The sequence below is a fragment of the Spirosoma jeollabukense genome, from assembly GCF_054777855.1.
The window spans coordinates 57,672-115,342 of sequence record NZ_BAAHAD010000015.1 but is presented as its reverse complement, the minus strand read 5'-3'; the positions used below and the strand labels follow the sequence as shown (position 1 = coordinate 115,342).

Annotated in this window: 52 protein-coding genes and 1 tRNA gene (2 of these 53 cut by a window edge); 26 read left to right on the top strand and 27 right to left on the bottom strand. The window is 49.1% G+C overall.

The annotated features are described in order from the left end of the window. Nucleotides 1-784, top strand: the 3' portion of a protein-coding gene (locus ACYVEA_RS31645) for a DUF2911 domain-containing protein (protein ID WP_461117373.1). The gene continues 119 nt to the left of window position 1, outside the view; only the last 784 of its 903 coding nucleotides appear in the window; its start codon lies beyond the left edge, outside the window; its stop codon occupies nucleotides 782-784. A 156-nt stretch (nucleotides 785-940) separates the two neighbouring features. On the opposite strand, the gene ACYVEA_RS31640 is transcribed toward ACYVEA_RS31645, so the two are convergent. From ACYVEA_RS31640 to ACYVEA_RS31620, 5 genes are all read right to left on the bottom strand, one after another. Next, nucleotides 941-1,585, bottom strand: coding sequence for a hypothetical protein (locus tag ACYVEA_RS31640; protein WP_461117372.1), 645 nt, complete (start codon nucleotides 1,583-1,585; stop codon nucleotides 941-943). Between the two features lie 119 nt (nucleotides 1,586-1,704). Beyond that, a complete protein-coding gene (locus ACYVEA_RS31635; RefSeq protein ID WP_461117371.1) occupies nucleotides 1,705-3,411 on the bottom strand; it encodes a sodium:solute symporter family protein in 1,707 nt (568 codons plus the stop codon). Continuing rightward, nucleotides 3,408-3,557 (bottom strand): hypothetical protein, encoded by a 150-nt coding sequence (locus ACYVEA_RS31630; RefSeq protein WP_461117370.1) that lies wholly within the window; start codon nucleotides 3,555-3,557, stop codon nucleotides 3,408-3,410. The genes ACYVEA_RS31635 and ACYVEA_RS31630 overlap by 4 nt, the downstream gene beginning before the upstream one ends. 66 nt (nucleotides 3,558-3,623) lie before the next feature. Further along, entirely contained in the window at nucleotides 3,624-4,532 is a 909-nt protein-coding gene (locus tag ACYVEA_RS31625; RefSeq protein ID WP_461117369.1) for a hypothetical protein, read from the bottom strand. A 22-nt stretch (nucleotides 4,533-4,554) separates the two neighbouring features. Next, nucleotides 4,555-5,706: a hypothetical protein gene (locus ACYVEA_RS31620; RefSeq protein WP_461117368.1), complete on the bottom strand. Its 1,152-nt coding sequence runs from the start codon at nucleotides 5,704-5,706 to the stop codon at nucleotides 4,555-4,557. A 43-nt stretch (nucleotides 5,707-5,749) separates the two neighbouring features. Here ACYVEA_RS31620 and ACYVEA_RS31615 point away from each other — a divergent pair, with 43 nt between their 5' ends. Next, complete coding sequence (locus tag ACYVEA_RS31615; protein WP_461117367.1) at nucleotides 5,750-6,967, top strand: aspartate aminotransferase family protein; 1,218 nt, start codon at nucleotides 5,750-5,752, stop codon at nucleotides 6,965-6,967. A gap of 165 nt (nucleotides 6,968-7,132) precedes the next feature. On the opposite strand, the gene ACYVEA_RS31610 is transcribed toward ACYVEA_RS31615, so the two are convergent. Next, nucleotides 7,133-8,719: an acyl-CoA carboxylase subunit beta gene (locus ACYVEA_RS31610; RefSeq protein WP_461117366.1), complete on the bottom strand. Its 1,587-nt coding sequence runs from the start codon at nucleotides 8,717-8,719 to the stop codon at nucleotides 7,133-7,135. Between the two features lie 105 nt (nucleotides 8,720-8,824). Between ACYVEA_RS31610 and ACYVEA_RS31605 the strand changes: the two genes are divergently transcribed. The 4 genes from ACYVEA_RS31605 (at nucleotide 8,825) to porQ (ending at nucleotide 12,059) form a co-directional block, all read left to right on the top strand. After that, nucleotides 8,825-9,358 carry a hypothetical protein gene (locus ACYVEA_RS31605; RefSeq protein ID WP_461117365.1) on the top strand — a complete coding sequence of 178 codons (534 nt, stop codon included), beginning with the start codon at nucleotides 8,825-8,827 and terminating at the stop codon, nucleotides 9,356-9,358. A gap of 120 nt (nucleotides 9,359-9,478) precedes the next feature. Next, nucleotides 9,479-10,222: an LVIVD repeat-containing protein gene (locus ACYVEA_RS31600; protein ID WP_461117364.1), complete on the top strand. Its 744-nt coding sequence runs from the start codon at nucleotides 9,479-9,481 to the stop codon at nucleotides 10,220-10,222. Further along, entirely contained in the window at nucleotides 10,219-10,929 is a 711-nt protein-coding gene (locus ACYVEA_RS31595) for a DUF3575 domain-containing protein (RefSeq protein ID WP_461117363.1), read from the top strand. The genes ACYVEA_RS31600 and ACYVEA_RS31595 overlap by 4 nt, the downstream gene beginning before the upstream one ends. Before the next feature lie 98 nt (nucleotides 10,930-11,027). After that, entirely contained in the window at nucleotides 11,028-12,059 is a 1,032-nt protein-coding gene (gene porQ / locus ACYVEA_RS31590; RefSeq protein WP_461117362.1) for a type IX secretion system protein PorQ, read from the top strand. A gap of 291 nt (nucleotides 12,060-12,350) precedes the next feature. On the opposite strand, the gene ACYVEA_RS31585 is transcribed toward porQ, so the two are convergent. Continuing rightward, nucleotides 12,351-14,234 (bottom strand): beta-N-acetylhexosaminidase, encoded by a 1,884-nt coding sequence (locus ACYVEA_RS31585; protein ID WP_461117361.1) that lies wholly within the window; start codon nucleotides 14,232-14,234, stop codon nucleotides 12,351-12,353. Nucleotides 14,235-14,441: 207 nt separating this feature from the next. On the opposite strand from ACYVEA_RS31585, the gene hslU reads away from it, so the two are divergent. Then, nucleotides 14,442-15,827: an ATP-dependent protease ATPase subunit HslU gene (gene hslU, locus ACYVEA_RS31580; protein ID WP_461117360.1), complete on the top strand. Its 1,386-nt coding sequence runs from the start codon at nucleotides 14,442-14,444 to the stop codon at nucleotides 15,825-15,827. 66 nt (nucleotides 15,828-15,893) lie between these two features. On the opposite strand, the gene ACYVEA_RS31575 is transcribed toward hslU, so the two are convergent. After that, entirely contained in the window at nucleotides 15,894-16,310 is a 417-nt protein-coding gene (locus tag ACYVEA_RS31575; RefSeq protein ID WP_461117359.1) for a hypothetical protein, read from the bottom strand. Further along, complete coding sequence (locus ACYVEA_RS31570; protein ID WP_461117358.1) at nucleotides 16,310-17,740, bottom strand: MFS transporter; 1,431 nt, start codon at nucleotides 17,738-17,740, stop codon at nucleotides 16,310-16,312. The genes ACYVEA_RS31575 and ACYVEA_RS31570 overlap by 1 nt, the downstream gene beginning before the upstream one ends. A gap of 116 nt (nucleotides 17,741-17,856) precedes the next feature. Between ACYVEA_RS31570 and mltG the strand changes: the two genes are divergently transcribed. The 7 genes from mltG (at nucleotide 17,857) to ACYVEA_RS31535 (ending at nucleotide 26,319) form a co-directional block, all read left to right on the top strand. After that, entirely contained in the window at nucleotides 17,857-18,894 is a 1,038-nt protein-coding gene (gene mltG, locus ACYVEA_RS31565) for an endolytic transglycosylase MltG (protein ID WP_461117357.1), read from the top strand. Nucleotides 18,895-18,992: 98 nt separating this feature from the next. Further along, nucleotides 18,993-19,406: an acyl-CoA thioesterase gene (locus ACYVEA_RS31560; RefSeq protein ID WP_461117356.1), complete on the top strand. Its 414-nt coding sequence runs from the start codon at nucleotides 18,993-18,995 to the stop codon at nucleotides 19,404-19,406. Nucleotides 19,407-19,519: 113 nt separating this feature from the next. Beyond that, complete coding sequence (locus tag ACYVEA_RS31555) at nucleotides 19,520-20,473, top strand: YihY/virulence factor BrkB family protein (protein ID WP_461117355.1); 954 nt, start codon at nucleotides 19,520-19,522, stop codon at nucleotides 20,471-20,473. A 189-nt stretch (nucleotides 20,474-20,662) separates the two neighbouring features. Beyond that, a complete protein-coding gene (locus ACYVEA_RS31550) occupies nucleotides 20,663-21,694 on the top strand; it encodes a glycosyltransferase family 2 protein (protein WP_461117354.1) in 1,032 nt (343 codons plus the stop codon). Between the two features lie 94 nt (nucleotides 21,695-21,788). Further along, complete coding sequence (locus ACYVEA_RS31545) at nucleotides 21,789-22,409, top strand: L-threonylcarbamoyladenylate synthase (protein WP_461117353.1); 621 nt, start codon at nucleotides 21,789-21,791, stop codon at nucleotides 22,407-22,409. A gap of 102 nt (nucleotides 22,410-22,511) precedes the next feature. After that, nucleotides 22,512-23,525 (top strand): hypothetical protein, encoded by a 1,014-nt coding sequence (locus ACYVEA_RS31540; protein ID WP_461117352.1) that lies wholly within the window; start codon nucleotides 22,512-22,514, stop codon nucleotides 23,523-23,525. A gap of 406 nt (nucleotides 23,526-23,931) precedes the next feature. Further along, complete coding sequence (locus ACYVEA_RS31535; RefSeq protein ID WP_461117351.1) at nucleotides 23,932-26,319, top strand: S8 family peptidase; 2,388 nt, start codon at nucleotides 23,932-23,934, stop codon at nucleotides 26,317-26,319. 316 nt (nucleotides 26,320-26,635) lie between these two features. On the opposite strand, the gene ACYVEA_RS31530 is transcribed toward ACYVEA_RS31535, so the two are convergent. Next, on the bottom strand, nucleotides 26,636-27,139 hold the full coding sequence (locus ACYVEA_RS31530) for a GNAT family N-acetyltransferase (protein ID WP_461117350.1): 504 nt from the start codon (nucleotides 27,137-27,139) through the stop codon (nucleotides 26,636-26,638). 94 nt (nucleotides 27,140-27,233) lie between these two features. On the opposite strand from ACYVEA_RS31530, the gene ACYVEA_RS31525 reads away from it, so the two are divergent. Next, on the top strand, nucleotides 27,234-27,749 hold the full coding sequence (locus ACYVEA_RS31525) for a putative immunity protein (RefSeq protein WP_461117349.1): 516 nt from the start codon (nucleotides 27,234-27,236) through the stop codon (nucleotides 27,747-27,749). Here ACYVEA_RS31525 and ACYVEA_RS31520 read toward each other — a convergent pair. The 3 genes from ACYVEA_RS31520 to ACYVEA_RS31510 form a co-directional block, all read right to left on the bottom strand. Continuing rightward, complete coding sequence (locus tag ACYVEA_RS31520) at nucleotides 27,711-28,313, bottom strand: hypothetical protein (protein WP_461117348.1); 603 nt, start codon at nucleotides 28,311-28,313, stop codon at nucleotides 27,711-27,713. The two genes, ACYVEA_RS31525 and ACYVEA_RS31520, sit on opposite strands and share 39 nt — an antisense overlap. A gap of 179 nt (nucleotides 28,314-28,492) precedes the next feature. Continuing rightward, the gene (locus ACYVEA_RS31515; protein WP_461117347.1) at nucleotides 28,493-30,391 is read right to left on the bottom strand and encodes a TlpA family protein disulfide reductase; all 1,899 of its coding nucleotides are present in this window, start codon (nucleotides 30,389-30,391) and stop codon (nucleotides 28,493-28,495) included. A 152-nt stretch (nucleotides 30,392-30,543) separates the two neighbouring features. Further along, nucleotides 30,544-32,007: a sodium:solute symporter gene (locus tag ACYVEA_RS31510; RefSeq protein WP_461117346.1), complete on the bottom strand. Its 1,464-nt coding sequence runs from the start codon at nucleotides 32,005-32,007 to the stop codon at nucleotides 30,544-30,546. Nucleotides 32,008-32,119: 112 nt separating this feature from the next. On the opposite strand from ACYVEA_RS31510, the gene ACYVEA_RS31505 reads away from it, so the two are divergent. From ACYVEA_RS31505 to chrA, 5 genes are all read left to right on the top strand, one after another. Next, entirely contained in the window at nucleotides 32,120-32,410 is a 291-nt protein-coding gene (locus tag ACYVEA_RS31505; RefSeq protein ID WP_093825058.1) for an ATP-dependent Clp protease adaptor ClpS, read from the top strand. Between the two features lie 93 nt (nucleotides 32,411-32,503). Continuing rightward, on the top strand, nucleotides 32,504-33,115 hold the full coding sequence (recR, locus tag ACYVEA_RS31500; RefSeq protein WP_461117345.1) for a recombination mediator RecR: 612 nt from the start codon (nucleotides 32,504-32,506) through the stop codon (nucleotides 33,113-33,115). 167 nt (nucleotides 33,116-33,282) lie between these two features. Beyond that, nucleotides 33,283-33,978, top strand: coding sequence for a superoxide dismutase (locus ACYVEA_RS31495; protein ID WP_461117344.1), 696 nt, complete (start codon nucleotides 33,283-33,285; stop codon nucleotides 33,976-33,978). A gap of 176 nt (nucleotides 33,979-34,154) precedes the next feature. Then, on the top strand, nucleotides 34,155-35,114 hold the full coding sequence (locus tag ACYVEA_RS31490) for an isopenicillin N synthase family dioxygenase (protein ID WP_461117343.1): 960 nt from the start codon (nucleotides 34,155-34,157) through the stop codon (nucleotides 35,112-35,114). Between the two features lie 69 nt (nucleotides 35,115-35,183). Further along, nucleotides 35,184-36,386 (top strand): chromate efflux transporter, encoded by a 1,203-nt coding sequence (chrA, locus tag ACYVEA_RS31485; protein ID WP_461117342.1) that lies wholly within the window; start codon nucleotides 35,184-35,186, stop codon nucleotides 36,384-36,386. An 84-nt stretch (nucleotides 36,387-36,470) separates the two neighbouring features. Here the strand turns inward: chrA and ACYVEA_RS31480 are convergent, their stop codons facing one another. From ACYVEA_RS31480 to ACYVEA_RS31445, 8 genes are all read right to left on the bottom strand, one after another. After that, complete coding sequence (locus tag ACYVEA_RS31480; RefSeq protein WP_461117341.1) at nucleotides 36,471-36,815, bottom strand: hypothetical protein; 345 nt, start codon at nucleotides 36,813-36,815, stop codon at nucleotides 36,471-36,473. Nucleotides 36,816-36,896: 81 nt separating this feature from the next. Then, entirely contained in the window at nucleotides 36,897-38,267 is a 1,371-nt protein-coding gene (locus tag ACYVEA_RS31475) for a hypothetical protein (RefSeq protein WP_461117340.1), read from the bottom strand. Nucleotides 38,268-38,362: 95 nt separating this feature from the next. Continuing rightward, the gene (locus tag ACYVEA_RS31470; protein WP_461117339.1) at nucleotides 38,363-39,349 is read right to left on the bottom strand and encodes a hypothetical protein; all 987 of its coding nucleotides are present in this window, start codon (nucleotides 39,347-39,349) and stop codon (nucleotides 38,363-38,365) included. 226 nt (nucleotides 39,350-39,575) lie between these two features. Continuing rightward, nucleotides 39,576-40,277: a hypothetical protein gene (locus ACYVEA_RS31465; protein ID WP_461117338.1), complete on the bottom strand. Its 702-nt coding sequence runs from the start codon at nucleotides 40,275-40,277 to the stop codon at nucleotides 39,576-39,578. A gap of 89 nt (nucleotides 40,278-40,366) precedes the next feature. Continuing rightward, a complete protein-coding gene (locus ACYVEA_RS31460) occupies nucleotides 40,367-41,653 on the bottom strand; it encodes an adenylosuccinate synthase (protein ID WP_461117337.1) in 1,287 nt (428 codons plus the stop codon). A 28-nt stretch (nucleotides 41,654-41,681) separates the two neighbouring features. Beyond that, nucleotides 41,682-42,167 (bottom strand): DUF3291 domain-containing protein, encoded by a 486-nt coding sequence (locus tag ACYVEA_RS31455; protein ID WP_461117336.1) that lies wholly within the window; start codon nucleotides 42,165-42,167, stop codon nucleotides 41,682-41,684. Nucleotides 42,168-42,251: 84 nt separating this feature from the next. Then, nucleotides 42,252-42,761, bottom strand: a complete 510-nt coding sequence (locus tag ACYVEA_RS31450; protein ID WP_461117335.1) for a Fur family transcriptional regulator — start codon at nucleotides 42,759-42,761, stop codon at nucleotides 42,252-42,254. A 120-nt stretch (nucleotides 42,762-42,881) separates the two neighbouring features. Continuing rightward, a complete protein-coding gene (locus tag ACYVEA_RS31445) occupies nucleotides 42,882-45,182 on the bottom strand; it encodes a RelA/SpoT family protein (protein ID WP_461117334.1) in 2,301 nt (766 codons plus the stop codon). Nucleotides 45,183-45,411: 229 nt separating this feature from the next. On the opposite strand from ACYVEA_RS31445, the gene ACYVEA_RS31440 reads away from it, so the two are divergent. Together ACYVEA_RS31440 and tig are read left to right on the top strand one after the other, a co-directional pair. Further along, nucleotides 45,412-45,493: transfer RNA gene (locus ACYVEA_RS31440), tRNA-Leu, on the top strand. 104 nt (nucleotides 45,494-45,597) lie between these two features. Next, complete coding sequence (tig, locus tag ACYVEA_RS31435; protein ID WP_461117333.1) at nucleotides 45,598-46,959, top strand: trigger factor; 1,362 nt, start codon at nucleotides 45,598-45,600, stop codon at nucleotides 46,957-46,959. Nucleotides 46,960-47,059: 100 nt separating this feature from the next. Here the strand turns inward: tig and ACYVEA_RS31430 are convergent, their stop codons facing one another. The 3 genes from ACYVEA_RS31430 to ACYVEA_RS31420 form a co-directional block, all read right to left on the bottom strand. After that, nucleotides 47,060-48,112 (bottom strand): MBL fold metallo-hydrolase, encoded by a 1,053-nt coding sequence (locus ACYVEA_RS31430; protein WP_461117332.1) that lies wholly within the window; start codon nucleotides 48,110-48,112, stop codon nucleotides 47,060-47,062. A gap of 22 nt (nucleotides 48,113-48,134) precedes the next feature. Then, a complete protein-coding gene (locus ACYVEA_RS31425; RefSeq protein ID WP_461117398.1) occupies nucleotides 48,135-48,644 on the bottom strand; it encodes a methylated-DNA--[protein]-cysteine S-methyltransferase in 510 nt (169 codons plus the stop codon). A 138-nt stretch (nucleotides 48,645-48,782) separates the two neighbouring features. Then, nucleotides 48,783-49,964, bottom strand: coding sequence for a PQQ-dependent sugar dehydrogenase (locus tag ACYVEA_RS31420; RefSeq protein WP_461117331.1), 1,182 nt, complete (start codon nucleotides 49,962-49,964; stop codon nucleotides 48,783-48,785). A 279-nt stretch (nucleotides 49,965-50,243) separates the two neighbouring features. On the opposite strand from ACYVEA_RS31420, the gene ACYVEA_RS31415 reads away from it, so the two are divergent. The 4 genes from ACYVEA_RS31415 to ACYVEA_RS31400 all read left to right on the top strand — a co-directional run bounded on the left by ACYVEA_RS31415 (nucleotide 50,244) and on the right by ACYVEA_RS31400 (nucleotide 55,715). Next, complete coding sequence (locus tag ACYVEA_RS31415) at nucleotides 50,244-51,089, top strand: serine O-acetyltransferase (RefSeq protein WP_461117330.1); 846 nt, start codon at nucleotides 50,244-50,246, stop codon at nucleotides 51,087-51,089. Between the two features lie 113 nt (nucleotides 51,090-51,202). Then, complete coding sequence (cysK, locus tag ACYVEA_RS31410) at nucleotides 51,203-52,111, top strand: cysteine synthase A (RefSeq protein WP_461117329.1); 909 nt, start codon at nucleotides 51,203-51,205, stop codon at nucleotides 52,109-52,111. A 127-nt stretch (nucleotides 52,112-52,238) separates the two neighbouring features. Then, nucleotides 52,239-53,108 carry a YitT family protein gene (locus tag ACYVEA_RS31405; RefSeq protein ID WP_461117328.1) on the top strand — a complete coding sequence of 290 codons (870 nt, stop codon included), beginning with the start codon at nucleotides 52,239-52,241 and terminating at the stop codon, nucleotides 53,106-53,108. Nucleotides 53,109-53,279: 171 nt separating this feature from the next. Further along, nucleotides 53,280-55,715 (top strand): outer membrane beta-barrel protein, encoded by a 2,436-nt coding sequence (locus ACYVEA_RS31400; protein ID WP_461117327.1) that lies wholly within the window; start codon nucleotides 53,280-53,282, stop codon nucleotides 55,713-55,715. A 51-nt stretch (nucleotides 55,716-55,766) separates the two neighbouring features. Here ACYVEA_RS31400 and ACYVEA_RS31395 read toward each other — a convergent pair whose 3' ends face one another. The 3 genes from ACYVEA_RS31395 to ACYVEA_RS31385 all read right to left on the bottom strand — a co-directional run. Next, nucleotides 55,767-56,627, bottom strand: a complete 861-nt coding sequence (locus ACYVEA_RS31395; RefSeq protein ID WP_461117326.1) for an SDR family oxidoreductase — start codon at nucleotides 56,625-56,627, stop codon at nucleotides 55,767-55,769. 77 nt (nucleotides 56,628-56,704) lie between these two features. Next, on the bottom strand, nucleotides 56,705-57,298 hold the full coding sequence (locus tag ACYVEA_RS31390; RefSeq protein WP_461117325.1) for a TetR/AcrR family transcriptional regulator: 594 nt from the start codon (nucleotides 57,296-57,298) through the stop codon (nucleotides 56,705-56,707). A 212-nt stretch (nucleotides 57,299-57,510) separates the two neighbouring features. Then, on the bottom strand, nucleotides 57,511-57,671 hold the final stretch of the coding sequence (locus ACYVEA_RS31385; RefSeq protein WP_461117324.1) for an SAM-dependent methyltransferase. Its footprint extends 601 nt past the window's final position; 161 of the gene's 762 nt are visible here — the last part of the coding sequence; its start codon lies off the right edge, out of view; the stop codon is at nucleotides 57,511-57,513.

The window sequence follows — 57,671 nt, the reverse complement described above, 5'->3', positions numbered from 1 at the left end:
CGACCTGACTGTTACGTACTCGCGCCCAAGCCTGAAAGGCCGTCAACCCTTTACCGACAACTTTATTCCTTTAGGCAAAGTCTGGCGGACAGGCGCAAACGCAGCCACCTTATTTACCACCACAACCGATCTGATGGTGAATGGCAAAACGCTTCCTGCGGGCTCGTATGCGATCATGTCCATTCCTGAGGAAGCGAGTTATACGCTGATTTTCAACAAGAATAAATCAGTAACCGAACAGACGTACAAGCAGGAAGAAGATGCACTACGTGTGCAACTTACACCCGCCGAAAACAGCGAAAAAATAGAGACCTTTACGATCGGTTTCAGCGACGTAACAGATAGCACGGCTAAGATGAATTTCATGTGGGCGAATGCCAAAGCCGCTGCCGATTTGAAAGTCGATGTCAACGCCAACGCAGCCGCTAATGTCGATAAAGCCGTCGCCGAAAAACCCGACGATGCCGCTGTTTTACAGGCAGCCGCCAGCTACAACCTGTCGAAGGGCCGCAACCTGGACCAGTCATTAACCTGGATCGACAAGTCAATCGCCAAACAGGAAACGTACCGGAATCTGTTCGTCAAGTCGCAGATTCTGGCTAAGATGGGCAAGTACGCAGACGCCCTGCCCATCGCCCAGAAAGCCCTGACGATGGGACAATCGTCCAATGATGCGGCATTCCCGTTCTTCAAAGATGGTATTGAGAAAAGCATCGCGGAGTACACGGCTAAAGTACCGGCCATGCCCGCCATGAAAGCAGGCAAAGGCAAGAAAAAGGCGTAAAGCAACCCGTTGTTATTCATCAATGAAAAGACCCGCTCGGTATGTGTTGAGCGGGTCTTTTTTTAGGATAACTTCTTTCGAAATCCGGCTAAAATGCTACTAAGGAGTTGAGGGAGATAGGTTATAAGCTGGCCCCGCTGCACAAGGTGTTTTACTTTACAAAGCAGACTGCTTCAACGTTGTTGAAGGATTATCATACTGCAAAAGACCCTCCCATTTACCCCGTAAGCTGTACCGCTGACCCGTCGTTGTATTTTCCAGGGTGGCATCAAAGGAGCAGGCGAGTTGATAAGCCGTAATCTGGCGGCTGATGTCAAGTTTGGATTTGGGTGGAATCTTAACCGTTAACAGCCCATTCGAATTGAAGCCATAGGGCTTTTGTTGTTCAATAGCACTGAACGAGTAAGTGTCTATGGAACGGCCGAACAATCCGTTACCATACCAATGTTCAGGTACGTTTACTTCAAACTTACTTAGATCGACTTCTTTGGGCAATTGCATGGTCGGATCAATAATAAACCGGGATCTTTTCACTAACTCGCTAAAGCCCTCTTCCACCTGCTGAGTGGAAAGAACGGCACTTGTATTTTGCACACTCAATCCTTTTAGCTGTAGCGTTGTTGTATCAACGCGGTCATTCTGGGACAAGAAATAGCGGATGTCTTTGAGTTCATACTTGGCTGGAGCCGTTGCAACAGGGTCAGCTGGTTCGGGTTTAGAGCAAGCACCCAGTAAAGTAACTATGACCAGAGTCAGGGTTGATAAACGAGAGAAGGATGTTCTAACTGGCGGATTATGCATATCGATACGTTGGGTTTAGACAAGTTAATAATTGGAATTACGCTTCATTTTCTCTAAAAGTCAATTTTTTGGCTTTCTATCAGGAATTTATTACTTGCTGTATAAGCCCGACTGGTACACTAAAACTTGCCACCTGGTTCAGCTAGGCGAAACAAGGTTCGTTGCAATAGCCACGCAATGCCCACGACCAGCAAACACCCAATAGCGTTTAGCCACAGAAAGGCCGTTAGGTTCAGGTACCAGCTCAACACCACTAACACTTCAGAAATAATAGCTGACCAGAACGTAGCACGGCCGCCGATGGATTTTACATAAAAGGCTACCACAAACACGCCCAGAATAACGCCGTAAAACAACGATCCCAGAATATTGACGGCTTCAATCATGCTACCCAGTTGGTTGGCGAACTGCGCAACGATAATGCAGAAAATACCCCAGCCAATGGTCGACCAACGTGATACGTTCAGGTAATGCGCGTCGTCGGAGTCGCTTTTAATCAGGCGCTTGTAGATGTCAACCACCGTTGTTGAGGCCAGCGAGCTATAGGCTGAGGCAATCGAGCCCATCGACGCGCTGAAGATAACGGCGATGAGCAAACCAATCAGGCCGTGGGGCAGGTAGTCAAGCACGAAGCGCAGGAATACGTAGTTGACATCGTTGGTGTCGGCGGTTGGATTGTTTTTCTGAATAAGCTTCGTTACGTCCGTTTTAACTGATTTCAGTGCGTCGTCTGTTTCGCGGAGTACCGCGCCCGCGGCTTCCTGACCCGCTTCGTTATCGGTTTTTAGCGCCATCTCCATATCGATAACGGCCTTCTGGCGCTGCGTCGTTAGGTTTTGATGCTTGATTTCGGCGAGTTGGTAGGCATTGGCGTACTGACTATTTTTCAGCTTATCAGTTTCCTGCTTGTTGAAAAACGTGGGCGATGGGTTGTATTGGTAAAACACGAACACCAGCACGCCAACCAGCAGAATCAGAAACTGCATCGGCACTTTCAGTAAACCATTCATCAGCAAACCCAGCCGACTTTGCCCAATGGTCTGCCCCGTCAGGTAACGCCCCACCTGCGACTGGTCGGTGCCGAAATAGGACAATTGCAGAAAGAAACCACCAATCAGCCCCGACCAAAGGTTGTAACGGCTATCGGGATCAAACTTCAGGTCGATCAGATTCATGCGCCCCGCTTTGCCCGCTACGTGCAAGGCATCCACAAAACTAACGTCTTCGGGCAGCAACTTAACGGTGAGGTAGCCCGCCAACGCCATCGCAAACGTAACAATCGCCATTTGTTGCAAGTGCGTGTAGGAAATGGCTTTTGTCCCACCCGTAACGGTATATACGAGCACGATTCCGCCCATCAACAGATTGGTCCAGTAGATGTTCCAGCCCAGAATGGTGGAGAGAATGATACTTGGCGCGTAGATCGACAAGCCCGTTGACAGGCCGCGCTGCAGCAAAAACAACCCGGACGTCAGCGTTCGAACACGTACATCGAAGCGACTTTCGAGGTATTCGTACGCCGTAAAAATTTTCAGTCTATGGAAAATGGGAACGAACGTCACCGAGAGCACGACCATCGCCAGCGGTAACCCAAAATAGAACTGCACGAATCGCATCCCGTCGGAAAATCCCTGGCCGGGCGCCGACAAAAACGTGACCGCGCTGGCCTGTGTGGCCATCACCGATAGGCCTACATGATACCAGGGCAGTGACTGTCCCGCCAGCAGGTAGTCGTCCATACTTTTGCTGCCCCGGCTCCTGACGATACCATACACAATGATCACCAGCAACGTAACGGCCAATACGCTCCAATCCAGAATACTCATGATAACCAGCGCATTAGTACGTAAAATAGCAAAATCTCGGCGGCTAAGCTACCCATGACAATCGTATAGAGCTGGGTCCAGGAACGGGCAAAAGGTGGCAAGTCGACAGAATTGTCAATAGGATTTTCGGGCATGAAGAAGTGCATAGTATGACTACAACGGCGAAATTAAGGGAAATCGTCGTATTGAATTAGAATATCCACCAGAACGGCTTATTTCCTGATGCGGAGGTGATAGCTGGCGAAGGGCGCAAGGGTAACGATGAACGAGGTATTAGGTCCGGTGGCTACGGGGATATAAACGGCCAGATCGAACGCGTGCCGCCTGCGATCGAGCCGAAGCCCCCCAGATAACAAGGCGGCAAAGTTGACGGAGCCTGCCCCAAACAGGATCATATTTTCGCTGATAAAACTCAATTTCGCACTCACCTTTCGAACCAGTCCGAACGTACCAACAATGTTGCGGGACACATCCCCATTGGAAATACTCCAGCCTAACCCAAAGGTTGTGTTGTTACGTCGATCACCGGTGGTAACGAGCCCCTGCACGTAGCCCACACCCTGCAACGATCCTCGGCCACCATTAACAAAGAATCCGTCGGATTGTATGGCCGCATATTGGGCATTCACGCCCAGCCGCACACGGCCACTGACGGGAAATGACACTTTCGAATTCAGGCTAAATAAACCAGCCGGATAAAACGAAAAGAACGTAGTACCAACGCTCCAGTTTTCAGTGATACCATACTCAAACTGACTCAGATACACAAAATAATTCCGGTAGTATAGCCGCCCCTTCTCGGCCGAAAAAGCAGTTGGCGTGATCCGCATCGTTTGCGGAAATATATTGGGAAAGTACTCGCCCTCGGCCTGGGTACCCACCTGTTCCATCCTGACAATCTGATCGGATTTCAGCCGAATCTCACCCAGATTAGGAGTTCGAATCACCGCTTCAGAACTATCCTGACGCACCAATTCACCCCGAAGTTGCGTGCCATCTTTCAGTACAATGGTGTAGGTACGTTTAGCGGGCGCGGGCTGCTTTCTTGGTTGATAATAATCGTCCTGGGCCACTGCCAGCAAAGGCAGCAGCCACAACAAAACAAGCGAAAGGTGTTTCATGGAGGATAAAAAAATCAGGCCGCTAGTTATGCCCAATAATCAGATTATACGCAAGATAGGGCGAAAAATAGGCATACGTTTGGTTCGTAACAGGGTAAATACCAGGCCCATATAGATATCTGGGTTGAACCAGGGCTAGTGCACCCAAATCGAAAGCATGGCGACGACGATCGAAACGTAGCGCGACTGATAGCTCAGCACTGGTACCGACAAGATTGGGATTCAGGTAAAAGGTATTGTCGCTCAACACCGTCAGGTTACGCGAAACTTTATGCATAACGCCCGCCGAAATATACGATACTTTATTCGCCATCGAAATGCCAGGATAAACCCGCATCCCGTAGCCAAGCGTAGCATTTCGCTCGCTACTCCCGAACGACATTAGCCCCTGCAGCATAACCTGCTCACTTAGGGTAAAATAATAGCCTTTTTGACGAGGCTGGTAGGTTGCGTTAACGCCAAACCGAAACTGATCACCAATCGGGAATGTCAGCTTGCTGTTAAAATTTACAGTAGCCCCAAGCACCGTCTCCCGAGCCTGGTTCTTAGGCGCAAATTCACTGAAGAATGGATTGACCGTCGCGCCGATACTCCAGTTGCGCGTAATACCGTACTGAAATTCATTCCGAAACAGGACTATATTTCGGTAATAGAGACGGCCTTTTTCAGGGTTATAGGCCGTTTGTCCCGTCAGTAGCCAGGGCGAAAAACGATTCGCAAACGCCCGTCCTGTTGCAGCGGCTAAGTCGACTGGCTCCTGCTGGGCTGCCACGGAATCTACCCGAACGAGTAATTCTGGCTCAAAGTAAGTGAGTTGGCCGTTGTTCTTGCGAACGGTGATCATCGTGCTGTCGCGACGAATGAATTTTCCGGCCAGTTGCGTACCATCTTTCAGCACGAAAACGGTATAGGGAGCCGTCACGCTCACCGGACCATCAGGTTGGTTCGACGACACACGTACTACCTGATCGGCCTCGACAAACGTCAGGTCACCGTTTCGTTTTCTGACCGAAATGACGCTGCTATCCTGTCGAATGATTTGCCCGCGTACCACCGAACCGTCGCGCATGAGCAAAAAGGAATGGTTACGATCGGTGTCTTCCGGGGTAATTGTGTACCCTTGCGCCCAGCCAGCAACAGGGCAAAGCAGGAGCAGAAAAAGAACTGTTTTCATACGGAAAGGTGTTAGGAGTAGACGTATTTGTATTTACAGCATCATGCGAACGGTTACACACCGACAGTTATTTTATCAGCATATAGCGCAGACCTCCGATTTCCCATTGGGGTTGGAAATTGAGCGAGCGGAAGGTGTATATATTTTCGAATCAGCGACCGGGTCGGGAGAAAGTAAGCGATACATCGACCTGATTTCGGGTATTGGCGTGAGCAACGTCGGACACCGGCATCCACGCGTACTGGAAGCCATTCAGAACCAGTTGGATAAATATCTGCATTTAATGGTTTACGGGGAGTACATACAAACGCCCCAAACCCAGTTAGCCCACGCGCTGGCCCAAACGCTACCGGACAATCTAGACAACGTTTACTTCACTAATTCGGGCACCGAAGCCGTCGAAGGCGCGATGAAACTGGCCAAGCGATATACCGGACGTACTGAAATCATTAGTTGCTTTAACGCCTATCACGGGTCTACGCAAGGTGCTCTATCGCTCTCGGGCGATGAGCATTTTAAGCGAAACTACCGTCCTCTCCTACCCGACATCCGGCACATTCGGCACGGACATATTGATGATATTGAGCAGATTAGCGACCGAACAGCCGCCGTTGTCATAGAAGTCATTGCGGGCGAAGCCGGGGTTCGTGTGCCCGATGCTAGGTATCTACAGGCGCTCCGCCAGCGTTGCACAGATGTAGGCGCTTTGCTGATTTTCGATGAAATCCAGACGGGTTTTGGTCGAACAGGCACGTTCTGGGCCTTCGAAGGCTTCGGGGTGATTCCAGATATTTTACTGTGTGCGAAAGGCATGGGAGGTGGCATGCCCATCGGCGCATTTATCAGTTCAGCGGAGATCATGAGCGTGTTCAAGAACAACCCGATTCTGGGGCATATCACTACGTTTGGCGGCCACCCGGTTTCGTGCGCGTCTTCGCTCGCTACATTACAGGTTATTCAGGAGCAAAAGCTATTTGAGAGCGCTGAAGCGAAAGGACAGCTAATCAGGCAGTTACTGAATCACCCGAAAATCAAAGAAATACGTGGTAAAGGGCTTATGCTCGCGGTTGAATTTGACTCATTCGAGGTACTGAAACCCATTATCGACCGGGCTATCAAAAATGGCGAATCAGGTCTCGGCGTCATTACCGATTGGTTTCTGTTTTGTGACAACTCCATGCGCATTGCCCCACCGCTGATTATCACGGAAGCCGAAATTCGGGAAGCCTGCGCCGTAATTCTGGACGCGATTGACGCATGACCAGCTTTTAGGGGAAAAGCACGGTCAACGTACCAACCAGCAGTGCGATAACTGCGAGAATCAGAATGCCAATAAGTGCCGTTTTAAGGATGCTACCTGAATTGTTGGGGGGTGGATTTGTCATAGAATCAAGCTTGTTTTTGTTGGTAGTACGCAACGATTGAGCTACAACGGAATATTCCCGTGTTTTTTCTTTGGCAGCGTCGCTACTTTATTTTCGAGCATCTTGAACGCCCGGATGAGTTTCTGCCGCGTCTGATCGGGGGTGATCACTTCGTCGATATAGCCCCGGTGTGCGGCCCGGTATGGATTCGCGAACTTCTCGGTATAATCCAGCACTTTCTCCTGCAACTTGGCCTGCGGATCGTCGGCTTCGGCGATTTCACGTTTGAAGATAATTTCAGCGGCTCCACTCGCGCCCATCACGGCAATTTCTGCCGATGGCCAGGCGTAATTCATATCGGCACCAATGTGCTTGGAATTCATTACGTCGTAGGCACCACCGTACGCTTTACGCGTAATGACCGTTACACGCGGCACGGTCGCTTCGCAGAACGCAAACAGCAACTTGGCTCCGTTGGTGATGATGCCATTCCACTCCTGATCGGTGCCGGGCAGGAAACCGGGTACATCTTCGAGCACCAGAAGCGGTACGTTAAAACAATCACAAAAACGCACGAAACGGGCCGCTTTAGTACTGGCGTTAATGTCCAAAACACCCGCCAGCACAGCCGGTTGATTCCCGACGACGCCAATACTGCGTCCGCCAATCCGGGCAAAACCGACTACAATGTTTTCGGCAAAATTCTTGTGAACTTCCATAAATGAGCCGACATCTACCAGTTCTTCAATCACCTCACGCATATCGTACGGCTGATTGGGATTCTCCGGAATAATTTTATTCAAGGCAGGTCGCAGTTCGTCAGCACTCTCATAAGCAAACATGGGTGGCTCATCCTCGCAATTCTGAGGAATGTAACTCAGCAATTGTTTAAGGCTCTGAATACAGGCCAGTTCATTCTCACAGGCGAAGTGTGTCACGCCTGATTTGGTACTGTGGGTGCTGGCTCCACCCAGCTCTTCGGCCGTCACGTTTTCGTGTGTGACGGTTTTCACTACGTTCGGACCGGTCACGAACATATAGCTCGTATTTTCGACCATGAAAATAAAGTCGGTAATGGCTGGGCTATAAACGGCTCCACCCGCACAAGGCCCCATCACAGCCGACAGTTGGGGAATAACGCCCGACGCGCGTGTGTTGCGATAGAAAATATCGGCATAGCCCGCCAGCGATAATACGCCCTCCTGAATCCGGGCACCACCCGAATCATTAAGTCCGATAATTGGTGCGCCATTTTGCAGGGCCAGGTCCATCACCTTACAGATTTTTTCGGCATGAGTTTCTGAAAGAGCGCCCCCGAAAACCGTAAAATCCTGCGCAAAAACATACACCAACCGACCTTCTACAGTGCCGTAACCCGTCACGACGCCATCCCCTAAGTAATGCTCTTTGTCCATGCCAAAGTCGCGGGTGCGGTGCATAACAAACTTGCCGATTTCCTCAAACGAGCCTTCATCCATCAGCAGGGCGATACGTTCCCGGGCGGTCAGTTTGCCTTTAGCGTGCTGGGCGTCAATACGTTTCTGACCACCGCCCAGTTCGGCTTCGGTATTTTTACAGGCAAGAACGTCGACTTTAGAAGGCTTGGACGTAACAGCAAAATTGGTATCGGGTTGGGTTTGGGCTTGCATGAGGTTTGTATCGGCAAATCAAGTAGTGACAAAGTTAATTTTTCTTCTGGATTACAACGGCTCGTTCAGCTTTTGTATCCTCATCCTGTTAAATACATTTCGCCCATGAATCGACATCTGCTTTCGTTCACCCTGCTGGCTGTTTGTGTCCTGCTCGACGGTTGTTTTCGCCCTTCGGCGCCATCTCCTCCCACCACGGGCGATATTTACCGACCAATTTATGCTACGTCTGCCGATGTCCGCAATGTGCAAACACTGGCGCCACAACCGCTAAAAAACGCAGGAAAAATTTACGTTAAAGATACATATCTGTTCATCAATGAAATAGGCAGCGGCATTCATATCGTCGATAATCATAATCCGGCGAGCCCGGTGAAACTGGCGTTCATTTCCATTCCCGGCAACCACGAACTAGCGATTAAAGATAGTACGCTTTACGCCGATAACATACTTGATCTGGTCGCCCTCAATATTGCCGACCCACGCAATGTCCGGCTCGTCAAACGTATTGAAAATGCCTTCGAACGATCCGCCTATCCGCTGGCTACGAATGTTCGGTTCGAATGCCCGGACCCTGCACAGGGCGTAGTGATTCGCTGGGAAAAGGCAACCGTCGAAAATCCGCAGTGTTATCGGTAATTATTGTGTCATTTCGACAAAGGAGGAATCTTAAAGCGTCTCATCTGGAGCGTTCAAGATTCCTGCTTCGTCGGAATGGCAAAACGTCGGTTGCCTAAAATCTTCAACCCGTTAAACACCATGAAATCAGCCCTTTACTGCCTACTATTATTCCTACTATTTTCATGCGACAAAGGCTCAAGCAGTGAATCGCCATCACCCGGTTCGGGAATAGGCGGCTCCACGGCTCGCTTTACCATTAGTGGCAATACACTTTATACCGTGAGTAATACGGCACTACAAGCCTATGACATTTCGACGGGCAATGCGCCAAAAATGGGGAGCAAAACGACGCTTGGATTCGGTGTCGAAACGATCTTCCCGTACCGTTCGAACCTGTTTATTGGCACACAAACGGGCATGCACATTTATGACATCAATCAACCCAATGCGCCTAAACAAGTATCAACCTATTCTCATATCCAGAGTTGCGATCCAGTAGTGGCGCAGGGGAATTATGCCTACGTAACACTTCGCAGCGGAACAAGTTGCCGCAACGTACTGGCCAACTCGCTGGACGTCGTGGATATCAGCAATTTGACAAGTCCGAAACTAGTGAGAAGTTATCCCATGAAAAACCCGCACGGGCTGGGTGCCGACAGTACGTTATTATTTATTGGTGAAGGTGACTTTGGCCTTCGGGTTATGGACATTAGCGATCCTACTAATGTTCGGGAGATTCAGCATTTCGACAGTACGAAAGCATACGACGTTATTCCGACACAAAAACGACTGATCGTAACCGGACCCGACGGTATCTATCAGTATAGCTATGAGGACATGAAGCAGTTGACCTTGCTGAGCAAACTTCCCGTTCAGCCATGATTGCTCCTCATCTGCTACGTCTGCTAGCGCTGTTTTTGGGAATCACCTTCTCACTACAGGCCCAATCATCACGACCAATGCCCCTAAGCACTGTGGGAATCGGCCATGATAAGCGCTGGGTTGTCAAATTTACACCACTCAGCCTGTTTGACCCCAACAACGCGATTCAGCTTGGACTAGAACGGCTTCTGAGCCAGCGGCATTCGCTACAGGTTGAAATAGGCTACGGCTGGCAGGGGATAAACCTCTGGAATATAAACCAATATGGTCAATACAGCCAGCTGGAGAACTGGCGCGGGCGGGTCGAATGGCGATATTACTGGCGTGGTGGCCTCATCGGTCCCTATCTAGCGCTGGAAGGATTATACAGACAGGCAAACGCTTATGAAAACGGCACAATCGGCATTGGCTGCGAAACCGGACAATGTCAGTATTATCAACTTTATTCATTGCCGATATCAAAATATGTTTGGGGTGGTCATGTAAAATTCGGGCGTCAGTTTGCGATATCGACCAACAGGCGGCTGGTAGGCGATTTCTATGGAGGACTGGGGCTTCGGGGCAATACCGTTGATCGGTTTAGTCGTCCGGCAGGCTCCCTCGACTTTCGCTCATCCGGTGGTTTTCTGTCGATTGACCCGTTCACCTCATCGGCAAATGTGTTTATAAGCGTATCGTACGGCATAAAGATTGGGTATTCGTTCTGATCGTTTACCGGCTTAATTTTCCGGCAGCCCACGTAGTGAATACTTTCGTTGGTTCGAAAATTGGCGTTAATTTGTAACAAACTGCGCATAACTACCGTTTGAAAGCCCGCTACGTTTTATCCTTTCTGATCCTGATGTGGCCGCAACTTGCGGTTGCTCAATCCCTGGGCGGACAGCGTGTTTTTTCGTTTCTCGACCTGCCGACTCACGCCCGTGTGGCAGCCCTTGGCGGGCAGGTCGCTACGGCCATCAGCCCCGACGGTTCGTACCATCTCAACAATCCCGCGCTGGCCGATTCAATCCCTGACAATCAATTATCAATCAGCCTGATGCCGTATCTGGCAGCGGCTAAATATTATACCCTTCAATATGGTTTACCGATACAATCAACCGGTAAGTGGGCCGTTGGCTTGCAGTATTTGAGTTATGGACAGTTTGAGTTGACCGATCCGGTGGGAAACTCGCTCGGTACGTTCACGGCTAATGACTACGCACTGAGCCTTACGCACGCCCGCACAGAAGGTAATTTTACGCTGGGCGCTACGATCAAAGCCGTTGGTTCGTCTATTGAAACCTACTCGGCCTTTGGCATTCTGGCCGACTTAGGCGGCATTTGGCGGCATCCCCAAAAAGATCTGACATTTGGACTGGTCGCGAAAAACGTAGGCTATTTACTCAAAAACTATGGCCCCATTGATGCTGATCTTCCATTTGATCTGCAAGCGGGCGTAACCGTCAAACCACGTCATGCCCCTATCCGACTAACCCTAACGGCGCATCATCTCCAGCGTTTCGACATCAGTTACAACGATCCAAACCTCAACATTCGCTATGATCTGAGCGGCAACCCAATCCCACAGACAGTAAGCGTAAGCGAAAAAATAGCGCGCCATTTGAGCGTTGGTGCCGAATTACTGGTTCATCGCAATGTGCATCTGCTGGTTGGTTACAATCACCAGAAACGAGCGGAAGGTAAACTAACGACGGGTGGCGGTGGTGCTGGAATTTCCTTTGGAGCCTCCGTGCAGGCGCGGGGTTTTCAGTTGACCTACGCCCGATTTTCCTCAGTGCCAACCGCGGGCACGAGTCAATTATCACTACGTATCGATCTTCAGCGCCTGATGAAATAGGGGCTTTTCACTACGTTAAAGCCTGGCGGAAGGACAGATCTTCTCTGGTATGACCTGATTTAGTTACTAAATGATATGCTGTTCTGAGAGGCTAGAAACGTAGATGGACGTAGTTTTGGCACAGAAGCAAATAGGCCAACCAACCTGCAAATTCCGTTGATGAGAAAGCAGCAAGTTTCTCCGATTTAATCGCAAAAAGCGCAGAGAATCCATTTATGGACTCTCTGCGCTTTTTGCGATTTCACCCTTTCAAGCCTTTCAAGTTTAACCAGACTTATTGATCATTTCGGCTCAAAAACGCCCAACTCGTTTTTGCAGCGCATCTCGCGAGAGGGTAATTAAATGACCGATGGGTTTTCCGGCGCGATACGTAACGACACGTAGTGTAATGGGACCTTCGGGCAAATCAACGGGCTGACTATATTTTGTCGAGAATTGATCAGGCATGGTGTCGTCAATCGAGTAGTAGATATCCAGTCCCGGTGCTTCGCTGGCCAGCTCCATATGCAGCTTGCCATCCTTCATACTCGTTCTGACGATGGCGTCATAAATAGCCTTCGAATAATTGATTTGAGCAACATCGGCCCGCTCAAAATGGGTTTCCATTCGCTGCACAAAATTGGGCCAGTTTTTGACTTCCCTGGGCGACCAGAAAACTTCGGACAAGGCCCAGGCGCGCGGATAGGTCATGTATTCGGCATACCGAAGATTGGGAACCTGCTCCGTCCATAAATTGCCCTGCCCGCCCAAAATGTATTTTGCCTCTACGCCCTCAGGAACGGGCTCGTAGCTGTAGCTTTTCTGCGTACGCAGGTTGGCATAAATTGGTGGATCAATCGTTGGATCGCCCTGCACATAGTCCAGATAAGCGAACGTGCTGGGCGTCATCACGACGTTGTGTCCTTCCCTGGCAGCCTCGATTCCACCCTTAATTCCGCGCCAGCTCATGACCGTCGCCGTCGGCGAAATCCCTCCTTCCAGAATTTCGTCCCAACCGAGTAGTTTCTTGCCTTTAGCGGTCAGAATTTTCTCCACCCGACCCATAAAATACCCCTGCAAATCTTCAACGTGTCGAATATTCAGTTGCTTCATCAAAGCCTGACAACCGGGGTCCTGTGCCCAATAGCCCTTGTAACACTCATCGCCCCCTACGTGAATGTATGGATTGGGAAACAATGCGGCCACTTCAGTAAAGACCTTGTCCAGAAACTCGTAGACTTTCTCATCCGACGGGTTCAGGGTGTTCTCCACTTTCATTTTGAACGTACCATTGCCATACCATTCAGAAAAAGCCGTTCCCGGATTAACGCTAACGATTGCCTTTGTGCAGCTCAGTTCTGGGTAAGCCGCCAGAGCTGCCATGCTATGGCCCGGCACGTCGATTTCGGGCACAATCGTTACGTTACGCGCCTGTGCATAGGCAACAATTTCCCGAATATCATTCTGGGTATAAAAGCCGCCATAGGGCGTTGGTTCGCCCGGTTTCGGTTCGGCCAGATCGCCGTAATGACCAGTTCTTGCTACACGCCAGGCCCCCACTTCGGTAAGTTTGGGAAGTGATTTGATCTCAATACGCCACCCATTGTCGTCGGTCAGATGCCAGTGGAACGTATTGAATTTCAGTTTCGCCAGTTGGTCAATGTATTGTTTTACATCGTCTTTCGGAAAAAAGTGGCGGCTCACATCGAGCATAATACCCCGCCAGCCAAATCGTGGGTAATCCATAATTTTCACAGCGGGTACAGCCCATGTCGCCGTCGTGGTGGCTTTGCTACCGATCTCTTTCGGGAGCAGTTGAGTCAGCGTCTGAATGCCATAAAACAACCCAGCCGGACGGTTGGCCGTAATCGTCACGCCCTTTGGTGAAGCATCGAGCGTGTACCCTTCCGAACCAAGCTGCGTGTTGGGTGTGGTGTTCAGGTTAAGTTGAATTTTGCCCGACTTGCCGGGTTTGGCTACAAATCCGAAGCCAGTTGGTACGTTCAATTGCTGACTGAGCATGTCGGCAACCGCCTTCCCATCCGCCTGATCGTAGTTAATGGTGGTCAATTTCGTAAGCGTAAAAACGCCGGCCTGCGGTTGTACACTGACAGGCTGGGGAATTAGTTGTACAGGCGACTGAGCGCGGGCAGTGGCAATACAGAAAGCAAAAAGAACTATTCGACTAAGATTCATGCGGTAAATGTTTAATGACTAAATGAGAAAGCGAATCTGACAGAGGTTTTAATGAGAATGGTTTAAAATGTGATTTTCCCCATGTCTTTCCCCGATTGGGAGCTCGCTAAATAACGCTGAATATTCAATTTTTCTGTAGCATTGGCACAATTTCTCATTTCATGTGTTTCTTTAAACAAAGAGCGCACAATGCGCTTTCCGTATTCAATGACTGAAGTACTTAAAGACCTTACGCCCCGGCAAATTGTCGCCGAACTTGACCAATACATTATCGGACAGCACGATGCAAAACGCAACGTAGCGATTGCGCTCCGAAACCGCTGGCGTCGTATGAACAGTGCGGCTGATATGCAGCGCGAAATTACGCCCAATAATATTCTGATGATTGGCGCGACTGGCGTCGGCAAAACCGAAATTGCCCGCCGACTGGCTAAAGTCGCCGATGCACCCTTTATTAAAGTCGAAGCCTCGAAATTTACCGAAGTCGGCTACGTGGGCCGGGATGTCGAAAGCATGGTTCGCGACCTGGTTGAGCAATCTGTCAATATGGTTCGAGCTGCCAAGAAAGAAGCCGTACAGGCGCGGGCGCAGCAACTTGTCGAAGATGTTATCCTGGATATTCTGATTCCGCCCGTTAAGCCAGCCAACGGTCAGATGGGTTTTGAAAACGAGAAAAAAGACCCTGATGCCGAGTTGAACGAACGTACCCGCGAACGGTTCCGCGACAAGATTCGCTCCGGCGAAATGGACGACCGCAAGATCGAAATTGATGTGCAGCAAAGTCAAACGCCCAACATCGGTGTGATGGGTGGTTCGGTCGATGATCTGTCGATGATGAACATCCAGGAGATGATTGGCGGCATGATGCCGAAACGCGGCAAAAAACGCAAGGTGACCATCGCCGAAGCCCGGACGATTTTGCTGGAGGAAGAAGCCGCCAAGCTTATCGACATGGACGAAGTGAAGGAAGAAGCCATTCGCAAAGCCGAAGACGCGGGTATCATTTTCATCGATGAAATTGACAAAGTAGCGTCGGCCCGATCGGGCAATGGCGGGGGCGGCCCCGATGTTAGCCGGGAAGGGGTGCAACGCGACTTGCTCCCGATTGTTGAAGGCAGCGCCGTAAATACCAAATACGGTGTCGTGCATACCGACCACATTCTGTTCATTGCGGCCGGTGCTTTCCACGTAGCCAAACCCAGTGACTTAATTCCTGAATTACAGGGACGTTTTCCAATCCGGGTCGAACTGCAAAGCCTGTCGGAAGACGATTTCTATCATATTCTGAAAGAGCCGAAGAATGCGCTCACCAAACAATACGTAGCGATGTTAGCGGCCGAGCAAGTCGAACTGACGTTTCAGGACGACGCCCTGCGCGAACTGGCCCGAATTGCCTTCGAGGTGAATGGCGAAGTGGAGAATATCGGTGCGCGTCGGTTACAGACTGTATTGAGCCACCTGATGAACGACTTTATGTTCGACATTCCCGACGTCATTGGTGCCAATGCCAAAGTTGTGGTAACAAAAGAACTGGTCGGCGAAAAACTCAATGGCCTGGTCAAGAACCGGGACTTAAGTCAGTTTATACTTTGATGTTTACGGTATTCGGTTTACGGAGGGCTAACGTGTAAGTAATCTCCTGCCGCACTGGCGGCCCGGTCAGCCCTCCGCAAACCGAATACCGTAAACCAACTTTTCCACTTGGTCAATGGCATGGTCAACATCAGCGCGTTTTCGGTCGGGAGGATCGAAGCGGTTGAATGGGCGCAGTTGCAGGACGAACGTCTCTTCGACAGCTTCGTCGTCAACTGGCGTGTAGAGTTTATGTGCCGCTACGTTCACCGGAAGCAAGCCGTGCCGGGATTTGAAGCGAGTTAGTATAAACGTCAACAGTTTTTCTATCGCTTCTACCGGAACAGCATCGGCTGGTACGAAGCGAACTTCGGCATGGTTTCGGTCGACGAGTGTTTGCTCTTCAGGCGAGAAATGCCCTTCGCAACTCGAAAACGTGCGAACCAGTCCGGTTGCATTCAGCGCATCAACCAACGGGCGAATCTTCGGTTCAATAGCTTCCATCAGGGTTCGTCATCCAGTAAAGCAACTTCATCGGCTTCATCCATTTTGTGACGTAGTGATGGCCGACTTTTCTGCCATAACCAGCCAATATACCCAACTGCCACCAGCGCCAGTACGCCCGACACCGCGAACGAAGCATCAATGCCCGCTTCACCCTCTACGTTATTGAGTAACCAGCCCGCACCCAGCGCACCAAGACCAATACCCGCTTCGAGGGCAATGTACATCGTTGCCATAGCCCGGCCACGGGTTTTCTCATCACTCAAATCAGCAGTCCAGGCCGTTACCGTTGGCGAGTTCATTCCCCACGACATGCCATAGACTATAGCCGATGTCCAGAACCAGGCGGGCGAATCGGTCAGGATCAAAAGCACCATTGACAACGCCAGCACGGCGGTCGAAATAAATAAGACCGGAAGGCGACCGTAGCGGTCTGAGGTTTTACTAAACACCAATCGAACCACCAGCGAGGCAACGGTATAGACCGTAAAAAACAATCCTTTGTTGGTTACTCCCAGCGATGCGCTCACTGCTGAAATCACGGTCAGGATTACCCCCGATGAAAAGGACTGCAACAAGAGTACGATAAACGGAGGCAGGGCATTTTTATCGAAAATCTCGTCTTTTTTCAACCGTAACAGACTAAAGCGAAACGGCTGCGTATTGACCAATGTTTCGGGCATCTGGAGGAGAATGCCGATGGACAGCAGCGCAAACGCCGACGACGTCCAGAACATTACGTTCATGGAAAAATCGGTGGCTAACCAACTGCCAATAGCCGGCCCCAACGACATACCCATGGCCGTAAACAGCCCCAGCATCCCCATGGCTTCACCCCGGCGATTGGCAGGTACTACGTCGGCCACGTAAGCCGATGTGGCCGTTGGCTTGGTGCCGGTCGAAAAGCCGTGAATAAGCCGGAGCGTCAGAAATCCGCCGACGGTCAGCAGGTACGGATATAAAAAACCGCAGATAAAGCAGACCAGCGACCCAAAGGCCATCACTGGCACCCGCCCAACCGTATCCGTAATTTTCCCGCTAAAGGGCCGCGATACTCCCGCCGTGAACGTAAACAACGCAATGATCAGCCCAATATATTCCTGACCGCCCAACCTGGTTAAGTAAGCGGGGAGTTCGGGTATCATCATTGAAAAACTAGCCGAAAACAGGAAGTTACTGATACACAGCAACCAGAACGCAACTGTGTAGAGTGATGTGCCGGACGAACTCCGGCCGGTAGAAACCTGACGAGCGATTGACAAAGTATACAGCGCCCCGTGGGGATTTGGTACTGGTAGCCGCAAAGTTAGCTTACTGCGCCGAACCTTCGCCCAAAATTGGGTAACAATGACCGAACGGCCTGTCAGGAGATTGCGACGATACAAAAACCTTCTCTGGAAAGAATAGAGTGATTGGTCGTGTTTTGCCATAAATTTGCACCACACTTAAACAGTGAAGAATGAAAAGTGTAGAATGAAGAATAAGCGTTGCCATTATCCAGTTCTTTATTCTACACTTTTCATTCTACATTCTACATTCTTTTCCCATGTCTCGTAATCTTCAAATTGGTCTGTTCCTTACCGTTTCCATCCTGCTCACTACGTTTACGTTTTACTTCTGGCAGGTGTTCAAAAGTCCCAATCTGTTAGTCCAGGATAACGACAAAACCTTTGCGCTGCTTATTCCGAGAGGCTCTACGTTCGAGTCGGTCATGGATACGCTGAAAACCCACAAGGTTATCAATGATGAGACGTCGTTTCGGTTTTTGGCCAAGATAATGAAGTACAATGAGCGTGTCAAAGAAGGGCGTTATGAGATTAAGCCCCGCATGGGTAACCGGGAAGCGCTGGTTAAACTCCGCAGCGGTAATCAGGATGCGATGCCCGTTACGTTCAACAGCATGCGGCAAAAAAGCGACTTGATTCAGCGGCTGGGCAGTAAGTTTGAATTTGGCTCCGACGCGCTGGGCCAGCTTCTCAACGATCCGGCTACGTGCCAGAAATTCGGCTTCGACACGACCACGATTGTTTGCATGTTTTTACCCAATACGTATGAGTTGTTCTGGACAATTAAGCCCGAAGCCCTCCTTGAACGTATGGGAAAGGAGTACAAGAAATTCTGGACGCCCGAACGTCAGGCAAAAGCGAAAGCCCTGGATCTGACCCAAACTCAGGTTCAGGTACTGGCTTCTATTGTAGCGGCCGAAACCAACAAGCGCGACGAGCAGCCGCGCGTGGCCGGTGTTTACCTGAACCGGCTTAAGCGGGGTATTAAACTGGAAGCCGACCCTACGGTGATTTTCGCCCTGCGCGATTTTGGCATCCGTCGCTTGCTGAACCGGCAGTTGACCGTCGATTCGCCTTACAATACGTATCGGTACGCTGGACTGCCTCCGGGACCCATTAACCTTCCGGCCCCGGCCACCATCGACAACGTATTGAATGCAGAACAGCACGATTACCTGTATTTCGTGGTCAATGCCAACTTTACTGGCTATCACACGTTCTCAAAAACCTTGTCTGAACACCTCGCCAATGCCCGCCTATACCAGCAGGCATTAACGCGGATGAAGATTATGAAATAAAAGTGAGTGAGTAAGTTGTAAGAAAATAAGTGGCAAGTAGCTGGCGCGACAAAACTTACCTACTTACAACTTACTTCACTTACAACTTACTTTTCCCTATGATTACTCACGACGTTACAAATATTCGAGTCCGGTATTACGATACCGATCAGATGGGTATTGTCTATTACGGCAACTACGCCCGATTCTACGAAATTGGTCGGGTGGAGACTCTTCGACACCTGGGGCTGGCGTATAAAAAAATGGAAGACGACGGCATTTCGATGCCCGTTTATGACCTCAGTTCCCGATTTATACGGCCCGCGAAATACGACGACCTGCTGACGATTCGTGTCACGATTCCGCAGTTGCCCAAAACCCGGTTGATGTTCAATTATGAGATTTTCAATCAGGATGGCCAGTTGCTCAATACGGGTCAGACCACGCTGGTGTTTGTCCGAAGCGATACGGGTCGCCCGTGCGCAGCGCCCCCCGATTTAGTGGAAGCTGCCAAACCTTTTTTTGAATCATAGGTTAAAAACAGTCAGTAGTCACGGTCCGCCGTTGCGGTCAGTCAATAGTCGACTGTGTTGACGATACCTTACGAATGACTACCGACTATTGACTGACGAGTAAACAAGCCGCTATGTTCGATAAAATAATGAGTATTAAGGCGTTGCGGAACACACGCATCTGGATGCGTTCCCATCATCCTTTCAACTCAAAGAATAACTGGTATGCGTTTCTGAAGAGCATGTTCACCAAAATTGCCGAGAACGATACCACCGAACGCGCGGCTTCCGTATCCTACAGTCTGATTCTGGCCATCTTCCCCACAGTTATCTTTTTCTTTACGCTCATCCCCTACATCCCCATTCATGATCTCGAAGACCAGGTTATGGGGTTTCTGAAGGAAGTGTTACCGGGCGATACGTTCAGTACGGTCAACACCACGATTCGCGATATTATCAGTCGTCCGCGGGGTGGCGTATTATCGTTAGGCTTCTTTCTGGCGCTGTATTCAGCTACGAGCGGCCTGGTGGCGCTCATGAATGCCTTTAATTCCTCCTACGAAACATCCGACAGACGAGGCTTTTTTGAACTTCGTGGCGTAGCTATCTTGCTGACAATTACCCTGGCCATTGCGCTTGTTCTGGCCATTATTGTCCTGATTATCGGGGGTATTGTGAGTGATTACCTCCTTAAATTTGGCATCCTCAACAATGTTATTTTCATTAATCTGCTGGCTATTGGGCGTTACCTAGTTGTCTTTGCTGTCTTCGTTGGCACCGTGTCAGTCATTTATCGCTTTGGGCCAGATGTGAACATGAAATGGGCCTTTATTATGCCGGGGGCGGTCACAGCCTCCCTGCTGATTGTGCTGACCACGCTGGGTTTTTCCTACTACGTATCCAACTTTGGTTCTTATAACAAACTCTACGGGTCTATTGGTACCCTGATTGCATTGATGATCTGGATAAACCTTATTTCATTGCTGCTCATTATTGGCTTTGACATGAATGTAGCGCTTTACAATCTCGAAGGAGATAAAGACCCGAGCGTAGCCGAGAAAACGATGGATGCCAGTTCGACGAATTGAAGGTAAGCTTTAGCACAGCAACAGTACTTTTAGCCAGCCTTACTTTTACAGAAAACCTTACAGGCTTTTTCCGCTTACTCAAAACTTGACCTGTCCCATTAGATCTACCCTTACTTTTGGGCTCATTAACAACGTATTAGCGTTAGATCAGCCGATTGATGTCAGCTTGATCCGCCCCATTTATTCTGTATGATTTCCGTTACTGGCCAATCCAATCCACTCCCGATGAGTCCTTACCTCAATCGGATAAAACCCTGGGTGACCGTTATCTGTACGAGTTATAATCATGAAGCTTACGTCGAGCAGGCGCTCCAGTCGGTTGTTGAGCAAGCGTATCCAAACGTTGAGTTAATCGTTATCGACAACGGTAGCATTGACCATACAGCCGAACGTATCGAGCAGTTCACTCAACAGCATCCTGCCATTCGTTTCATCCGTAACACGACCAATCAAGGCTTAAACCATGCCTTTAATCAGGGGTTAGCGCTGGCCGGAGGCCGCTATGTCATTGATCTTTCGGCTGACGATGTGCTACTCCCAGGCCGCATTGCCAAACAAACTGAATGTTTCGAACAGTTGGCTGGCCCCTACGCCGTTGTCTTTTCCAACGCAGCGTATATTGATCCGCAGGGAAAGAAAATCGGATTTCACTACGCCGTTGATAACCATGGTCACGCGTGTATGCCTGTCCCATCGGGTAACGTTTTCCAGAACATCCTGGAATCCTATTTCATCTGTACGCCCACGATGATGATGCGCCGGGACGTACTGAATGAACTGGGCGGTTACGACGAAACATTGACGTACGAAGATTTTGATTTCTGGGTACGGTCGTCCCGACTTTACCGCTACGCCTACGTGGATGAAGTGTTAACGCTAAAACGGCAACTACCTAACTCACTGTCGACGCAGGTAGTATTGCCCGACAATAATCTGCTACGGTCAACGCTGGCGGTGTGTTACAAAGCCTTCGACCGCTGCCTCACTCCCGACGAGTACCAGGCCCTGGCGGGACGTATCAGAAAATTTATGCGAAAAGCATTCTACGCTGAACAGTTTGACCTGGCTCTCCAATATGGCAAGCTCCTCCACCAGATTGTAAAGCCAGATTTGATGAGTTCGCTGGTTTTAGGGATGAGCCACTTGCACGTACCTGTCAACACGCTATATCGACACTACATAAAGTGGAAGGCAGCGGACCACTTATCGAAACCGGTTTAGGCAGTTATCCGTTATCCTAGTGAACAGGTATCAATGGACAAGCTTTTTATACGTTTCCATTGACGACCGTTTACAGATTAACTGCTCACTGAAAATGGCTGCTGAATTCATCAGATTGTATCCCAAAAACCCGGACCCACGTCGGATTGAACATATTGTGAAAGCCCTGCGCGATGGGGCGGTTATTATTTACCCAACCGACACAATTTATGGTATGGGTTGCGACATTCATAATACGCGTGCCGTTGAGCGCGTGGCTCGAATTAAGGGAATCAAGCCCACTAAAAACGACTTTTCGTTTATTTGTTATGATTTGAGCCACATCGCCGACTATGCCCGGGTAAGCAATCAGGCGTTTAAACTCATGAAGAAGATGTTGCCCGGCCCCTTTACGTTTATCCTTGAAGCCACTGGCAACGTACCAAAACTGCTGAATACGAATAAGAAAACCGTAGGTATTCGCGTTCCGGATAACGACATCCCACGTCAGATTGTGCATGAGCTTGGTAACCCAATTATAACGACTTCAATCCGGGATGAGGATGAAATAATTGAGTATTCCACTGATCCTGAGTTGATTTTCGAGAAATTCCAACATCAGGTAGATATTGTCGTTGATGGTGGCTATGGAGGGAACGTAGCATCGACCATCGTTGACGCCACGGATGATGACTTTTCGGTTATTCGTCAGGGGTTAGGTGAATTAGTACTTTGAAAAGTTACTTTAAGACTCTATACTTGCAACGTAGGGTTAATATTCCTTCAAAAAGGAATGTAACCCTTTTTTTATGAATCATTTATAACTTATCATATTAGTATGCGTTTTTCACTGGCCACATTCTCTTTAGTGGCTCTATGGCAACTCAGTAGTTGCTCTACTCAATCTAAACAGGACGATACGTCTAAAGCAGGTACCTCTATAACCAAAACATCGGCGGACACAGATACAACTGCTGATTCGTCGGAAACGGGTTCCATTTCGTCAGTCCGGGCCGTTTCGACGGGCGACTCCACGCTCGACTCGCTGACCTATGCACCTCCTTCCGGCGCCCTGCTTCCCAAATACCGCATTTTTGCTTACTATGGTAACCCACACTCCAAGAAGATGGGCGCGTTGGGTAAATATCCAAAAGAGGAAATGCTGCAACGGCTTGATAATGAAATTAAAAACTGGCAAAAAGCCGATCCGGCCACGCCCATTCAACCCGCCCTCCACTTAGTCGCTACGTCGGCGCAGGGATTGCCGGGCAAGGATGGTGGCTACCGGATGCGGATGTCAGATAAAACGATCAAGAAAGTCCTGAAATGGGGAAACGAGCATAAAGCCATTGTATTTCTGGATATTCAGCGAGGTCATGCTCCGCTTGGCCCGGAAATGGAGTATATGAAGAAATACCTCAAACTGCCATTCGTTCATCTGGGTATCGACCCGGAGTTCTCCATGGTTACGGGTGCCAAACCCGGCACCAAAATCGGGAGTTATGATGCGGCTGACGTGAATCAGGCCGTGCAGTTTCTGAGCAAAATCGTTCGGGAAAATAAGCTGCCCCCCAAAGTGCTGGTGGTGCACCGTTTCACCCAGGGTATGATTAAAAACTATAAAAACATTAAACTCGACCCGAACGTCCAGATTGTCATGGACATGGATGGCTGGGGACCGCCAGTACTCAAAAAAGACTCTTATCACGATTATATTCAGAAAGAGCCCGTTCAGTACACAGGCTTCAAACTGTTCTACGAAAACGATTTTCGCAAACCAGGCTCCCGCATTATGACGCCCGAAGAAGTACTGGCGCTCGATCCAAAACCGATGTATATTCAATACCAATAAGCTGACTGATAGATCAACTCATTCGTTATCACAAAAAAAGCCCTGGCAATGCTGCCAGGGCTTTTTTTGTGATAACGAATTTTATAAAATCCACGAAGAAAACAGACCATTTGGTAAGGTGAAACGAAGATAAAAGCAAAAAATTTTTACCGTTAAATCAAAAAATAATTCCAGTTGATCAAAACACCTGAATTCAGCGTCAAAACGTCTATATTCGGCTCAATAAGGCCATTTTCTGTATAATCAGCATCCACTAGGATTTAGTGTAACCAATATGATTGTATTTAGGCATCTCCCTAGATAAGATCCTACAGTTGATTATCGTAATTTGCTTTGTTACCTTGACGGCTGTAGCTCACACTACGGTCTTATCATTACTTTTATCTTACCTATCAATCCCTTTTTTATGTCAAACATTTTACGAAACAAAAGTCTGATTGCACTCGTAATTAGCCTCCTGCTCTGGAAACCGTTTATTGGTTTCGGGCAAACTACACTCAAGGAAGCGGCCAAAGCGGCCAAACTCACACCTGCACTGTTTAACATTCAGGCCAAAGGAACGGCTCAGAAAAGTAGTAACCTCCGGCAAGCGGCTCCATCGGATGGTGTCCTGGAGGAAAACAACACCACCGGGTTGACAAGGGTGGATCGTACCATCGTTCGTGATGGCAAGATTGCCATTGAAGCCATCTCAAATGACGCTGATGGACAGGCCCTACTTAACGAACTGCAAGCCATGGGGCTGACGGGTGGTAAGTATTTTCAGCGTATCGTTTTCGGCTATTTCCCCATCAACAAATTAGACCAGCTTAAAAACGTGGCTAGTCTGCACGTAGCACGGCCCTCCTATGCGCCCCTCCGGAATGCAGGAAAAGTTAACTCCCAGGGTGATAAAGCCATGCGGTCTGACGTTGCCCGGCAAACATTTAACGTAACGGGAGCTGGCAACAAAGTCGGAGTTTTATCCGATTCGTACAATGCGCTTGGGGGAGCACCTGATGGCGTAGCCTCCGGCGACTTACCACCCAATGTTCAGGTACTGGAAGAGATTGATGACTTAACGAATGGTTCAGACGAAGGCCGGGCTATGGCCGAAATCGTTCATGATGTGGCTCCTGGCGCAGACATTGCTTTCAATTCGGCATTTAATGGCCAGGTCGGTTTTGCTCTTGGTATTATAAACCTGGCCAAAGCAGGTTGCAATATTATCGTGGATGATATCTTCTATTTTGCCGAGCCATTTTTTCAGGACGGTATTATCGCTCAAGCTGTTGACTACGTAAAGGCGCGTAACGTCACGTACTTCTCGTCGGCCGGCAATTCTGCCCGTAAATCCTACACCAGCCAATTCCTGAATTCAGGCAGACCAAGTCCAAGCAGTTCAACATTTACCGTTGAAGGCCAGGCCCATAACTTTGGTAATGGTGCGATAACCCAAAAAATTACGATTCCAGCGGGTGGCGAATTTTTCCCTATTTTCCAGTGGAGCGATCCTTTCTATTCGACCAGTATAGAAGAAGGAAGCCCCAAAGGTGCTCAGACGGATATGGACATTTATGTTTATTATCAGGGTGTGCTCCAAGTAGGCTTATCGAGTTTTGGGAATAATCTGAACGATGATCCCATCGAAGGTGTCGACATTGTTAACAACTCAAGGGCTCCAATTGAAATTGAAATTGCCCTTGTAAAATATGCCGGTCCTGATCCAAAGCTTATCAAGTGGATCGATTATGGCTCCGGTGCTACGTATCAGTTTGCGACCAACAGCAGTACAACGGTTGGACACGCCAATGCCGCCGGTGCTATTGCCGTTGGTGCGGTTCGCTGGTCGCAAACACCCGAATTCAACCCTGCATTGCAGGCGCCTGTTATTGAAACGTTCTCCTCAGCCGGTGGTACGCCCATTCTGTTTACAACTTATGGTCAACCAATTCCGTCGGTTACCCGGCTGAAGCCCGAAATTTCAGCCGCTGATGGTGGTAATACTACGTTCTTTGGCCAGGCATTTCCGGGTGGCGATGGGGATAACTTCCCGAACTTCTTCGGAACGTCGGCAGCGGCTCCTCATGCAGCCGCAGTAGCCGCACTGCTTCAGGAAAAAACTAAAAACAGCCTGTCACCCGACGAGGTGCTGTTACGCCTGCGAACAACGGCTATTGATATGGATGATCCATTGACACCTGGATTCGATACCGGCTTTGACTTCCGTACAGGCTTTGGTTTTATTCAGGCCGACAAAGCGCTGACATTTGGTCAACCCCTGGTGTTACTTCAGCCGCTTTATGACTGCCAGACAGGTAGAATAACGATCCTGACCAGCGGTGGTAATGGTTCTCCGATTACGTTCACCGCTCCCGGCGTTATCCGCACCTCCCCTACCAGCACAACGGGGATTGTGGAAGCTGGACTACGTAACGACCCGAAAAACATAATCATTACGGCGATGCAGGGCAGCGTGAAAGTGGTATATGACTTCAACTTTGATGCGTACTGCAAAAATCAAAACAGAGCCCGTGTAGCGGCCAATGAGGTGGGTAGCAATTTGCAGGTGATGGTAAAAGGGAACCCAATTGCTACCGACCGGGTAGAGATTGAAGTGAGAGGTGTTGAAGGCCAACCCCTTAAACTACAGGTGAGCAACAGCCTGGGTGAATTAACCGGCAGTCAGTCGATAGAAATGGCTGAAGCCGTAGAAAGCCACAAAGTTTCACTTGGCCGTGCTCCGGGCTTATATTTCCTGCAAGTGAGCACCCCAACACAAAGCAGGACGGTTAAAATCATTCGCCACCAATAGGGCGTAATTGGCGTATAAAGTTTTTGACACGTACGCTTTTTCTTTACTCTTTCATAAGGCTACTCAATTGTTGAGTAGCCTTATTTTTCTTATCCAGTTTTGGATGGGCTGAAGTTCATCGACCGAGTTGCTTTCGCGCTCAGAAATAGCCTAAAGTTACCGGCCTTCATCCTTGTGTTCTTTATCAGCATTTCCCCGCACAATATGTCCCAATAAACTAACGGCTGATGAATTGGAATCGACTAAAAATAGATTTTCAGCTAAATCTCGAATCATTCTGCTCAAAGAGCTTCGAACGGCATCAATCTTCATCGGATTACACTAATTTCTTCTCGTAGGCCATAAACCGCAGACCGGGTCGGAAACCAAGGGTGATTTCTCCGGCGTATTGATACCCTAATTTGGGGAACAGTTTTTGAGTGGCCTGATTTTCGGAGTTTGTATCAATGCGCAGGAACGAAATACCTCGATCAATCGCCAACTGCTCGGCCTGAGTCAGGAGCGCAGCCGCAACGCCCTGCCCCCGAAATGCCGGGTCTACGGCCAGCCGATGCGTTACAATAGCCCGCTGGCTGAGATCGAAGCCAACCTGTGCATATTCGGGCTCCTGGTCTTCGGTGAGGGCGGCCAGACCGGCAAGTTGTCCATCTATATCGGCAACCCAAAGTTGCCCTTTGGCAATATCCTGACCAAAAACGGTTTCGTTCGGATAATGCGCATCCCACTGAAAGTTACCGGCTTCGCGCATCAGCGGCACAATACGTTGAATAAGGGTCATTAGTGCCGGAAGATCGGCGGTGGTTGCTTGGCGAACGGTCATTAGGCGTAAATTGATAATTCACCGCAAATAAGGTATTTTGCCGATAGTTAACCAAGACCAGGACAGTGATGAAATTGATATTTCTGGTTGTACAATGATATTACCGAAGGAAAGAGATCCGAGATTTATCACTCTAAGACGGGGTGGGACCTTAACCGATTCAACGCATCATTTATTGGCATTATGGGCGGCCACCTGCGCAGAGCACGTATTGCACCTGTTTGAGCAAGCCAACGCTGACGATAAACGACCCAGACAAGCCATTGAATTAACTCGGGCATGGGTAAACGGAGAGATACCCATGAAACAAGCACATAAAGCAGCGTTTGCGGCAAACGCTGCGGCAAAAGGCATGTCTGACGCGGCTAAGTTTGCCGCACTGGCCGCTGGCCAGGCCGTGGCGGTGGCTCATGTGGCAGCCCATGAACTGGGTGCCGCTGCCTACGCCATCCGAGCTGTGAGGGAGTCGGTTGACGAAAATGAGCAGGATAAACTGGGACTAAAAGAATGTCGATGGCAGCGGGACCAGCTTCCGGATGCTATTCGTGAACTGGTTCTTGATGATCAAACATTAAGAAATCACCTCTGTTGGTTTGTATTCAACTGTTGATCTGACAACATAAGCCATCAAGCCCCAGCATACGGCTGAGTAGAGGCCCGAAAAGAGCATGGTATAAAACTTGCTATCAAACTGTTGGGCCGGTCCAGCAAACATCGGAAGCCCTGCCAGGCTGGATGTTAGTGCCGTTATGGGTAACCATAGGCCAACCGCTAAGGGTACATATCGTTTCCAGCTCTGCAATCTGCCTACCCGAGCTATGGTGATGCCAACTAGCAACATAGTAAGCATACTGATGGGCCAGAAGGCATCCAGAAACCAGTATAAACGTGTGTTGGCCCAAGGCTGGATAGCCTGATAGATATTCCAGAAGTTGGCTAAGGTAAGCGTCACTAAGTTGGCCCGGATAATAAAACGTCCAAAGAACGAGTTACCCGTGGCATTCAATCGGATAAGCCCAACCAGACTAGCCATCCAGGTTAGCATAAATACGAATCCACTCAAGCCATCAAAGGCGGTTTTTGCCAGCCCGGGATAAAGCACTGGAAGTAACATGCTTAGTAGAAAAGCAGGGGCACCAGCTAAACCAAAGGTGCCAAGCGTGCGATTGTTCATAAAGGTGAGGTTGTTCGGTGTTGTCAGCACTCATTGAGGCCCAAAATTGATCGTCAACGAGTCTGGATTCAACGCCCTGTCGCACCAACTGAACTAATCGCGTTATAAACTGGCGGTACGCCTGAATAAATTGTATGGAAGCGATCAGATACAAGAAAACCGATAGCGAGTCGACCGGTTTACTTCCCCTGCTTCAACATCTCAACCACCAGAGACAATTCATTGACCGTTGTTTCGGGATCACCGGAGTAACCGACGTGTCGGTAACGCACGCGCCCGTTCGGCCCGATTACCACTTTCGTGGGAATACCCTGTACTTTGTAGGATTTGGCTACCTTCTGCTGGGTGTCAAGCGGCACGACAAATGGATATGGGTTCCTGTTCATGAAATTATGTACGCGCTGTAGCGGCCCGCCTTCGCGTGTGTTGACGAACAGAAATTTAACGTTTTCGTCGTTCTGGAAACGCGTTTGGGCTTCCTGCATGGCCGGAAATGACGCTACGCACGGCCCACACCAGGTTGCCCAGAAATCCAGCACGACCACCTTACCCCGTAGCGCCGACGATGAAATGGTTCGCCCCTTCAGGTCGGTGAGTGAGAAGGCGGGCGCCGGTTCGTTGATGAGCAATTGCCGTAGTTCGTCCATTTGCTCCGCCTTCAGGTCGGATTCCAGGTCGGCCAGATAGGCATCTGCTTTGGCACCGGTGTTGCCGGGTTGTTTGGCATACCAGTCGTGCAGAGTCGTTTTAAGGGAAGGTGTCACCTTGCCAACCTGCACGGCAGATTCGATGAAGGGGCGGGCGTCATTAGCGTGATTCGTACGTAGCGCGCTAAGGAAATAGCGCTCATTGGTACGTGGGTCACTATTCTCTACATCCTCGGGATTGATAACGTCCTGATAGGCCGTATAGGCTTCGGTATATTTTTCCTGTTGTAGTAGCGCCAAAGCATAGGCGTTCATCAGATGCCGGTGCCGAACTTGTTTTTCGACTTCCCAATTACCCGTTACGCTGGCTGGTTTCGGCTGCGTTTTTAGCACAGCTATGCCCCGTTTGGCCAACTGCTCAGCTTCAGGCAGCGACCGGCGTTCTTCAGCTAATTGATTCGCCATTGTGCTCAACATCAGCACATCTAGTTGCGCCGGAGATTGCTGATCAACGAACGTTAATAGTCCCTTTATGTCGTTGTTTTTAAAATAGCCATCCGTCATCATAACCGTCAGAGCGGGCAGAAGCGTGGACGTTGGAAAATCTTTGGCGAAGGCCAGGTAAGCCGTCTTTTTGCGAGTCCAGTCGGTTTCACTGCGAATCGCCATCGAGCGATCTTTCTGCATAAGCGAACCTGCCGGATCTACCGCTTTCTGTCGCTCCCGGAGGGCGTTGGCCTTCGGAAAATCACCAATGCTTTCATACAACTGAGCGCCATCCATCAACTCAGCAACGGTTGGCGTGGTCCGGGAAGCCAGATACGACTCAATGCCAGCTTTTACTTTTGGACCATAACCGGGCTTCTTTTGCTTCACTAATGCGGCCAGATAATCGGCCCAATATTGAGAGCGCACCTCAGGATGAAGCAGCATTTCATGTTCATACAACGTAGCGACCCAGTTTGGATCAGAACGGGCACCCGCTTCGTATAGATAGTGACTTCGGGTAAAAACGGATGCCTGTCCGCCAATGGCGTGGGGAACCGTTCGACCTGATGCATCACAAATCGGAATTACGTAAAGCTGACCTTTATTGACATCCGTGCGATTCGGCACTTTACTGTTCCGAAACAGCAGCATAGTTCCAGTCACCTCTTTTGCCGACGCAGGCAGTTGACCAACATAATCGTTCCCCTGCCGAATCAACGTAACGGTTGCCGGACGGCTCAGTTGCATCATGTTGGGGGCACCATACCGAACGTATCGACCTTCGAGCGTACTGTCTTTGGCTAAGGGCGTCGTTTGGGGTGAATACGTAAACGAAACAGGCTGTCCAACCTGCGGTTTTTCTGGTGAAAAACAGAATTGAGCGGTAGCTGGCAGACAAGTAACCGCTATCAAAAGTAAGGAAAAGAAAGGCTTCGTATTCATACTGAATGACTTAACAGCTATGTATCCAGGTAAAATCTAACTATTTTTTAAACACAAAGACACAGCGTACACTAAGACTTAAGATCGTTTTTTAACTATTTACCTCTATGTTCTCTGTGCATCTGTGTTTAAAAATCAATGTTGATATTTATTTATACCAGTACCGGTTCTTCTTTTTGCACGGGCTTCGACACGGCCCATAAGCCTATGAACGTAAATAAACCATTGAGCAGCAGGCGCTCAAAGCCAAACTGATACCCGCCAAACCAGGCCGCTGAATTCTCATTGACAACGTAGGTAAACACAGGAGACGCCAGACAAATAAATGGCACAACGCGATCCATAACCGGACGTTTGCTAAAAATACCGAAGGCATAAAGTCCCAAAAGCGGCCCATAGGTATAGCCCGCAATATCGAAAACAGCCGTAATAACTTCCTTACTGTTGAGTTGTCTAAAAGCGATGATAACGACGTAGAAAAGCAGTGAAAATCCGATGTGAACAATTTGCTTAATCCGTGACCGCTCAGCTTCGGGCCGTTTTTCGACGTTCATAAAATCCACGCAGAATGAAGTCGTCAGTGCGGTTAATGCCGAATCGGCGCTGGCATACGTAGCGGCCGTGATGCCGAGCAGGAACGTAATACCAACTACCAAACCGAGATGATTCAGCGCCAGCAGTGGGTACAGATCATCGGTTTTTGTGGGAATGGCAATACCTTCCCGTTGCGCAAAAACGTAGAGCAATACGCCGAGTGACAGAAACATAAAATTGACAAATACCAGCGTAACGGTAAACCAGAACATATTTTTCTGAGCCTCGCCGATGTTCTTACACGTCAGGTTTTTCTGCATCAAATCCTGATCTAGGCCTGTCATGACAATGGCAATGAAGGCTCCTGAGATGAACTGTTTGAAGAAATTCTTGGGGTCGTTGGCATCCCAATAAAATACCTGCGACATCGGACTGGCTTTCACGGTCTGAACTAATTCACCAAACGAGAGACCCAATTCTTTTGAAATAAGTACGATCGTTAATACGACAGCCGTAACCAGAAACACGGTCTGGAGCGTATCGGTCACAATGATCGTTTTAACGCCCCCTTTGAAAGTGTACACCCAGATCAGTCCAATTGTAATCAGTACCGACACTTCAAATGGGATGCCCAGTGCATTAAACAAGGCTATCTGTAAAACGCCAGCCGCTACATAGAGCCGAACGGCCGAGCCAACTGTCCGGGCTAATAGAAAGAACCCTGCCCCGGTTTTATAGGACCAGAAGCCAAAGCGTTTTTCGAGGTACCCGTAGATGGAAATAAGGTTTAACCGGTAGTAGAGCGGCATCAGCACCGTACCAATCACGATGTAGCCGATAATGTAGCCAAGGACGACCTGGAAGTACGAAAATCCAATCTTCCCGACGGCACCCGGCACCGAAATGAACGTAACGCCCGAAAGCGACGTACCGATCATTCCAAACGCTACTAACCACCAGGGCGACTGCCGGTTGGCCGTAAAAAAAGCGTTAGTGTCGGCTCCGCGGGCGGTATAGAAAGAAACAGCAATCAGCATCCCGAAGTAGGCAATCAGGATCACTAAAGCGAGGGTGGTATTCATGCGAAATGAGGCAACTTTTCAGGCCAAAAAGGGGTTCTTTTATTACGCGGCAATGGTTTTAAAGATGGCCATTTTGCCGTAAATTTGCTAAGTAAACACGCATTTAACTCCCATGCAACCTTTTGAAGAAAACGATTGGTCGACCAATGTAGATGTACTCGACGAAGTAGTTGAAACCGACGTTCATAACCTCGTGGTCTTCAACGATGAAGTCAATACGTTCGACCACGTAATCGAAACATTGATAGATGTCTGCGCGCATACGCCCGAACAGGCCGAGCAATGTACGCTTCTTATTCATTACAAAGGCAAATGCTCTGTCAAGAACGGATCATGGGAAGAACTCGTCCCAATGCGTAACGAAATTTGCCGTCGGGGCATCTCAGCGGAAGTATTGAATTAATGTTGAATGATGAATTATGAATGATAAGTGTTCATAATTCATCATTTATAATTTATCATTCATAATCGCACCGGCGACCCGGTCATCATTCTCTTGGAGTATCCATCCAAACTTATAGAAGACGCAGTAAACGAGGTGTCGAAACTGCCGGGAATCGGGAAGAAAACTGCCCTGCGACTGGTGCTGCACCTCCTTAAACGCGATGAAGAACAAACCGAAACGCTGGCCCAGAGTCTGACGGCTATGCGGACGAAGGTTAAGTATTGTCGCAAATGTCATAACCTGTCGGATAACGATCTCTGCACGATCTGCGCCAGCATGAAGCGCGATCAGTCGCTGATCTGCGTGGTAGAAGATACCCGAGACGTACTGGCCATTGAAAATACAGCCCAGTATAAAGGCTTGTATCATGTGCTGGGGGGGATTATCTCACCCGTTGAAGGAATCGGACCAAGCGACTTGCAGATTGACTCACTCATGACACGCCTGCGTGGGGAAGAGAGCGAACAGGTACGGGAAATTATTCTGGCCATTAGTCCCACAATGGAAGGCGATACAACCGCTTTTTATCTTCAGAAAAAGCTTAAGCCATTCAACCTCAAAATCTCGACGATTGCACGGGGTGTTCCGATTGGGGGCGATCTCGAATATGCGGATGAAGTCACGCTCGGACGTAGTATTCTGAGTCGGATAGCCTATGACTAAAACGGGCGTTTGGATTTGTATGACCCAACACCGTTTATAAACCACAAAAACTCGTTTCTTTGCGTTTGTGACCCGGATTTCATTGAACATTCGACTGCTTGGCATGTTCTGTTTAGTGGACCTTCGGTCACAAACGCATTTTTGTTTTCTTACAAACCAACATTCGCATGAATCGCTCCGAGTTTTTGAAAATGGCCTTTGGTGCTTCGGCCGGGCTGGTCGCTTTCCGCTCGTTTGGTTTTTCGCCCGCTCAGGCAGAAGGCCCTTTCAAACTGGCACCCCTCCCGTATGACGCTGGTGCGCTCGAACCGCACATTGATAAAATGACGATGGAAATCCACCACGATAAGCACCACAAAGCGTATGTGGATAACCTGAACAAAGCCGTAGCCGGGACCGACATGGCCAAGATGGACATTGACGCTTTAGTAAAGAGCGTGAGTAGCACTACGCCCCCCGCCGTACGTAACAATGCGGGTGGCCATTGGAACCACACGTTCTTCTGGAATATCATGGGCCCTAACGCTGGTGGAGCACCCAAAGGAGCACTGGCTGATGCCATCAACAAGAAATATACGTCGTTCGACAATTTTAAAACCGAGTGGGGCAAGGCGGCTACGGGCCGTTTTGGTTCCGGTTGGGTATGGCTCATCAAGAATGGCAACGATGTTGAAATCATCTCGACGCCTAATCAGGACAACCCATTGATGGCGCTGGCCGAGAAAAAAGGCACGCCTGTTCTGGGACTTGATGTGTGGGAACACGCCTATTACCTGAAATACCAGAACCGTCGGCCAGAATACGTAACGGCTTTCTGGAACGTAGTAGACTGGAATAAAGTAGGAAAGAACTTCGGCGCGTAGTTAATAGAATAGGCAGTTACAAAACGGTACGCCGTTGGGCGGGGCCGCCTTTTAGGTTGTAGAGTCATAAAGTTGTAAAGTTGGCTGGTGTGTCCTTAAACTTTACAACTATATGACTCTACAACTTTATAACTGCCTTATAAACTTTTGTATTTTTGCAAAAAATAGTTTAGTCCATGTTATCAGAAGAATTATACAACGAAATTCCGTCATTAGATTTGGCGGATTTCACCTCAGGCGATCCCGAACGCAAAGCCCGTTTTGTGCAGGATCTGGGTAGGGCGTTTAATCAAATCGGTTTTGTTGCCATTCGCAATCACGGTTTAACTGAGGACTTGACTAAGCGGTTATACGATTCAGCACAGGCTTTTTTCTCCTCGCCTGATACCTTGAAACAGAAATATGAACACCCCGAACTGAATGGCCAGCGTGGCTACATCGGGAAGGGGAAAGAAACCGCCAAAGGATTTAAAGTGGCGGATTTGAAGGAGTTTTACCACATTGGTCAGCCGGAACCCGAAGGCGACATGCCTGCCAACGTACTGCCGGAGGAATTTCCTGAGTTTAGCGAAGCGACATTAACCGCTTACAGAACACTGGAGAATGCCGGCAAGCAACTGCTACGTGCCATTGCCCTCTATCTGAAGCTCCCCGAAAATTATTTTGACGATAAAGTTGAGAACGGCGATAGTATTTTGAGGGCGTTGCATTATTTCCCGCTCGATCCTGACACCACGCCGGATGGCGCGGTGCGGGCTGCTGCTCATGGTGATATTAACCTTATTACGTTGCTTATGGGCGCTTCGGCTGATGGGCTGGAAGTGCTCCGTCGTGATGGTAAATGGATTGGCATTACGGCCCTTCCCGACCAGGTTGTGGTGAACGTAGGCGATATGCTCGACCGACTGACCAACCACAAACTGAAATCAACCATTCATCAGGTGGTCAATCCGCCCCGGGAGAAGATGAACCAGTCGCGGTACTCGATTCCGTTCTTCATGCACCCTCGTGCTGATATGGATCTAACCAGTCTGGAAAGCTGCATTGATGCGCAGCACCCTAAAATATATGTGAACATGACAGCAGGTGAGTTCCTGGACGAGCGGCTGATGGAACTTGGTCTAAAAAAAGCGTAAGTGCGTACAACGTCCGGGCTGGGTCGCCAGCCCGGACGTTGATTAGACTGCCTCTCCCGATCGCATCCTATGCTGCCACATCTGCCAACCGTTAAGCCCGTACGTCGAATCCGGTACATTATCTTTCTGAAAGATGTGCTGGTTCTGGCGCTGACGACGTTTGGCGGACCGCAGGTGCATCTGGCCATGTTTCATGAGCGACTAGTTTTAAAACGGCGGTATCTGACGGAGGATGAGCTGCTGGAACTGAATGCGCTTGGTCAGGTTCTCCCCGGTCCAACATCAACCCAGACGATTACGGCTATTGGCTTTAAATTCGGCGGCCCGAATCTGGCGTACATTACGTTGATCATCTGGATACTCCCTGCTGTAAGTATCATGATAGCCGCCGGGATGGGTATCTATTATCTGGAAAAACACCAGTTGTCACTCCAGTTTACCCGATTTATTCAACCTATGGCCGTCGGTTTTATGATTGTAGCCGGGTATCGAATTGGTCGGAAAGTAATAAAGAATCAAATCAGTCTGGGGCTGGCTCTAACAGCGGTATTGGTCGGTTATGTTTTCCGGTCGCCGGTGATGACGCCCATTGTGATCGCCGTTGGTGGACTCACTACCGCACTGACTTACGAAAAACAGGAACGAATGGAAAAGAAGCCCCTGCGTGTGCAGTGGGCTAATTTTTTTCTATGGCTGGGGGTGTTCATTGCGGCTGCTGGCCTGGGGGCGATTACACAGTCATTACCTGTGCGCTTATTTGAAAATTTTTACCGTAACGGCAGCTTCGTGTTCGGGGGAGGACAGGTATTGACGCCCATGCTCTATAATGAGTTTGTCGCTTTTAAACACTACCTGACCCGTGAGGAGTTTTTGTCGGGCTTAGGCCTGGTACAGGCCGTACCAGGTCCCGTTTTCGCATTTGCCTCCTACATTGGTGCGCTATCCATGCGCGATGCCGGTATGCATGGTCAACTGTGGGGCGGAATAGTCTCGACAGTCGGCATATTTCTGCCAGGTACGTTCCTTATCTTCTTCGTGTATCGTTTTTGGGAGCAACTAAAACGCTATCGGGTTGTGCGGGCTTCTTTAGGCGGCATCAATGCAGCTAGCACGGGCCTGACGGCAGCTGCGGCCATCGCCCTATTCGAACCGATGGCTGCTCACTGGCCGTCGGTGGTAGTGGTGCTAGTCACGATCGGTGTACTTCTATACACCAAAATCCCCCCTTACGTATTGATTTTGGGCGGCTTGCTGGCAGGAATACTTATCTGAAAAGCCCTCAATAGGTAGTAAGCACTCGGGCTTTTGTACTGCCTTTTTACGCCGTAAAGTTTGGCAGTGACTCCGTAACCAGCTTTATTTCCAAACGACTGAAACGACAATAATGGAAATGGCCAGCAGAAGCTGGACGGCTACTTTAAGCGTGAATGGCTGCCCAAAATGAAGAGGGTACAGGATAGCTCCGGCAATTACGCCCGTAACAAAAAACAAAAATCGGTTCGACCACATAGACCCATTGAATCCTTCGACGCCGTATTTAGACGCTTTAATCCAAACCCAGGTACAGGCTATCGCTAATAAATAAGGTATCGGTGAGCGGATCCATTTGTCCGATTTGAATTGCCAGTACATGATGTACCAATGCCCGAAAGAACCGACCAGAAAGAGAATAATAGCGGCACCTATTTTCGAGAAATCCATAATCACCCCCTTAGATTTGTTGCATAATTCGCAGTATTTATTGAAAGACAATAGTACTAATCAATTCGCAAAATGGCCTGACTAGAGTTCATCCGAGAGATAATTTCGGATGGTCTGGTAAGGGCGTAGTAGCCCCTGCGTTTTGCCATTTGTTCCTTTATCAGAACCGTTGGTACGGGCTTCCCCCGACCGACTACGATTGCTGTTCTGGAGAGCAAGCATCTCTTTCCGCAACTGTCGTTGTTCGTCGTCTGTCAAGACGGTGCGTGTAGCCTCTCCCTGACCGTAGCCATCGTTGAAATTGCTGATGCGGCTATCGGTTTGTGCTAACTTGAGTTCAGATAATAATTCGTTCAATTCGGACGTAATACTCTGACGCTCTTCTTTTAATTCCTTTAAGTTAGGTAACAAGTCGAGAGTATGCTGGAGTACTTGCTGCTGTGTGCGTTGCTCAGCCAATTGCGTTTCGAGGGGGGCGATTTCCTTGTCCAGTCGTTTCAGGCGTCGGCGCAATTTTCCTAGTTTAATATCGGCCTGTAACCATCGAAACCAAAAGGCCGATAACACGGGTAGCGCAATGCCTAAACATACCGCCCCCGCCAGAGCAAACAGAATACCACTCAGCACGAACGAGAGTAACGCCCAGGGGCTGTTTACAAGTGCCAGATTCAGTTCACTGGATTCGCTCAACTGCTTCTCAATTTTACTCAGCGTAGACGGACTAAGCACCTGTGTGGCTGCGGTAGGATCCGTATTAAGTTGTAGCTGCCGGACCGATTTGTTGATAGCTGCTTTGAGCTGATCCGTTCGGTACGCTTCATAACGAAACCAGCCGAGTACGGCCAGCGTCAGCACCGAAAATACGGCTAATGCCATTTTGAAGCGGCCATATCTACGCCCATTTTTCACCGGATCTTCCTGATAGGGCTGCTCGATAAGTCGGTCGTACGCGGGTTTCAGCAGAATTGATACCATCGCTAGTCCCACGGCAAAGGCCCAGGCTTCGTTGGTGTTACGTATGTTGAGTGCGTAGGCTACAATCTCGTGGGAGATGATCAGATCACCCGCCAGAAATGAAATACCAGCGACCAGGAACAGAAGCCCGGCCAGCAATGAATAATCTGGTGCGGCTTTTGTTCGGCGTTCCAGTAGCTGATTGCGGTCCGATTCCAGTGCTTGCCGGTCTGCTTCCTTTTGTTTGATCTGCTTATCTAGCCGGTCCACCTGGCTTGTGAAATTTTGCAGATCGGCAAAAGCGGTTCTGTTAGCGTCAGTAGCTTCGGCCAGTTGGCGCTCAGTGTTGGTCAGTTCAGTGCGCTTTTCCTGAATCCGGTCTGTAATCCAGTCCGTGTTAACCTGACTCGATAAATAGCCTTCGTATGTTTCCCGGTTAACTCCTTCAACACCACTTGCATAGCCATGCTGAAAATCGGGTTGATTCGTTGGTTCCATAAGTTCAAGTTGTATAGTTGTTGTATATTAAGGTTGTAGAGGCTCGATAAGTCGATAACCACTACGTGTTCCCGTCTTGTCAATCAACTCAAAAACTAGTTGAAAATTGCTTCCCGTTGTTGTTGGGTGAGCTGATCGCGGACGCTGCGGGCGAGTTCAAACTCGCTCAGAAATAAGTTAACAAGCCCATCAAGCCGAGCGTTCAGTCGGGTTAAGTCGGCCTCAATGTGAGTCAGGGTTGTTACGATCGGCCACTTTTGCGTACGAATCGTCTCAACCTCACGAGTGAGCTGAGTGATTTGGGCTTCCCAGACAGGTAGATTTTGTTCCTTATGTAATAGTAACTCTCTATTGGCCTGAATGTTGTCAATATCTGCCTGCAAAGTAGTCAGGGTACTTAGTAGCAATTTGCCCGCCAGTAGAAAAAGGAAAAAAACGAAAACGCCCAGTGCAAGGGCTTGGCCGGCCGATTGGGTTTGCCAGGCTTGGACCAGCACGAACACTGATGTCGCTACTGGTAGCCCAATTTCTTCAACCAGCCGCCGACCTGACAGTCGGGTATCTGTTTCATAAAAGAACGATGTGCGACCAAACAGATTGAACATCCCTGCCAGAAAAACACCTGCCCCAATCCAGCGATTTGGGAAAGCAGGCCGTAGCGTTTCGTCGATAAGATAGAAGTTGCCAATGCACATCAGTCCCGAAAGCAACAGGCTGATCATTGTCCGAATCAGGTTGTTGGAGGCTGGGTTTTTATCCCTTAACGCGCTGGACTGACCCCGTAGTGACGTAATAAGATTTTCCTGCTGCTCGATTAGCCCGTTAAGTTCGCTGAGCTTCCCGGTATGTTGTTCGAGTAGTCTTTCCAGTGGGGCAGCCTGCTGACTAAAAAGAGAGCGTATTTCGGCGATTTTTTCATCGGGGCGGGCATCAGATAAGCCGAACAAAACGCCCTCATCGCGCAGATTTTCTTCGTCCGTTAACCAATCTGGCAGAAAGTCTATTGTACTAGTTACGGCAATGGATTCATTCGGCACGTTTTGGGGGAATACGGAAAAAATAGGTGGAAGGGACGTTCTCACTGGCACAAGCGTAGTGGCTGGCAAGGGTACTGTAGAATCACGAGAAAAAAAGGAACGAAGGCGTCGAATAAACGTCATTATTGAATTCCGCGAATGGATAAGGCAGCCAAAACAGACTTTCAGAGTAAAAACGGCCGTAAATACGTAAAAATTACCCCATTAATGCAAGTACTTATTGATGTATGGGAACTGTTCAGGCCAGCTTTACAGGAAGGGCGTATCCCTATTATAGGAATACGCGTCGAAGGGCCGCCCATAGCCGTTTCTTCAAGTTCTGATCGGCTTCGATAGTTGGCAAAGAATCGGCCATCAGGAACGTAATACCCTCAAACCGAACCGGTGCGTACCGATCCATCATAATATCGAGGTTAACCCGCTCGAAGGGCACCCCGAACGTAATGAAATGGTTGATGTATTTCCCCCGTAGCAACTCGGCAAAATTCATATCCTGAACACCATGCAGGTTCAATAAATCGACACCGTCGATGTTAAGATTAACGGCTTTCAGAATCTTTTCCAGGAATAACAAATTGCTGGGGTCCAATTCTTCATCGGCCAGTAGCAGCACTTTGTGGTTCAATTGCGGTAGCCGTGGCTGTTGCTGAGCCGGAGGGAAAATAGACGGCGTTGTGGGGCGTGGCGCGGGTTCAGGTAATGCTTCAGGCGCTGTAACGATAACGATTGGCTCGGGAGTGGACGTGGGCACGCCAGGAGCCATTACTGGTTCATCTACTAACAACAGTTCATTATTGACCACCGTAGACTCTGCAGCTAACGTCTCTAAAGCCGAAAGCAAATCATCACTAACCAGGGCACCCACCTCGTCAACTACCTGATCGACGGTTTCATTTACTGACCATGATTCATTGGCGATTCGGAAAATCGAATCGCTTTGGTATAAGGTCTGATAGAAATTCCTGGCTGACATGGGGACGCTGGATAACGATGGTGAATGAAGCAGCCATAACGGTACATAAAGTCATGTACCGTTATGGCTGCTTACAACGTACTGAAAAACTAAGCAATCACAGCCTGCCGGTGAATAATGGCTTCACGGTCGGGACTGGTTGAGATAAAGTTGATGGGTAAGCCCAGCGTATCTTCCAGAAAGTAAACGTAATCCGCCAGTTCGGCCGGTACGTCCGTAAAAGAACGAATGTCGGTCAGATCCGTTTGCCAGCCTTTAAATGACTTGTATATGGGCTTTACGGCCGTATCACAAAGATCATAGGGCATTTGTTCCGTTGTTGTACCGTCGGGTAGCTCGTAATGCGTGCATACCTGAATCTCATCAAAGATGTTCAGCACATCGACCTTCATCATCACCAACTGCGTCACGCCGTTAATCATGATCGCGTATTTCAGAGCGGGCAGATCAAGCCAGCCACACCGACGCGGCCGACCGGTAGTAGCACCAAACTCACGGCCTTCCTTCCGAATCAACTCTCCAGTTTCGTTGGAGAGTTCCGTTGGGAAAGGGCCGCTACCAACGCGCGTGCAGTAGGCTTTGAAAATTCCGTATACTTCGCCAATCTGACGTGGCGCCACGCCAAGTCCAGTGCACGCACCAGCCGTCATGGTACTGGAGGACGTAACGAAAGGATAGGAACCGAAGTCAATATCCAGTAATGAACCCTGCGCGCCTTCGGCTAATACTTTCTTTTTGTCGCTTAGCGCTTCGTTGACTGTATATTCACTATCAGTCAACTGGAACTGCTTCATGAATTCCACCGCGCCAAAAAATTCGGCTTCGGCCTGTGGAAGCACCGATTGATAATCAAAGTTATTCTGTTCCAGAATGACTTTATGAATGGCCACCAGTTTCCCGTATTTCTCTGAAAAGTTTGGCGACAGAATATCACCAACCCGCAAGCCCTGCCGGGCCACTTTATCCTGATACGTAGGACCAATACCCCGTAGCGTTGACCCAATTTTCGACTCGCCTTTTGCCTGTTCGTATGCGGCATCCAGAAGCCGGTGAGTTGGAATGATGATCGATGCTTTCTTCGAGATCTGAAGATTCTGCGTTAAGGCAAGATTGTATTTCGCCAGACCGTCAATTTCCTTCTTAAACACAATTGGGTCCAGTACTACGCCATTGCCAATTATATTAAGAATATCGTTCCGAAAAATACCGGATGGAATCTGGTGCAGCACATGTTTCAGCCCATTGAATTCGAGCGTATGTCCAGCGTTTGGGCCACCCTGAAAGCGGGCCACAACCTGATACTGCGGAGCCAGTACGTCCACAATTTTACCTTTTCCTTCGTCGCCCCATTGGAGGCCTAATAAAACATCGATCATTCTGATTGGTCCGCTAACGCGGCTATGGTTACGCTAATTCTTTATTTGTACCTAATACATTCGGTTCTGGTTGAATGTCACCAAAACGAAATGCAAGTGGTCCCGAACCGTTTTTGTTCAGGTGCTCAAGCCGCGCTTTGGCTTCTTCAACGGTGGGTACGTGTCCAGCAGGAATCCACCACAACACGGTCATCATCTGGTCAGGCGAATCCACGCGGGGCTTCTCAAACCACTTTCGGCGGTCTTTCATAACGGCAGTATGCCTACTTTTAAACACAAACGCCTGTAGCTGTTCGACCGATGCCCAGACCGACATGTTGACAATGATACGTTCATCATCGAACGGGCGCAGGCTGATGGCATCGTTTCCATCACCTTTGAGCCGCCAGACAAACCCGTCACTTTGCTCTGCCAGTTGGTTGATTGTGTCGAGCTGCGCAACAAAATCAGCCATAATCGGGTGATTAATGGCTGGCGCAAGCATTCGGGCAATGTTTAGTTGGGCAAGAGGCATTCTATATATGACGTAAGGTATAAGATGTATGATATAGAAGCTAGGTATATGTCATACATCTTATACCTTACATCATATATAAGATTACTCTTCCATCGACACCTGAGCTTCCTGCCGTTCTTTGGCCATTTCGTCCCGGTTTTCGCAGAGGTCGCGGGCGCAGGAACCGTAGAAGATCAGTGAGTGGTGCATGACATTGAACTTCAGCATATCGCCAACTAGGTTCTGAATATTCTGGACACGTGGGTCACAAAACTCCATTACCTTGTGACAGTCCGTACAGATCAGGTGATCATGCTGACGATAACCGTATGACTTTTCGTACTGCGCCAGGTTGCGGCCAAACTGATGTTTGGTCACCAGATCACAGTCCACGAGTACATCTAACGTATTATAGACAGTAGCCCGACTAACGCGATACTTCTTGTTTTTCATGGAGATATATAACTCATCCACGTCGAAGTGATCCTGCCGGTTATAAATTTCTTCAAGTATGGCGAAACGTTCGGGCGTCTTTCGTAAGCCTTTACGTTCGAGATAAGCCCGGAAAATCATCAGGGCAGCTTCTAGATTCGTTTGTGTCGGCGCTGGCATTTCCGGTTCCGATTAGTTGAAAGTACAAAGGTACAGGTTTGTCATCTGAAGTTCGTCGTTTGAAGTTATTTATAACCTAAGCAAATAACGATAGACAACGAACGGCAAATCGCAAACCGATTAAGAGTCAAATCGCACCACTTCAAACACGCCCTGCACGCGTTCCAGTTTGCGCATTAGCGTTTCGAGGTGACCGGTGTCGTGGACGTAAAGGCGAATGTTCCCTTCAAAAATACCGTCTTTAGAGTCAATAGCCACCGAACGCATGTTGATGTGGAGTTCGTTGCTGATGACCCGCGTTACGTCGTTGATCAAACCCACCCGATCGGTGCCAGTGATACGTAATCCGGCCAGAAATGCCAATTCCTTCTGGGATGTCCATTTAGCCTTGATAATCCGGTTGCCGTGGTTCGACATCAATTCAACCGCATTTGGACAGGTAACCCGGTGAATTTTGATACCGTCGTTGATCGTTACGAACCCGAATACATCGTCGCCCGAGATGGGATTGCAACACTTGGAGAGTGTGTAGTCAATCCGGTCCATATCCTCGCCAATGAGCAGCATGTCGGCGTCGGCACGCTCACCATGAATTTTCTTGAGTTCCTTGACAAACGCTTTCGCGTCGGGCAGAGTATCCGTGTTGAGCTTGTTCGCGCGGTTTTCCTTGGCTTCTTTGTCGGACTTGAACTTCTTGAGCTCGCCAACGTCGATATGGCCCTTACCCACCCGATAGAAAAAATCGTCAGTCGTTTTAGAGCCAAAATAAGCCCGCAACTGATTAATGATTTCATTGGTCATTTCCACCCGCAGGATGCGTAGTTTCTTATTGACCAATTCGCGGCCATCCGTTACGTAGCGCTTGTTTTCTTCTTTGATCAAATCCTTGATCTTGGTCTTGGCTTTCGACGTCACCACAAACCGCAACCAGTCTTCGCTGGGCTTTTGTCGGTTCGACGTAATAACCTCTACCTGATCGCCATTCTGTAGCACGTAGCTTAGTGGCACAAGCGTGTTGTTGACCTTGGCCGCCATACACCGCGCACCAATCTGGGTGTGTATGTCGAAAGCAAAGTCCAAAGCAGTTGCTCCGCGTTGCAGCACCTGAAGGTCGCCTTTGGGCGTGAATACAAAGACTTCTTCGCTGTAGAGATTACTTCTGAAATCATCAACGAACTCAATAGCCGCTTTTTTATCGCCACTACCCGCCGACTCAATCATGTCGCGCACCTGACTGATCCAGGCTTCGATGCCTTCTCCAGTTTTGGTGTCGTTACCTTTGTATTTCCAGTGAGCCGCGTAGCCCTTCTCGGCAATTTCATTCATCCGTTCGGTACGGATCTGCACCTCCACCCACTGCCCCAATTTGCTCATTACAGTCGTGTGAAGCGACTCATACCCGTTGGTACGTGGGGTGCTGATCCAGTCTTTCAACCGGTCGGGGTTGGGTTTGTAATGATCCGTTACGATGGAATAGGCACGCCAGCAGGCCGCTTTTTCTTCTTCCGGCAGTACGTCCAGAATGATCCTGACCGCAAACAAATCGAAAATTTCCTCGAAGGGCTTTTTCGATTTATTCAGTTTGGTCCAGATCGAATAGATCGACTTGGGCCGACCTTTAATGATGTATTTTATGCCGGTCTCGGCCAGATCTTTCTCAATCGGTTCGATGAATCGACCAATGAACCGATCACGCGCGAGCCGAGTTTCCCGTAACTTTTTGGCAATGTCTTTGTAAGCCTCAGGCTCTACATGTTTGAGGTAGAGGTCTTCCAGTTCCGACTTAATCGTGTATAGACCGAGCCGGTGAGCCAGTGGCGCATAGATATAAATCGTTTCGGAGGCAATCTTTAACTGCTTATCGCGGGGCATCGATTCCAGCGTCCGCATGTTATGCAACCGATCAGCGAGTTTGATCAGAATCACCCGCACATCGTCCGATAACGTCAGCAGCATCTTCCGGAAATTCTCCGCCTGCTGCGATGAGCCGTACTCAAAGTAGCCTGAAATCTTGGTCAGGCCGTCGATAATTCGGGCCACCTTCGGTCCAAATGCCCGATCAATATCAGCAATTGTCGTATCCGTATCTTCCACTACGTCGTGAAGCAGCGCGGCCACAATGCTGGTCGGGCCAAGACCAATTTCTTCAACGGCGATCTGGGCGACGGCCAACGGATGGTAAATATATGGCTCTCCCGACCGCCGACGCATGTTTTTGTGGGCTTCGGCCGACGTATTGAACGCTTTTTTAATCAGCTTAGCGTCATCGCCTTTCAGCATTGGCTTTGCCGCTCGTAACAATCGCCGGTATCGTTTCAGGATTTCCTGTCGCTCCAGTTCTAAGTCGATAACGGGTTCGGTGCCGGGCCCCGGTACCTCTGGTACACCAGAGTTATCAGACCGTTCAATGGCATTTATCATAGTGGGCTTCGTTGCAGGTAATTGCCTTTAGGTTGTACTCGTACTACCAAGATAACAAAATAATAATCGAAAATTGCTTTGCGATTATCTAAAAATAAAACCTTCGCACAAATGTCTTGACACGTATATTTTTTTTTATACCTTTGCACCCTGAAACGACGAAACGTTGTTCAGTAAACAGCATCCCAACGCGTTTTTTCGCTGACTGATCCTGTTTAACATTGGCCCTGCGGGCGTGGCGAAATTGGTAGACGTGCCAGACTTAGGATCTGGTGCCGCAAGGCATGGGGGTTCGAGTCCCTCCGCCCGTACAAAGTTTAAGCGAAAGAGTGAAAGAGCGAAAGAGCGTTGTCTATAACAATTCACTCTTTCGCTTTTTTACTCTTTCGCTCTTTCATTTAAAACCGATACAAACGTGGATATTACCTTAGAAAAAGCCAGCGACACGAATGCTTCGCTGAAAATTACGCTAACACCGGCCGACTATAAGCCAGAAGTAGATAAGAAACTGAAAGATTATGGGCGTAAGGTTCAACTGAAGGGTTTCCGTCCTGGTCACGTACCTGCCTCGCTGGTGCAGAAGATGTACGGTAAAAGTATTCTGGTGGACGAAATCAACGCCATGTTGAGCAAAACCGTTAGCCAGTATATCCGCGAAAATAAATTGCAGGTTGTTGGTGATCCCATTCCGGATCGGGAACTGGCTGACACCATCGACTGGGACAACCAATCGGAATTTGCGTTCAGCTATACCCTTGGACTGGCGTCTGAGTTCGATATTGATTTCAGCGATCTGCCGAGCGTATCCCAGTATGAAATTCAGGCTGGTGAGGCTGAAGTTGATTCGACGATTGCTGACTTGCAACAACGTTTTCACGCCCACGGCCATGGTGAGGAAGTTGCCGATGGCGACACCATCTACGGTGAACTGAAACAGACAAGCGCACCCGAAGGAACCGATGCCTTTACAGCTAAAACGGCTTTCCCAATGAACCAGATGGCCGAAGACGCCAAAAGTCAGTTTGTTGGCAAGAAAAAAGGTGACGTAGTGACGTTTGTGCTGGAACAGGCATTTCCCGATGAAAAAGCGCGCGCTAACGCAACGGGTGTGAAAAAAGAGGAAGCGGCTGAGCTAACAGGCGAGTTTACGTTTGAAGTCGATGACATCACTAGAAACGAACCTGCCGAATTGAATCAGGAGTTTTTCGATAAAGTGCTGGGCGTTGGTGCCGTTAGCGACGAAGAACAATTCCGCACAAAAGTGGCCGAAATCATCCGGGGTAACTACGGTCGTGAGTCAGCCCAGTTGCTACGTTTGGATATTGAGAAAACATTGCTTGAGAACACGCCCATTTTATTGCCCGACGAGTTCCTGAAGAACTGGTTGCTGGAAGTTAACGAAGGCAAGTTCACCCCCGAGCAAGTTGATGAACAGTATGACGACTTCACCAAGTCCGTTAAACTACAACTCATCAAAAACAAGATCGCGGATAAAGCTGATATTAAAGTTGAGTTCGATGAAGTGCTGGCCGTAACCCGTGAGATGGTACGTGAGCAGTTCGGGTTTGCTGGTAGCGAAGATGAAGAGATGAAAAAAACCATCGATCGCATTGCCCGCAATTACCTGATGGACGAAAAGAATAACGGTCAGAATTATACCAGTACGTTCAACCGGGTGTATGACGATAAAGTGATTGAATTCGCGAAAACGCAAATGACCATCGTGTCGCAGGACATAACGGTAGACGAATTTAAAGCACTGGTTGAGAATCGTTAATCAACGCATAGGGACGTAACGAAGAAGCGTTCCCAGCGGTCAATACTATTTTAACGTAGCCTTACAAACCTACAAGGTCTCCAGGGTCTTGTAGGTTTTTTTATTTGAACACTATCGGGTGGCCTTCTTTCGGCACCAGGAATTTTTCTTCAGGAATATTTTTCTCCTTCAGTGCTTTTCGCAAATCATCGGCGGGTTCAAACAAGCCATCGTCACCCTGTTGAAAGGTGCCAAAGTGAATGCCCACAGCCTGCATGGGATCGAGATCAACGAAGGCCTGTACAGCCCCAGCGGGCGACACATGGATAGGTGCCATAAACCACTCGGGCCGATACGAACCAATGGGCAACAACGCAAGCTTTATGGGTCCGGTGCCGGGCAAGCCCGGTTCGCTACGCTTAGCCAGCTCGGCAATATGCTTGAAATGAGGGCCATAGCCGCTGTCTCCGCAGAAATACGTAGTACCAAAGCTTGTGTGAAGCAAATAGCCACACCAGAGCGTTTCGTCGTTGTCGCCCAAGCCCCGATTACTGAAATGTTGTGCCTGCGTGCAGGTTAGCCAGAGTTTATCATTCACTTTCAACGTATCGTTCCAGTCAAGCTCGCGGGTGATTCGCCCGTCAACGGATTTGGGCAAATAGGAAACTCCCAGGGGCGTAACGAACAGTGGATTATGCGCTTTCACTAACTTTTTGATCGTCGGCAGGTCCAGATGATCGTAGTGATTATGGCTCAGCAACACGACGTCAATCGGGGGTAATTCCTCAAAGCGGAGTCCTGGCGGACGTTTGCGCTTAATACCCAGCCAGGATGTTGGCCCTACCCGTTTCGACCAGACCGGATCTGTCAGGATATTCAGCCCATTCGTCTGGATCAGAAATGTCGAGTGATTCACGAACGTCAATACCAGACTATCCCCTTCTATACGTGCTGCTGGTCGAGCGCCAACAAACGCATCAGGTTGCTCTGGCCAGGGCCCTTTGTCGCGGTGCAATAGCCACTTCAGCAACCCGGCCGATGTCCGCTCGGGCATACCCGGGTTGAAAAATTTCTTCCCGTTAAAATGGTCGCTGACGGGACCTTTATAATGCGGAGCACAGGACGAAATCATTAACAACAAACAGGACAGCAGAAACAGCGGAAGATAATGCATTAGCGAGTGGAGCGTTCGCCAGTTAGAACAACGATAGTTGCTTGCCTGTTTCACGACCGGATAAAATACCTTCATGTTTCAGCAACCACTGCTTCCGCCACAACCCACCCGCATAACCGGTCAACGACCCATCAGAACCAATGATGCGGTGACAAGGCACTACAATCCAGAGGGGGTTTCGGCCATTGGCGGCTGCGACAGCCCGAATCGCCTTTTCGTCGCCGATACGTCGGGTCAGCGCCAGATAGGATAACGTAGTACCAAATGGCACGTCGAGCAGAGCCTTCCAAACAGTTTGCTGAAACGCTGTTCCTGATGGATTGATTGGAAAATCAAAGGTTTGACGCGTCCCGGCAAAATATTCCTGTAACTGCTGCACGGCTAATGACACTGGCTGCGAAAGTTGATCTTCCGGCTGCGTTTCTACTACGTTGTTCTCAGATATATTGGTGCAGGAAATGATCGAGACACCTGCATTGTCGCCGGAAATACGTACTAACCCAAGGGGAGATTCAAAAACGGCGGTCGTTATCATTAAGGTGTGCAGAAGAAAATGGAAGATAGGTGCTTCTGCCTGTAAAAAGTATCGTATATGACGCAGATATCACAATTTTCTTTAATTTTTCAGCGAAAATTATACAAATTCGCAGCATCTGCGTCTACTATTTTTTCAGTTTCCCATCAGTTTCAATATTTTTCCTGATGCGTAATCGCACAGATACAGCTCATTTTTCTGATCTTCGCCAAAGGCTGAAATAGAGCCAGCCCTAGAAATAATTTCCTGATTAGTAGCCGCGCTGGTCCCGTTTTGCGTTAAGGCCCACACCCGGCCGCTGGCGTAGTCGGCATAGATATACTTGCCACGTAGTGCCGGATTGGCTGAGCCCCGATAAACCGCTCCGCCGGTAATGGATACGTCGCCTTTGTCATGCGAATATTGCCAGATGGGTGGTATTAGGTCAGCCGCATTTACGTTAGTACCGCTAGTCTTATAATCGGCATTAGCCTCCTTGATCCGCCAGCCGTAGTTGCCCCCTTTTCTGACGATATCCACTTCTTCAATTTTGTCCTGTCCTACGTCGCCCGCCCACAATTGCCCCTTTTCGTCAAAGCTGACCCGCCAGGGATTGCGTAAGCCGTAGGCGAAGATTTCTTCCCGATAACCGTTGCTATTTCCTTTAAATGGATTGTCTTTTGGAATGCCATACTGCCCTTTCTCAGTGCTGTTCACGTCAACGCGCAGAATTTTCCCTAACCAGCTACTTCGATTTTGCCCATTGTTCTGCGGGTCACCCCCACTCCCACCGTCTCCTGTCGATACGTAGAGATAACCATCGGGCCCAAACAGCACTTTACCGCCGTTATGATTGGCATAAGGTTGATCAAACCGGAACAGGATCACCTCCGAACCGGGATCAACTTCCGATGTGGTGGCAGATGCCGCTTTGAAACGACTCACGATGGTTTCGCGGGGATTGCTTTTGGTATAGTTGACGTAGAAAAATCCGTTCTGTTTAAAATCTGGGTGAAAGGCCAGACCAAGCAGGCCCATCTCGCCACCAGATGATACTTTACTGCGAATGTCTAGATACGTACCAGCCGATGACGTACTGGCGTCGTTCTCAAATACCCGGATGCGCCCGGCCTGTTCAACCACAAACACTCGATTGGTCCCATCGTTGGCATGGGTATATTCGATCGGATCAGAGAACGTCAACTTTGGATAGGCGTTGACAACCTTGGCCGCCAGATTACCTGTACTCGATCCGGTTGAGTCCTGTATCATTAAATCAGGCTGTTTGGCAGGCTGGCAAGCTGACGTTAGAAGCCAGGTTCCACCCGAGGTTGCCATCAGGGATACGGCAAAAGTGATTATGGTTTTACTGAACATGACGAGTCGCTCAATTTTCTGCTAATTTGCATGACAAACCAGATTCCTGGTACAACCATCGAACTTTGCTGCCCGTGTTTTGTTCCAGAAACATGACTAATTATTCAACTAATCAATCTATAATTAGCAAACGGATACGTTTATAAATGTAGGGCTGCCACACGGCCTAGTACATTTACCTAACTAGCTCATTACAAATCGATCACCTCAATAGTTGCCTACCTAGTTACCTAACATATCATGATTACCGACACGAATACCTTCCTGGAACATCTGCATACTCAGCGGGCTCGTTATCGTTATAAGCTCCCATCGCGACCCGATGCCGGCCGATTCATTGACCAGCTAATGCGGTTGCTGTTCCCCGTAACGCAGGATTGTAAATCGGTATCGCAGCACGTAGAGGAAACGTATCGAAGTCTTCACGAGCAGCTCACCAAGTTGTTATGCCCATTGGAGAATAACCTTCCGGAAACACCAGAGGCCATCACCGAGCGTTTTTTCGAACGGTTACCCTCCATTTACGACAGTCTGTTGCTCGATGCCCACGCCATTGCCGATAATGATCCGGCCGCCGTTGGTATCGAAGAAGTCGTGGCCGTTTACCCGGGGTTCTACGCCATTTCGGTGTATCGTTTTGCGCACGAATTACTTCAGTACAACGTGCCCCTCCTACCCCGGATGTTGACCGAATATGCACACGGCCAGACGGGTATCGACATTCATCCCGGTGCGCAAATCGGGCCTTCATTTTTCATTGACCATGGCACCGGCGTTGTTATCGGCGAAACGACGGTCATTGGCAACAACGTAAAAATCTACCAGGGCGTAACGCTCGGTGCCACACACGTAGCGAAATCAATGGCGCAGAAAAAGCGGCATCCAACGATTGAAGACAACGTGGTCATCTACGCCAACGCTACGATTCTGGGAGGCTATACAACCGTTGGGCACGACTCGGTTATTGGCGGTAACGTCTGGCTAACGAGTAGTGTCGAACCGCACTCGCTCGTCTTTCACCAGCATCAAACCGACGTCCGGCTGAAGTCGCTGCAATCAACCGAGCCGATTAATTTCGTTATATAAAATACTAATACGTAGTAGGGTATCAAGTAGGAAGTGGCTGACGCAAGTTTATCACTCTGGCGTCAGCCACTTCCTACTTGATAACTTACTGTATACTAATTTCCTGATTACCCATGAAAGCCACTACTATTCTTGACACGATTGGCCAGACGCCCCATGTGCGCATCAATCGGCTGTTTCCGGGCTATGAAGTCTGGACGAAACTGGAACGAGCCAACCCTGGTGCCAGCATAAAAGACCGCATTGCCTTGGCGATGATCGAAGACGCCGAAGCAAAGGGATTGCTTACATCGGACAGTACGATTATTGAGCCAACGTCGGGCAATACCGGCATTGGCCTGGCGATGGTGGCGGCTGTGAAAGGGTACAAATTAATTCTGGTAATGCCCGAATCCATGAGCATCGAACGGCGTAAGATCATGGCCGCCTACGGGGCCGAATTCGACCTGACACCCCGTGAAAAGGGAATGAAAGGAGCGATTGAACGAGCGCATGAACTGATAGCCCAAACGCCTAATTCCTGGATGCCTCAGCAGTTCGAAAATCCGGCGAACATCGACGTTCACATACGAACAACCGCGCAGGAAATCCTGGCCGATTTTCCCGAGGGTTTCGACGTACTAATTACGGGAGTTGGCACTGGTGGCCACATCACGGCAGTTGGTCAGGTATTGAAAAAGAAATTTCCGAAGCTGAAAATCTATGCGGTTGAGCCCGAATTATCACCCGTTATCAGCGGTGGCGCACCGGGGCCACACCCCATTCAGGGCATTGGCGCCGGTTTTATTCCGATGAACTTACATACCGACGTGCTGGACGGCACCATTCAGGTGAGTAAAGAGGAAGCCTTCGAAATGGCCCGCCGGTCGGCGAAGGAAGAGGGTACGTTTATAGGAATTTCGTCGGGAGCATCGCTGGCAGCCGTGGCAAAAAAGCTGGTTGACATCGCTCCTGGCAGCCGGATTTTGACTTTTTGCTACGATACGGGCGAACGATATTTGTCAATTGAAGGGTTGTATTAAAGAGAAGGCGTAAGTTAAAAGGTAGCATGTAGTAAGTGGCTAACGCACGCACGGGTTGCTTTCGCGTCAGCCACTTACTATTTATGCGTTTGCAACTTCTCAGAATGCCACTCATTAGTCAATATTTATGCTCCCAAAATCTGCACTTTACCGATTTACCAAAGACACTAGTTTCATCATCGGCGGCATCCTCAGCGCCGGAATGGGCATCAAAGGGTTTCTGCTATCAAGCCATTTTATTGACGGGGGCGTAACAGGCATTTCCATGCTCCTGGCTTCGCTGTTCGACATTCCACTGCCTGTCTGGTTATTACTCATCAACCTGCCTTTTATTGGGTTGGGCTATCGCCAGTTTGGCAAACAGTTTGCGCTTAAAAGCACGCTGGCGATTGCCGGGTTGTCCCTTAGTTTAGCCGTTATTCCCTACCCAGACGTAACGCCCGACTTGTTACTGACGGCCGTGTTTGGTGGCTTCTTCATTGGCGCGGGCATCGGGCTGGCCATACGGGGTGGCGCGGTGCTGGATGGCACGGAAATCGCGGCACTTCTCATCAGCCGAAGCAGTCACGTACTGAAAGTAAGCGATGTTATTCTGGTTCTCAACCTGGTTATCTTCGGGGCCGCTGCCTTTTTTCTGGGGTTGAATCCGGCTCTGTATTCCATGATTACGTACTTTGCCGCATCGAAAACTGTCGACTTTATTATCCACGGTATTGAAGAATATACCGCGGTCCTCATTGTTTCCAAGAATAATCAGGCGATCCGGGGACGTATCATCGAACAAGGCTGGGGCGTAACTATTTTAAACGGGCAGGGGGGCTATGGCAAACATGGTAATCACCAGGATATCGATACGATTCTTTACACGGTCGTTACCCGGCTGGAAATCGTCAAGCTCCGCACGGCCGTTCTGGAGATCGACGCCAATGCCTTCATTATTCAGCATAGTGTTGATGATGTGGCGGGGGGCAAAGTAAAAAGTTTGCCGATGCACTAATCTGCCTTATGGCAACGTTCTCGTTTGTCAAAGCAAACGAGAACGTATGGCGACTTTAATGAAATCCCACTGATACTTATTTTAGGCCGTTTATAAAGTACTGCCGCGCCAAGCGCTACATCCTGTGTCTTTTTGCTGAACTCATTTTCAGCAACCTAAACACATCGCGGCATGACATTCTCTCTACGTGTTTGTCTCCTCCTCATTACCTCATTTTCAGGGGTTTATAGCGCTCATGCAAAAAGTGACCCGGTCGTTACGGGCGTCATACAAGATCCAGCCGGTGCTACTGTTGAGTTTGCTACCGTAGCAATCCATCGCGCCAACGACTCTGTAGTTGTTAAAACTGAATTCAGCGACGCGACGGGTACTTTCCGGTTTGATCGACTGCCAACGGGCAGCTACTTCATTACGGCCTCGCAGGTAGGCTATGAACGCGTACAAACGGCGCCATTTGCTCTATTATCCGCCGATCAGAAACTTCCGGTCATTCAATTGAAACCCAGCGGCAATACGCAGTTGAAAGAAGTAACAGTACAGGCGCGCAAACCCCTTTTTGAACGGGAAACTGACCGCATTATCGTTAATGTAGACGCCAATCCGCTTAGCGCTGGGGCCACATCGCTGGAAGTTCTCAGTCGATCGCCGGGAGTAACCGTCGATCAGAATGACAACCTCGCGTTACGTGGTAAACAGGGCGTTCTGGTATTGATTGACGGTAAACGCATACCCATGACCGGTACCGAACTGGCCGATATGCTACGTGCGTTGCCCGCCAATTCGGTGGAGAAGATTGAACTGATCTCGAACCCACCGGCCAAATATGACGCGGCTGGTAGTGCGGGCATCATTGCCATTAAACTCAAAAAAGACGGTCGGCAGGGGACAAATGGAAGCGTAAACGCCAGTTATGGCTATGGAAAATATGGAAAGTTAACAACCGGTTTCGCCCTTAACTATCGGCACAAAAAACTCAATCTTTTTGGTAACTATACCTATAGTGACCGTAACGTTTTTACCCAGTTAACCCTGCACCGGAAATTCTATCAGAACGATCTGTTTACCGGCAGTAGCGACCAGGACAACATGGGCAAAACGCGCTATGTTGCCAATACGTATCGGGCGGGCCTTGACTATACCGTGTCGAAGCAAACGCTGGTTGGTCTGGTCGTAAGCGGATTAGCGAATCAGGCGGAGGCAAATCTTACGAATGTCACACAGACATTCAGTGATCAGGGGCAACTGCAATCCAGTTATCAATCGGCTAACCGACGGACCTTGGCTACGCCGAACGTAGCGGTTAACCTGAATCTCAAACACAATTTCGACTCAACCGGCAAACGCGAATTGACCGCCGATGCCGATTATGCGCATTATGAAACCCACCGTGGCCAACATTTAGCTACGTCCTTTATTGTACCCATTCAGGCCCCAACAGTGCTGATTGGCGACTTAAATGGCGGGTTAAACATTTCGTCGTTTAAGGCTGATTACACGCATAGTTTTCCGAACAAAACCAGACTGGAAGGCGGTATCAAAACCAGTTGGGTACATTCGGATAACGACGTCGTGTTTACGAACCTCATAGAAGGAATCAGCGTGATCGATACCGGAAAAACGAATCATTTCCGGTATGACGAAAACATCAACGCGGGGTATATCAATATTAACAAGACCTTCAATAAATTGTCGCTTCAGGTGGGGTTACGTGGCGAACAAACCAGTGTTAAAGGCTTGCAGTTTAAAGGTAACGCCAGTTTCGAACGTAATTATTTCCAACTCTTCCCGAGCGTATTTCTCAAGCAGAGTTTATCAAAACTGCACGATTTAAGTCTGTCACTAAGCCGCCGAATTGATCGTCCGACTTACAATCAGCTTAACCCCTTCCGGGCGTATATTGATGCGACGACTTATTTTACGGGGAATCCATCCCTATATCCGCAACTAAGCTATAACATCGAACTGACACACAGTTTCAAGCAGAAGTTTATTACGTCGATCAGCTACAGCCGTACTGATCAACCCATTATCAGCGTCATTCAACCGGCTCCGGAAGGCAATCGACAAGCGGTGTCGACCTTCCAGAATCTGACACGCTCCGATTATTATGGACTAACCATGACGATTCCAGCGCAGCCAACCCGCTGGTGGACAATGGATAATAATCTTGTCGCCTTTTACCAGCAGTTCGTTGGCGATCTGGCGGGTACATCGCTCAATGCGGGCTTACCCGCCTTTACCCTGACCAGCACCAGTACGTTCACGTTAGGGCGGGGCTGGACGGCCGACCTAACAGGTAATTATCAGTCACGCCAACTATATGGTTTTCTGGACATCCAGCCATTAGGGCAGCTTAACCTGGGTTTGCAGAAAAGTATGCTGGGCAAAAAAGGCACGCTGAAGCTAAACATGACCGATATTTTCTATACCAGCCCTACACACGCTATGTCCACCTACGCGAACTATGTTGAACAGTTCTATCAACGGCAGGATACACGGGTCGCAACGGCTTCGTTCACGTATCGCTTTGGCAACGATGGATTAACGCCGTCGCGCCGTCGGACGGGGGGCGCAGAGGATGAAAAACGCCGGGCTAACGGAGCCTAATAATCAAAAAAACACCCCTCTTCAGGAGAACAGGAGAGGGGTAACTACTGCTTACTGCTGAGCAAATTTTTCCACCGTTATCTCAGGTTTTCCAAGGTCCGCCCAGGTTTTCTCGGCCTCAAAAACTTCCGGATAATTGTTAAGGGCTTCCATGATATGCCAGCCGTAGTTCATCTGCGCGGAGAATAGACTGCCTAATCGTACCACGAATGTAGGCACTACGGTTATTTTCAGCTTCTCCTTTTGGTGAGCGGCCACAAAGCGTTCAGCTGCCTCTGAGGGAGTCACAGGTTCGGGGCCCTGAATCACGTATTCCTGGTTCTGCCCGTCCTTGGCAATTTCAAAGGCCCGAGCCACCTGTTTGCCATAATCTCGGGCCGAAATGTACCATTGCTTGATTTTCGACTTTCCTATAACCATGATGGACTGCCCTGAGCGCTGTCTGTCATTCATGGCTTCCATAAAACTGGATGGATAGAAAATGCTATATGGAATACCCGACGTTTTAAGCAGTCGCTCACCCTGTAACTTCACATCAAATGTCCACCACTTATACCCATTCATACCCTGATAGCGCATGATAATGGACGACAAATACCCAATTCGGCGAACCCCCGTTTCCCTGGCCGCCTGAATCACGTTAGCCATTCCCTGTGATTCAGTATGAAAATCCGTTTCTTTCTCATCCTGGCGGGTAGCCAGACTTAAGTACACCGCATCCATACCACGAAACCCGTTGATCAGGCTCGACACATCCGTTATATCCCCAGCCACAACGTCCGCATCGGGGAATCGTTTACGTACTTTCTCGACATCACGCGCGATGATGCGAACAGCGAAACCTGCTTTGATAAACTCCTGTGTAACAGGCAGACCGATCATGCCCGTGGCACCGATAACTGCAACTTTCATATGTAAAGAGGATAGGTAGTAGCTTGGAATAAACCTGCTATTTAAGCATAAAGTATATTCTTGCTCACTTTACTTATTTAGCGCAGTTCGCGCACGAATCGGCGCATGGTTTCCCGATAAATTTGCTCAGATTGGTCCAGTGGCTGTTCGTCTTTCAGGAGCATGGCCAGCATAATCATACCGTGGGAAGCCGACCACCATTGAAAGTAGAGCCGTTTGATGCTTTCTTTCGCTTTGGGAATAAATGAGAAGATAATTTCCTCCACAATACGGCTAACATCCTGCATCGCTTCTGATTGATAGACAGGCAGTGTGCAGTAGGCACCATCCAGATTATACATTACCTGATAAATTTCTGGCTGCTGGCGGGCAAAATCCCACTGAATAAGCGATATTTCGTAAAGCCGCTTCTCGGGATCACGGTATAACTTCAGAATTCGGTCGTACTCCTTGTACAGATAGCGGAAACCTTCGTTCCGAATCTCATCCAGCAATACGTCTTTACTGTCAAAATATTCATACACCACAGGGGCGCTATAGTCAATCGCATCAGCAATTTTTCGGATCGAAACGGCCTGCCAGCCTTCCTGACTGGCAATCGCTTTCGCTGTGCTTATTATGCCGGAACGGGTTTGTTCACGGCTGCGCACTTTACGCTCGATAGTTTGCATAGAAGTAGGTTATCAGTCGGTGGTTAACGGTGTTAACTTATCTGAAAATTACGTATTTAAGTCGGACTTCTTAAAAAAAACCATTGATTTTATTAAAAAAATCAAACTTAGTCCTCTATAAATGGCATTCATGCAGAACGTATACAGCTTCCCGTTAAATAAATATATATTAAACGGTTTAGTAACCTATCTCCCAAATACCTACTTTAAAGTTAGCTAATTATTTTTTCAGCTAGCAACCATACGGCTTCATCGCCAAGCGCATAGGAATCACCATCAACGGTACCATAGCAAGCGACGACCGGCAAACCCGCTTCGGCAAATAAATAGCGCAGATCGGCTAGCGTGTATACGTAGTGCTGGGCCGTACGGG

Coding starts and splice junctions, on each gene's coding strand:
- ACYVEA_RS31640 (WP_461117372.1), bottom strand. CDS start 1,585: ATGCATAATCCGCCAGTTAGAACATCCTTCTCTCGTTTATCAACCCTG.
- ACYVEA_RS31635 (WP_461117371.1), bottom strand. CDS start 3,411: ATGAGTATTCTGGATTGGAGCGTATTGGCCGTTACGTTGCTGGTGATC.
- ACYVEA_RS31630 (WP_461117370.1), bottom strand. CDS start 3,557: ATGCACTTCTTCATGCCCGAAAATCCTATTGACAATTCTGTCGACTTG.
- ACYVEA_RS31625 (WP_461117369.1), bottom strand. CDS start 4,532: ATGAAACACCTTTCGCTTGTTTTGTTGTGGCTGCTGCCTTTGCTGGCA.
- ACYVEA_RS31620 (WP_461117368.1), bottom strand. CDS start 5,706: ATGAAAACAGTTCTTTTTCTGCTCCTGCTTTGCCCTGTTGCTGGCTGG.
- ACYVEA_RS31615 (WP_461117367.1), top strand. CDS start 5,750: ATGCGAACGGTTACACACCGACAGTTATTTTATCAGCATATAGCGCAG.
- ACYVEA_RS31610 (WP_461117366.1), bottom strand. CDS start 8,719: ATGCAAGCCCAAACCCAACCCGATACCAATTTTGCTGTTACGTCCAAG.
- ACYVEA_RS31605 (WP_461117365.1), top strand. CDS start 8,825: ATGAATCGACATCTGCTTTCGTTCACCCTGCTGGCTGTTTGTGTCCTG.
- ACYVEA_RS31600 (WP_461117364.1), top strand. CDS start 9,479: ATGAAATCAGCCCTTTACTGCCTACTATTATTCCTACTATTTTCATGC.
- ACYVEA_RS31595 (WP_461117363.1), top strand. CDS start 10,219: ATGATTGCTCCTCATCTGCTACGTCTGCTAGCGCTGTTTTTGGGAATC.
- ACYVEA_RS31585 (WP_461117361.1), bottom strand. CDS start 14,234: ATGAATCTTAGTCGAATAGTTCTTTTTGCTTTCTGTATTGCCACTGCC.
- hslU (WP_461117360.1), top strand. CDS start 14,442: ATGACTGAAGTACTTAAAGACCTTACGCCCCGGCAAATTGTCGCCGAA.
- ACYVEA_RS31575 (WP_461117359.1), bottom strand. CDS start 16,310: ATGGAAGCTATTGAACCGAAGATTCGCCCGTTGGTTGATGCGCTGAAT.
- ACYVEA_RS31570 (WP_461117358.1), bottom strand. CDS start 17,740: ATGGCAAAACACGACCAATCACTCTATTCTTTCCAGAGAAGGTTTTTG.
- mltG (WP_461117357.1), top strand. CDS start 17,857: ATGTCTCGTAATCTTCAAATTGGTCTGTTCCTTACCGTTTCCATCCTG.
- ACYVEA_RS31560 (WP_461117356.1), top strand. CDS start 18,993: ATGATTACTCACGACGTTACAAATATTCGAGTCCGGTATTACGATACC.
- ACYVEA_RS31555 (WP_461117355.1), top strand. CDS start 19,520: ATGTTCGATAAAATAATGAGTATTAAGGCGTTGCGGAACACACGCATC.
- ACYVEA_RS31550 (WP_461117354.1), top strand. CDS start 20,663: ATGATTTCCGTTACTGGCCAATCCAATCCACTCCCGATGAGTCCTTAC.
- ACYVEA_RS31545 (WP_461117353.1), top strand. CDS start 21,789: ATGGCTGCTGAATTCATCAGATTGTATCCCAAAAACCCGGACCCACGT.
- ACYVEA_RS31540 (WP_461117352.1), top strand. CDS start 22,512: ATGCGTTTTTCACTGGCCACATTCTCTTTAGTGGCTCTATGGCAACTC.
- ACYVEA_RS31535 (WP_461117351.1), top strand. CDS start 23,932: ATGTCAAACATTTTACGAAACAAAAGTCTGATTGCACTCGTAATTAGC.
- ACYVEA_RS31530 (WP_461117350.1), bottom strand. CDS start 27,139: ATGACCGTTCGCCAAGCAACCACCGCCGATCTTCCGGCACTAATGACC.
- ACYVEA_RS31525 (WP_461117349.1), top strand. CDS start 27,234: ATGATATTACCGAAGGAAAGAGATCCGAGATTTATCACTCTAAGACGG.
- ACYVEA_RS31520 (WP_461117348.1), bottom strand. CDS start 28,313: ATGAACAATCGCACGCTTGGCACCTTTGGTTTAGCTGGTGCCCCTGCT.
- ACYVEA_RS31515 (WP_461117347.1), bottom strand. CDS start 30,391: ATGAATACGAAGCCTTTCTTTTCCTTACTTTTGATAGCGGTTACTTGT.
- ACYVEA_RS31510 (WP_461117346.1), bottom strand. CDS start 32,007: ATGAATACCACCCTCGCTTTAGTGATCCTGATTGCCTACTTCGGGATG.
- ACYVEA_RS31505 (WP_093825058.1), top strand. CDS start 32,120: ATGCAACCTTTTGAAGAAAACGATTGGTCGACCAATGTAGATGTACTC.
- ACYVEA_RS31495 (WP_461117344.1), top strand. CDS start 33,283: ATGAATCGCTCCGAGTTTTTGAAAATGGCCTTTGGTGCTTCGGCCGGG.
- ACYVEA_RS31490 (WP_461117343.1), top strand. CDS start 34,155: ATGTTATCAGAAGAATTATACAACGAAATTCCGTCATTAGATTTGGCG.
- chrA (WP_461117342.1), top strand. CDS start 35,184: ATGCTGCCACATCTGCCAACCGTTAAGCCCGTACGTCGAATCCGGTAC.
- ACYVEA_RS31480 (WP_461117341.1), bottom strand. CDS start 36,815: ATGGATTTCTCGAAAATAGGTGCCGCTATTATTCTCTTTCTGGTCGGT.
- ACYVEA_RS31475 (WP_461117340.1), bottom strand. CDS start 38,267: ATGGAACCAACGAATCAACCCGATTTTCAGCATGGCTATGCAAGTGGT.
- ACYVEA_RS31465 (WP_461117338.1), bottom strand. CDS start 40,277: ATGTCAGCCAGGAATTTCTATCAGACCTTATACCAAAGCGATTCGATT.
- ACYVEA_RS31460 (WP_461117337.1), bottom strand. CDS start 41,653: ATGATCGATGTTTTATTAGGCCTCCAATGGGGCGACGAAGGAAAAGGT.
- ACYVEA_RS31455 (WP_461117336.1), bottom strand. CDS start 42,167: ATGCCTCTTGCCCAACTAAACATTGCCCGAATGCTTGCGCCAGCCATT.
- ACYVEA_RS31450 (WP_461117335.1), bottom strand. CDS start 42,761: ATGCCAGCGCCGACACAAACGAATCTAGAAGCTGCCCTGATGATTTTC.
- ACYVEA_RS31445 (WP_461117334.1), bottom strand. CDS start 45,182: ATGATAAATGCCATTGAACGGTCTGATAACTCTGGTGTACCAGAGGTA.
- ACYVEA_RS31430 (WP_461117332.1), bottom strand. CDS start 48,112: ATGCATTATCTTCCGCTGTTTCTGCTGTCCTGTTTGTTGTTAATGATT.
- ACYVEA_RS31420 (WP_461117331.1), bottom strand. CDS start 49,964: ATGGCAACCTCGGGTGGAACCTGGCTTCTAACGTCAGCTTGCCAGCCT.
- ACYVEA_RS31415 (WP_461117330.1), top strand. CDS start 50,244: ATGATTACCGACACGAATACCTTCCTGGAACATCTGCATACTCAGCGG.
- cysK (WP_461117329.1), top strand. CDS start 51,203: ATGAAAGCCACTACTATTCTTGACACGATTGGCCAGACGCCCCATGTG.
- ACYVEA_RS31405 (WP_461117328.1), top strand. CDS start 52,239: ATGCTCCCAAAATCTGCACTTTACCGATTTACCAAAGACACTAGTTTC.
- ACYVEA_RS31400 (WP_461117327.1), top strand. CDS start 53,280: ATGACATTCTCTCTACGTGTTTGTCTCCTCCTCATTACCTCATTTTCA.
- ACYVEA_RS31395 (WP_461117326.1), bottom strand. CDS start 56,627: ATGAAAGTTGCAGTTATCGGTGCCACGGGCATGATCGGTCTGCCTGTT.
- ACYVEA_RS31390 (WP_461117325.1), bottom strand. CDS start 57,298: ATGCAAACTATCGAGCGTAAAGTGCGCAGCCGTGAACAAACCCGTTCC.